This window comes from Pseudomonas sp. yb_5 (assembly GCF_043103865.1).
Lineage (GTDB): Bacteria > Pseudomonadota > Gammaproteobacteria > Pseudomonadales > Pseudomonadaceae > Aquipseudomonas > Aquipseudomonas putida_Y.
On sequence record NZ_JBICKE010000084.1, the window covers coordinates 112,806 to 170,476 of the forward strand.

The following is a 57,671-nucleotide window of genomic DNA, read 5'->3' on the forward strand; positions in this document are numbered from 1 at the left end:
CTGATCATCATGTCGATGGTGCCGCAAGACATGGGCCTGGAGTTTCTGCCGTTCCTCAACAACCCGATCGTTGCGGTGGCCCCGCCGCAGCACCCGCTGTGCAAGCTGGAGCATTTGCGCATGCAGGACCTGGAGCCTCATACCCTGTTAATCCGCGAGCAAGGTTCGGGAACACGCAAGGCGTGCGAAGAGTACTTCAAGGACAAGCGCGTGCATTTCGCCCAAACGCTTGAAGTAGCCTCGGCCGATGCCCAACGCGAATGCGTGATCGCCGGCTTGGGGATCGCCCTGCTGACCCGCCATGCAGTCAACCTGGAACTGGCCACCGGGGTGCTGAAGGAATTGCCGGTCGAGGAACTGCCGCTGTACCGTAGCTGGTGCGTGGTGCAGGCCAAGGCCAAGCGACAGTCGCCGGTGGCCTTGGCATTTCTGGCATTCATCCGCGGCGAACGTGCGCTGATCAGCGCGCTTGTTGAACGTTTTTCGGGGAAGTTGCCGCCGACGACTGCCATACCGTGAGTGCTTGCAGCTCAGGGTAGTCCGCCAGGTCGCGGAGCAGTTGACGTTGGTCGCAATAGCTCTCGATCGCGCGGCGGTATTCCATACGGCGCTGATCCTTTTCCTGCTGCTTGCGAGCCTTGGCGTTGGGTTGGTACGTACCGTCGAAGTCACGAGCCATTGCCTGTCTCCCAGATAGGATGCGGGAGTTTCAGACTGGCCTTGATGGTTTACCGTTTTGCGGTGGAATGGTGACAGAATCGTGAATTTTCACTGCCTGTACCGGCCTCTTCGCGGGCTTGCCCGCTCCCACAGGAATGGCACCGATTTATACAGGTGCACAGTACCTGTGGGAGCGGGCAAGCCCGCGAAGAGGCCAGTACAGGTTGAATTCAGTCGTCTGTAGCCTTGATCGATTTGGGCGACAGACGCAAGCTGCGCAAGCTGCGCTTCACGCTCTTCAGGTGGTTGACCAGGCTTGGCCCGCGCGCCATGGCAACGCCCATGGCCAGCACGTCGATCACCACCAGATGGGCAATACGCGAGGTCAGAGGGGTGTAGATCTCGGTGTCCTCATGCACGTCGATCGCCAGGTTGACCGTCGACAGCTCGGCCAGCGGCGTCTGGCTGGGGCACAGGGTAATCAGGTTGGCGCCGCTCTCACGCACCAGGTTGGCAGTGATCAGCAGGTCCTTGGAACGGCCCGACTGGGAAATACACACCGCCACATCACCCGGTTTCAGGGTAACCGCCGACATCGCTTGCATGTGCGGGTCGGAATACGCTGCCGCGCTGAGCAGCAGGCGGAAGAACTTGTGCTGGGCATCGGCTGCAACCGCACCGGACGCGCCAAAGCCATAGAACTCTACCCGCTGCGCCTGGGCCATGGCGCTCACTGCTTGTTGCAGCGCCTGCGGATCAAGGTGCTCGCGCACTTCCATCAGGGTGTGGAGGGTGGTGTCGAAGATCTTCAGACTGTAGTCGGCGACCGAGTCATCTTCGTGGATGGCGAACTGACCGAAGCTGGCCCCGGCAGCCAGGCTTTGCGCCAGCTTCAGCTTCAGGTCCTGGAAGCCCGAGCAGCCGATGGCCCGGCAGAAACGCACGATGGTCGGCTCACTGATACCCACGCTGTGCGCCAAGTCGGCCATGGAGCTGTGCATGACGGCAGCCGGGTCGAGCAGCACGTGGTCGGCCACTTTCAGTTCCGATTTGCGCAGCAGGTGGCGCGATTGGGCGATATGTTGCAACAGATTCACAGGCTGGACTCGGTTATGATCGGCTTGCCGGGTTGTAGCTTTCTTGTAGTTATACTACATGGACGCCAACCCGCCCAGTTAAACGAACGTGGAGAGTGGTGGTTTGACTATTCCTTGCGACATTCTGGTCTTCGGCGGCACCGGCGATCTGGCCCTGCACAAATTGCTTCCGGCGCTCTACCACCTGTTTCGCGAGGCCCGTCTGAACCCTGCCGTGCGGGTCATCGCACTGGCCAGGCGCAACCTGCCACGCATCGACTATCTGAAGCTCGCCGAACGCCATTGTCGGGCGCAGATTGCCCGCAGTGACTTCGACGAAGAGGTGTGGCAGCGGTTTTCCGCACGTGTCGACTACTTCCCGATGGATGCTTCACAGAGCGCCGACTTCGGCCGCCTGGCACGCTACCTGGGCGAACCCGGTGGGCTGACGCGCATCTTCTACCTGGCCACCGCCCCCAACCTGTTCGTACCGATTGCCAACCACCTGCGCATTGCCGGACTGGCCGACACCGAAGCGCGCATCGTGCTGGAAAAGCCGATCGGCCATTCGCTGGAATCAGCCACTGCCATCAATGAAGCGATTGGCACGGTGTTCGAGGAAAGCCAGGTGTTTCGCATCGACCACTATCTGGGCAAGGAAACCGTGCAGAACCTGATGGCCCTGCGTTTTGCCAATGCCCTGCTGGAGCCAGTGTGGCGCAACAACCAGGTCGACCATGTCCAGATCAGCGTTTGCGAGACGCTGGGCGTAGAAAACCGCGGTGCCTACTACGACCGCGCCGGGGCTATTCGCGACATGCTGCAGAACCACCTGCTGCAACTGCTGTGCCTGGTGGCCATGGAGCCACCCGCGCAGTTCGAGGCCGAAGCGGTACGCGACGAAAAGGTGAAAATCCTGCGCGCCCTCAAGCCGATCACTGGCCAGGATGTACAGGACAAGACAGTACGCGGCCAATATGGCGCCGGACGTATCGGCGGCCAGGAAGTGCCGGCCTACTACTTTGAAAAGGATGTCGACAACGACAGCGATACCGAGACTTTCGTGGCCATCGAGGCGCACATCGACAACTGGCGCTGGGCGGGCGTGCCTTTCTATCTGCGCACCGGCAAACGCATGGCGCGGCGCGCTTCGCAGATCGTCATCCAGTTCAAGCCAGTGCCTCACGAACTGTTCAGCGGCGGCCAGGTCAACCAGCTACTGATACAGCTGCAACCGGACGAACGCATCAGCCTGCGCATGATGACCAAGAGCCCAGGCAAGGGCATGCGCCTGGAACCCGTGGAGCTGGACCTTAATCTGGCCCAGGTGTTCAGCCAGACTCGCCGCTGGGAAGCCTACGAGCGTCTGCTGCTGGATGTGCTCGAAGGTGATTCGACACTGTTCATGCGCCGCGATGAAGTGGAAGCAGCCTGGGCCTGGGTAGATCCAATCATCAAGGGCTGTGAAGAACACTTCCAGGCACCCCGCCCCTACCCGGCTGGCAGTTTCGGGCCCGAGCAAGCCAACAGCCTGCTCGCCAGGCATGGCAGGCGCTGGCATGGCTGAATGACCTGCGCGATGGCGCGACCTTTAATCTGAAACAGCAGCAGATGAAGTTCGAAGGTGCGAAATCCATAACGTGAAGGCCATCGACTGACCATGCCTCCGCCAGCTTGCGCAGGCCGTGACCTGGCCTCGGCCGATGAGCGGGATGCCGCCAGGTGAATATTCATACAGTAGATATTTGCCCCTTACCCGGCATCGCCCTAGAATGGCCCGATGCGCACAGACGACCTCTCTCTCCTGCTGAATTCCCTCAACGATGCCCAACGCCAGGCCGTAGCGGCCACGCTCGGGCGTCAACTGGTGCTTGCCGGCGCCGGTTCCGGTAAAACCCGCGTGCTGGTACACCGCATCGCCTGGCTGATCCAGGTCGAGCAGGCGTCGCCGCACTCGATCCTGTCGGTGACGTTCACCAACAAGGCCGCGGCAGAAATGCGCCAGCGGATCGAGCAACTGCTGGGCATCAACCCGGCAGGCATGTGGGTCGGTACCTTCCACGGCCTGGCCCATCGCCTGTTGCGGGCCCACTGGCAGGAAGCGCGGCTGGTGCAGAACTTCCAGATCCTCGACAGCGACGACCAGCAGCGCCTGATCAAGCGGGTGATGCGCGAGTTGGGCCTGGACGAGCAGAAGTGGCCGGCACGCCAGGCCCAGTGGTTCATCAACGGGCAGAAAGACGAAGGCCTGCGCCCGCAGCATATCCAGGCGGGGGGCGACCTGTTCCTGGCGACCATGCGCGAGGTCTATACGGCCTACGAGCAGGCGTGCGAGCGCGCCGGTGTCATCGATTTCTCCGAGCTGCTGCTTCGCGCCCTGGACCTGTGGCGTGACCACCCGGGCCTGCTGGAACACTATCAGCGACGCTTCCGCCACGTGCTGGTGGACGAGTTCCAGGATACCAACGCCGTGCAGTACGCCTGGTTGCGCCTGCTGGCACGCGGCGGCGACAGCCTGATGGCGGTAGGCGATGACGACCAGTCGATCTACGGCTGGCGCGGCGCCAAGATCGAAAATATTCACCAGTACACCGCCGACTTCCCCGACGCCGAAATGATCCGCCTGGAGCAGAACTACCGCTCCACCGGCGGCATCCTCAAGGCGGCCAACGCGCTGATCGCCAACAACAGCGGGCGCCTGGGCAAGGAACTGTGGACCGACATGGGCGAAGGCGAACCACTGACCCTGTACGCGGCCTACAACGAGCACGATGAAGCGCGCTATGTCGTGGAAACCATCGAGAGCCTGGTCAAGCAGGGTAATGCGCGCAACGAGATCGCCATCCTGTACCGCTCCAACGCCCAGTCGCGAGTGCTGGAAGAAGCCCTGCTGCGCGAGCGCATCCCCTACCGCATCTATGGCGGCCAGCGCTTCTTCGAGCGCGCAGAAATCAAGAATGCCATGGCTTACCTGCGCCTGATCGAAGGGCGTGGCAACGATGCCGCTCTGGAGCGGGTGATCAACGTGCCGCCGCGCGGTATTGGCGAAAAAACCGTCGAAGCCATCCGCGAGCACGCCCGCCACAGCCAGCTGTCCATGTGGGAGGCCATGTGCCAACTGCTCGCCGCCAAGGCCCTGAAAGGCCGCGCTGCCAGTGCCCTGGGGGCCTTTATCGAGCTGATCGAGGGGCTGGCCGCCAAGGTCGTGGACATGCCGCTGCATACCATGACCCAGACCACCATCGAACAGTCCGGCCTGATCACCTATCACCAGGAAGAAAAAGGTGAAAAGGGCCAGGCACGGGTAGAAAACCTTGAGGAACTGGTCAGTGCGGCACGCAACTTCGAGTCCACCGACGAAGACGCCGACCTGTCCCCGCTCTCGGCCTTCCTTGGCCACGCCTCACTCGAAGCTGGCGATACTCAGGCTGACGAGCATGAAGACAGCATCCAGCTGATGACCCTGCACAGCGCCAAAGGCCTGGAATTCCCCTATGTGTTCCTGGTGGGCATGGAAGAAGGCTTGTTCCCGCACAAGATGAGCCTGGAAGAACCCGGCCGCCTGGAAGAGGAACGACGCCTGGCTTATGTAGGCATCACCCGCGCCATGCGCCAGTTGGTCATGACCTACGCCGAAACACGCCGCCTTTATGGCAGCGAGACTTACAACAAGGTGTCGCGTTTCGTGCGTGAAATTCCGGCAGGCCTGGTTCAGGAAGTACGCCTGTCCAACAGCGTCAGCCGCCCGTTCGGCGGGGCCAAGACGGCCACCAACAGCAACCTGTTCGCCAATGCCAGCATTCCGCAGACCGCGTTCAACCTTGGCCAGCGTGTGCAGCATGCGGTATTCGGCGAAGGCGTAATCCTCAATTTCGAAGGTTCTGGCGCTCAGGCGCGGGTGCAGGTGAATTTTGCCGAAGGTAGTAAATGGCTGATGCTGGGGTATGCCAAGCTCGAGGCTATCTAAAGCCCACAAGGGTCGGGCCCCCAGCTTTGTAACATTCAGGCAAAAGCTCGAAACATTATGTCGCTGGTCATGTGCCCGGGAACCTGTGCACCATGACGCGCGTGCAATCCACCACAGGGGATATCCCACTTATGCAACGTTTTCTTAGCATCGCACTGGCGCTCTGCGTCGGCCTGACGCTGAGCCTGGACGCCAGCGCCAAGCGTTTCGGCGGCGGCAAGAGCTCGGGCTCCGCGCCTATCCACCAGACCCGCCAGGCTACGCCAACCACGCCTGCTGCCGCGCCGACCGCACCTGGCCGTGCACCGGCTGCCGCCAGCGGTGCTTCGCGCTGGTTGGGCCCACTGGCTGGCCTCGCCGCCGGTGGCCTGCTGGCTTCCATGTTCATGGGCGACGGTTTCGAAGGCTTCCAGATCATGGACTTCCTGATCGTGGCGCTTATCGCCTTCCTCGTGTTCCGCTTCATCGCCGCGCGTCGCCGCCAGCAGCAGCCACAAATGGCCATGCCGGGCCATGCGCCGATGCAGCGTGAGGCTCACGCTCAGCCTTCGCAGCCGTCGATTTTCGGTGGTTCAGCCGCACCCGCTGCCGCAGCCGCCCCGGTGATCAACGCGCCGGCCTGGTTCAACGAGCAGAGCTTCCTGGCAGCAGCCCGTAGCCATTTCCAGTCGCTGCAGCAGCACTGGGACGCCAACGAAATGGACAAGATCAGCGAGTTCGTTACCCCGCAAATGCTCGAGTTCCTCAAGCGTGAGCGTGCTGAACTGGGCGATGGCTTCCAATCTACCTACATCGATAACCTGGAAGTGCAACTGGACGGTGTCGATGACCGCGCCGACCGCACCGACGCTACCCTGACCTTCCGTGGCGTATCGAAGAATTCGCGCTTCGACCAGGGCGAAGTGTTCAGCGAAAGCTGGCACATGGTTCGCGCCCAAGGCGAGAACCAGCCTTGGCTGGTAGCCGGTATCCGTCAAAACGGCTAATCGCTGCGTGCTAAACAGAGAACCCCGGGCTTGCCCGGGGTTTTTTGCTTTTGCCAAAGTGGGCTACTAGGGTATAAGGCGCAGCGTTGTCATCTAGGTCAGAGGAAGTGAACCGTGGAAGAAGTGATCGAACAACTCCGTGAAGCGAATGAGCCGGTACCGGTGCCCCTGGAGCTTCCCGACGAAGACCAGCTGGTAGAGATCGAAGAGCAGCTGTTCATCAATATTCCATTCGTGTTCAAAGAGTTTCTGCTGACCGTAAGTGATGTGGTTTACGGCTCCCTTGAGCCTGTTACCGTCACTGATCCGCAGTCGCACACCTACCTGCCAGATGTGGCCTCCAACGCCTGGGATGCCGGCGTACCGCGCGACCTGATTCCACTGTGCCAGGACGGCGACAATTACTATTGCGTGGAAGAAGACGGCACCGTGGTGCTATGGGATGCCGAAGAGGAAGGTGTCGGCGAAGACAGTTGGGAATCGGTGTGGCATTGGGCGCGAGATGTTTGGCTGGAGAGCTGATTTCTAGCGCCTGTAGAGAAATCCACGCGATTCCAGGCTGGAAAAAAGACGGCTGAGGCCATCAATGTAGTTAAAGTCGCCAGGCTTTCTGCGCCTGGCGACAGGGATATCGCCCCCATTCCCTTGGGCGACGGTGAAATACTGCACAGGGCGTGTTCCCCTCATTGCGAGTTCTCGCGACTGTTCTCCAGCGTCTCTAGCAAGGCAATCTGCATACGCGTATGCACGCGGATGAACCAGCGCCACAACAACGCCACCACCACTGCAGCTACGACAGCAATCACCAGCAGTAACTCGCTAGTCGGCAAAATACTCGCCGACAATGCCGACAGCAGCAGGAAAATTACCAGCAGCGACAATAGCGGGATCACCTCAGCAATCACGCGACGCACACGCTGGGTATGCCGCCCGGCCATTTCTGGCTTGACGCCCATTTCTGCAAGCAGCATCGACAGGGCCTTGAGCTTGCGGTAGGCGGCGATCAGGAATGGCAGCGACAGCAACAACGCTGCGCCCCAGATCAACGCCTTCTGCAGACTAACATCGCTTACCCACTCGCTGAGCCAGTTGCCGATACGCGCTGCAAAGTAGCCCCCGCTGAAAAAGATGGCGATCACCAGCGCCAGGTTCACCCCCACCTGCAACAGGATGCGCCGGATCATCGCAACCAGCATGGCACTCTCGCCCTGCGGCTGGATGTTGCGCAACCACTCGCCATACAACGAAAGCACCCGTGCCAGGCGAGCAGGCACCATATTGCCCAACTTCTGCGACAACGGGTCGGCCGCGCGGATCAGGTACGGTGTCAACAGCGTGGTGATTGCCGATACCGCCACCGCCACCGGGTACAGGAAATCGCTGGTCACCTGCAAGGTCATACCCAGCGCGGCAATGATGAAGGAGAACTCGCCGATCTGCGAAAGACCCATGCCCACACGCAGTGACGTGCGCCCGTCATTACCGGCAATGAACGCCCCCATACCACAAGACAGCATCTTGCCCAGTACCACCGCCAAGGTGATGACCACGATCGGCCAGGCATAGTCGAGGAGCACCTGAGGGTCAATCAGCAGACCGATGGCGACGAAGAAGATGGCACTGAACAGGTCACGTACGGGCTCGATCAGCCGTTCAATCTTCAATAACTGGCGTGATTCGGCCATGATCGCGCCAATCAGGAAAGCGCCCAGTACCATGCTGTATTCCAGCTTCACAACCAGCAGGCAGAAGCCGAAACACAGGCCCAGAACGGTGATCAGCAACATTTCGTTGCTTTCGAACCTGGCGACATAGGCCAATAACCGCGGCACCAGCAAAATACCGATGACCAGAGCGACGATCATGAACAGCGACAGCTTGCCGACAGTGGAGAACACCTCGCCCGAGCTGACCGTGCCGCTGACCGCGATGCCTGACAGCAGGGCAATGATACCGATGCCAAGTATGTCCTCGACGATCAGCACACCAAAAATCAGCTGGGCAAAGCGCTCGTTCTTCATCTTCAAGTCGTTGAGCGCCTTGACGATGATGGTTGTGGAGGAGATGGCCAGGATAGCGCCCAGGAACAGTGAATCCATGGTGCTCCAGCCAAACCAACGGCCAATCTCGAAGCCGATCCAGATCATCAGCACGATTTCCAGGAACGCTGCGATGAATGCCGTGGCGCCGACCTTGAACAGCTTGCGTAGGCTGAACTCGAGCCCCAGACAGAACATGAGGAATATCACACCCAGTTCAGCGAGGATCTTGATGGTTTCCTCATCATGAATCAGGCCGAACGGCGGGGTGTGCGGGCCAATGATGAAGCCGGCGACAATGTAGCCCAGCACCACCGGCTGCTTGAGGCGGTGAAAAAGAATGGTGACGACGCCAGCGATCAGCATGATGACTGCCAGGTCCTGGATGAAGCTGATGGCATGCATGGCGTGATACTCCTTATCTCGTCTTCTTATGAATGCCTGGGCAGACCCCCTGTCGAGGCAAAACCGAGCGAGCAGCAAGTACATACTGTATTGAATGCAGAGACGCCCATGTTGCATGGGCGTACTCAGGTTAACATCGCACCCCGCCGCTAAAAGTCGGTGCAATATGCAGAAACAGATCGGCTGGAAAAGCGCTCGCGATGGCATGATCAGCGTGACGACAGCGCGCCAGCCAACGTCCCGTATCAGCAAGGCAAATTCAGAGAGGGGAACAACAGTGTCAGCAGATAACGCCCTCCATTCGCCCGATTCAGCGCAACCTCACCGTGAGCACACTATGGAACCTGGAAACGCCCAGCTGAGCATGACCGTCCTGATGACCCCGGACATGGCCAACTTCTCTGGCAACGTACATGGCGGCACCCTGCTCAAGTACCTCGATGAAGTGGCTTATGCATGCGCCAGCCGTTATGCCGGCAGTTATGTGGTGACCCTGTCGGTCGACCAGGTGATCTTCCGTGAACCCGTACACGTGGGTGAACTGGTGACCTTCCTGGCGTCGGTCAACTACACCGGCAACACTTCAATGGAAGTTGGCATCAAAGTCGTGACCGAGAACATTCGCGAGCGCTCGGTGCGCCATTCCAACAGCTGCTTCTTCACCATGGTCGCGGTCGATGACAACCGCCGCCCGGTGCCAGTGCCACCACGCCAGCCCCACAGCAGCGAAGAAAAGCGCCGCTTCCTGCAAGGCCAGCAGCGCCGGCAGATCCGCCAGGAGCTGGAAAAGCGCTACCAGGACCTGAAAACCGACGCCATTTAAAGCGCGAGCAGCTGCGCCTCGAAGCGCACCCGTGGGTGCGCAATGCGGTCCTGGGCCCGTACCAACTGCAATTCATAGCTGGCGCAGGCCTGGGTTTCCAGCAGCACTTCATGCACTGCCGCAGCCGTGAATTCGAATGCCTGCACCCAGCTGTCGCCGAGCAGCACCCGCGCCAGGAACAGCCCTGAGGTCAGGTCACCCACCCCCACCGGCTGACGCGGAAACGCCAGCAGCGGACGGCGCAGGTGCCAACACTGCTCGGCAGTCACCAGCAGCATTTCAAACTGATCTTCGGCCCGCCCGGGATAAACCAGGTGCTTGACCAGTACAACCTGCGGCCCACGCTGCAGAAGGCTGCGCGCCATGTTCACGCAATCCTCCAGCGACTGGGCGCGGCGCCCACAGAAGCTGTCCAGCTCCAGCTGGTTGGGGCACAGGATGTCCGCCGTGGCTGCCGCCTCGTCAAGCAGGAACTCACTGACTTCCGGCGGCACGATGCAGCCCTTCTCCGGGTGCCCCATGACCGGGTCGCACAGGTACAAGGCCTTTGGGTTCACGGTCTTGATCCGCTCGACGCCAGCCAGGATCGCTCGCCCTTGTTCGGCGCTGCCCAGGTAGCCGGAAAGCACCGCATCGCAGTGGCCCAGCTCGCCGATGTTGGAAATGCCTTCCACCAACGCAGGAATTTGCGCTGGGGCAAGCACTTCACCCGCCCACTGGCCATACTGTGTGTGATTGGAGAACTGCACGGTATTGAGCGGCCAGGCATTGACCCCGATACGCTGCATGGGGAATACCGCGGCGCTGTTGCCGGCGTGGCCGAACACCACGTGGGACTGAATGGCGAGCAGGTGCGGGGTACGTTTCATGCGGGAGTTTTCCAAAGCTGTTTCAAGGATTGTGCGCAGCGCAGTATGAACTCGATTGCCACCTGTACGACAGGCCAGGAACGCAGTTAAGCTGGATCTACCTGTTTGGAGCATATGCAAATGTTGACCCTGGAGAACCTCTTCGTCCTGATGCTGGTAGCCACGGCAGGCGCCTGGTTGTGGCACAACCATGGGTTGCGTGAAAAGGCCTTGGAACGGGTCAAACAGCATTGCGCCAAACTCGACCTGGAGTTGCTTGATGATGCCGTAGCGCTCAAGCGCATCGCCTTTGTCCGGGATGCCAATGGCCGCAAGCGCCTGGCACGCGTCTATGCCTTCGAATTCACCGTCACGGGTGAGCAACGTCACCCCGGCACCGCGACCCAGTTCGGCGCCCACAGCGTGCAGATCGAACTGGCGCCCTACCCGTTCGAAATCAAGACCCCACCACGCACCGACAACGTCATAGAGATGCAGCAATGGCGCCAGGAGCACAACCGCTGGCGCAACTGATCAACTGACGCGACATTCATTCAACCCGGCTTGCAACGCGGGTTGCGGTTGCGGCTGATCGAAAATCAGCTCGATACGGCTATCCCTGCGCCAGTCGCTGGGCTGCCAAGCGGGCATATCCCCATTCAGCCCATTGAACGACCACCAGCCCTCCATGCTGTGGATAACTCCCTTGGCCCGTCGCCATGGCAAAGCACACAAGAAAGCTTTTAGCCGCTGTGGATAAAACTGTTGGCCAGGGTGCCAGCGCCAGCCAATACTCCAACCGCCCTCCCCTTGCTGGGCAAGGCAGATCGGCTGACGGGGGTCTGTCCACAGTAATGCGGGAGCGATTCCAGGATTGTCGACAATCTGGTTTTTCAGTAATGAGCTGTCAACAATCTGTTCGGGGGCCGTCGGAAGGCCGGACAGAGGCAGTTGCCCTTGCACGGTCCACACAATGTTCCTTTCTTTAAATTTATTAGTTATCAACAACTTATGTTGTTCATCCACAGCCTCTGATTTATTGAAAACCACGTGTTCAGAGGCATTGAAAGCCTGCTGTTGAGCCTCTGTAAGCGGCTCGTTTCGAGCCATGGCCTGGGCATCCACAACCATCAAGAGTGGCTGAATTGTCAGCACTCCAACCCAAGGCGCTTGTTGCAACTGAGCCAGCAGCTGCAACGGATGGCCCAGGCCGGAAGGTTCGATAAACAGCCGGTCAGGCCGCGATTTGCGTAGCAATCGGCCCAGGCCCACCTGGAACGGCATGCCGTTGACGCAGCACAGGCAGCCACCTGCGACCTCGCCGATGACAATGCCGTCTTCGTCACGGCTGAGTAAGGCTGCATCCAGGCCGACCAGGCCGAACTCGTTGATCAATACCGCCCAGTGCTCGTTGGCTGGGCGCTGGGCCAGCAAGTGACGGATCAAAGTGGTCTTGCCAGCACCCAGCGGGCCAGCAATTACATGGGTGGGAATGTTCTGCAACATGGCGTGGCTTCAGGCGGCGGTGATGCCTCACTATGCGCTGTCAGGCCAGCCAGTCAAGGCTGAGCAGCAAACGCCCCTGCTGTGCCGAAGGCGACCTATGAACCAGGCCTGCCCCTTCATTACCCTGCCATTTTTCACCTTTGAGTATCGCCACCTCACCGGCTTGCAGTTGCTGGATGTTATCCACAGATGGTTCAGCTGTGTGTAACTCACCACGACCGCTATCCCGTTCTTGCAACCATTCGCTACCCGGGCCGACGTAGGTGGTGAGCAGGCGCAACGGTACGTTATCCACATGGAAGCGTGGACACATGGGACCGTCCAGAACGCGCAAGCGCAAACCGACCCGACGTGCGCCAACCAGGCAGGTATAAGCCGCCACCAACCAGGTCACATCAGCAACGAAAGCTTCATATCCATGCAAATCCGCCGCTTCACGCAGCAGATCTGGCAATACCGGCTTCTGTTCCTCGTCCACATCAATTACCCGCTGATCAGCCAAGGGCTGGCCAAGGCTGATCACCAGTGCGGCAAAGTCCTCCAGTTGTGCCGGCAAGCGCCGCCGCCATACGGCCAGGTTTACGCCATCCTGCAGCACTTCGGCCAGCACCTGGGGCGTCTCGCCAAACACCTGAAAGATATCCACAGGTCGGTGCGCCAGGTTCATGCTGCCGCCTCCTCATGCCATGGGCCAAATGGGTCAGGTAGGCGCAACCAGCCCATGTGGCCCAAGTCCATTTCTTGATCCGTCAACAGGCATGCATCGAGGGCTGTGGATAATTTTTCGAAGTCGATATTCTGCCCGATAAACACCAACTCCTGGCGGCAGTCACCGGTCTCAGCGGTCCAGTGTTTCAAGATCTCGCTGGTGTTATCCACATCCTGCGGCCACTGCTCGCGTGGCACGAAGCGCCACCAGCGGCCAGCCAGACCATGGCGCATCATGCCACCCGCTTGCGACCAGCTGCCCGCTTCCTGATATTTGCTGGCCAACCAGAAAAAGCCTTTGGAACGCAGCAGCCTTCCGTTACTCCAGTCCTTGTGGATAAAGTCGTAAAAGCGCTGTGGATGAAGCGGGCGTCGAGCCTGCCAGGTCATGGCCGCGATACCGTACTCTTCGGTTTCTGGCACATGCTCACCGCGCAGTTCCTGCAACCAGCCTGGTGCCTGGGCCGCCTGATCGAAGTCGAACAGCCCGGTGTCGAGGATACGTGCCAGCGGCACTTGGCCCATGACCATGGGTACAATCTGCGCCCGGGCATTGAGGCTGCGCAGAATGGCGATGAGTTCTTCGCGCTCATGTTGGCTGATCAGGTCGATCTTGCTCAGCAGCAGCACATCTGCGAACTCGACCTGCTCGATCAACAAATCACTGATCGACCGCTCGTCTTCTTCGCCCAACGTTTCGCCGCGGCTGGCCAGGCTGTCTGCTGCTTGATAGTCGCGCAGGAAGTTCAAGCCATCGACCACGGTGACCATGGTGTCCAGTCGCGCCATATCGGACAGACTGCGACCCTGCTCGTCGCGGAAAGTGAAAGTCTCAGCCACTGGCAGTGGCTCAGAGATACCGGTGGACTCGATCAGCAAATAATCGAAACGCCCCTCTTCGGCCAGCCGCGCAACCTCCTCAAGCAGGTCTTCGCGCAACGTGCAGCAAATGCAGCCGTTGCTCATCTCGACCAGTTTCTCTTCAGCGCGGTTGAGACTGACATTGCGCTGCACCTCGCTGGCATCGATGTTGATTTCACTCATATCGTTGACGATAACCGCGACCCGAAGGTTGTCGCGGTTGCGCAGAACATGGTTGAGCAGCGTGCTCTTGCCGGCGCCGAGAAAGCCGGACAGCACGGTGACGGGGAGACGATTGGACATGGCGAACCTCTTCAGGCAGACGCATTCGAAACGATGCATTGCATAATGTTATAAGGTAACAATACACTTTCGCCAAGTGGTTCTCGACGGACGAGTGCTCACAGAGGATGAAAAATGAATCTGCCACGCGTCATGGCATTGCTGTTACTCGCCATGCCTGCTTCCCTGTTGGCCATGCCACAAAACCAAACACTGGCCCTTTGTACGCGAAGTGCGACGCTGCTCGCTTGCCAGGACGGCAAAGGCAGTTACTACAGTGTGCGTACTGAAGGCAGCACGTTCTACCTTCGCGGCTACGACTTCAGCAGCCGCCGGCTGTGGGCACAAACCAACAGCCGCTATGGCACATTGACTTTTTTTACCGGCCTGGCCAGCGATGGTGAGGCCTGGGTGGGTTACAGCCGCCGCGTAGGCTGGACCACTTTGAACCGCGTATCCAGTTCCAGCGGGGAGCGCTTCAAGCTGCATTGCAGCTTGATCGAGGGGTGCCGTTGACCCCTGCTTTTATTTAGAACGCTTTTTCTCTGCCGCCTCTTTTGTAAGTCAGCGTCGAGCTCGTGCTGAAAACGCCAGCCTTGACCAGCCCTTTGTCAGACCGAAAAGCTAAGCCGTAACCGCGTCGAGGCAAGGATCGAAATGAAATGTTCCACGTGGAACTATCCGAGCCTGCATGCCCACGACGCGGTTGCCACTCACCAGTGGGGATTTCAGCTGCGCGGTTTGACCGCCCCGCAATCATTGCCTAACCACACCGCACGCGTGTTCATGCTGCCTTGCTGCTGCACACCCGAAGCGTTGAACGTGCCACTGACCTGGGTGGTGAATTCCCGATCACTGAGGAATGTAGCCTGGCCACTACCCTGTGCCTTTGGGCAGCTGAACTGGAATTTCCACACGTTACCGGTACGGTCAGTAATTTTCTGCGTGCAGCCCGATTTCGGGTCCTGCAGCGGAATGTCATTCGTTGCCACCTGTTCTGGCGTCAGGCACGAACGCACACCCTTGCCACCTATACTTACCCCTTGCTTGGCCAACACTCCTTCCATCATCGCGCGCTGCTCTGGCGGCAGGTTCTTCAACTGGCCGAGCATGAATTCCATGTCGGGTAGCGGCTTGCCATCGACCTGCATGTTGCTGGTGGTCAGCTCCCACAAACCCGGTTGCAGCATCTGGGCTTGCACCAGCGGACTGCTCATGCCTAGGGCCAACGCCAACAGTGGCAGACGATTCTTCATGGACGAACGCTCCTGGAAAAAAGCCGGTCAAACGGGCCGGACTGAGCCTTAGACGCCAAATCCGCCTGCGGGTTGCAGGCGGACCGGGAACGTGTTCTGTTACCTCAAGTGTACTCGGCAAGCAGGATGCATATGGATTACCACAGCCCCTACTTCTTTGGTTACCTACTCGGCCTGATCCATCTGCTGGGTATTGTCGCCGCACTGCATGCGCTGTTCACGGTGCGGACAGCTCAGGGTGCCATTGCGTGGGCGATGCCCTTGCTCTTCATCCCTTACCTCACCTTGATCCCCTACCTGATTTTCGGCTCCCGCTCGTTCTATGCCTACATCATGGCTCGGCGCCAAGCCAACCAGGAAATGCACGTGGCCATGGCCAATCTCAACTGGCGGCCTTGGGTTGAAGAAGCCCTTGCCGCCCGCGAGTCGGAAAGCTATACAGCTTTGCGCGCCATGCCCAAGCTAGGTCGCATGCCATGCCTGGCAAATAACCAGGTGAAATTGTTGATCAACGGCAAGGCCACCTTCGATGCGATCTTCGCAGCCATCGAGAAAGCACGCGATGTGGTACTGGTGCAGTTCTTCATCATTCATGACGACACCCTCGGCAAGGCACTGCAGCAACTCTTGCTACGTAAAGCCGCCGAAGGCGTGCAGGTGTTCGTGCTGTACGACCGTGTCGGCAGCCACGCCTTGCCGGCCAGCTACAGCCAGTTGCTACGTGACGGCGGTGTGCAGATCCATGCATTCGCCACCCGTCGCGGCTGGTTCAACCGCTTCCAGGTGAACTTCCGCAACCATCGCAAGATTGTGGTAGTGGATGGGTTGCTCGGCTTCCTCGGCGGTCACAACGTGGGAGACGAGTACCTGGGTGAACATCCACAGCTTTCACCCTGGCGTGACACCCACGTACAGATCAGCGGTCCGGTACTGGCCTGCCTGCAAGAGTCATTCGCCGAAGACTGGTACTGGGCCACGCGCCAGCTACCGCCGCTGATCCTGCCCGATACGTACCCGGACAACGGCGTGCTGTGTCAGGCCTTGGCCAGCGGCCCGGCAGACCCACAAGAAACCTGCTCGCTGTTCTTCCTTGAAGCGATTCATTCGGCCACCCGCAGGGTGTGGATCACAAGCCCCTACTTCATCCCTGACGAGGCTGTGTTCGCCGCCTTGAGGCTGGCGGTACTACGAGGAGTCGATGTGCGGGTGCTGATCCCGTCACGCCCTGACCACCGCATCGTCTACGCCGCCTCCAGCCTGTTCGCCTTCGAAGCAGTGCGCGCGGGGGTACGTATGTTCCGTTACCAACCCGGGTTTCTGCATCAAAAGGTAGTGCTGGTGGATGATGACGTCAGCGCCATTGGGAGTGCCAACCTGGACAACCGCTCGTTCCGTCTGAACTTCGAGATTACCCTGCTGACAGTCGATCGCGGCTTCGCAGACCAGGTCGAGCACATGCTCCAGGAAGACTTCGAACAAGCGCGGGAAATTACTGCAGAAGACACCCAAGATACCCATCGACTGCAGCAATTGGGGATGCGAATTGCGCGGCTGATATCGCCGATTCTTTAGGGTGAGTACTCCCGTTGAAAGCGGCCTTTTCGCGCTAAAGGCCGCTCCTGCAAAGCCAAATCAGGGCTGAGACACTTACGATTTCAGCGGTACAAGTCTTCCCGCGTCCAGGGCAGGTCATGATGCCCGTCGGCGTATGGCTTCACTGCCAGTATCTGGTGCAGGTTGATCCAGCCCTTCTGAAAGGCGTAGGCACACCCGGCCAAGTACAAACGCCAGATCCGCAGGGTCTTCTCAGGCACCAGCGCTGCTGCCTTGTGCAACTGGTTCTCCAGGTTCTCGCTCCAGTGGTGCAAGGTTTTAGCGTAGTGCAGGCGCAGGCTCTCCACGTCCACTACCTCCAGCCCGGCTTCACAGATACTGGCGCTGATCATCGACAGGTGCGGCAGTTCGCCGTGGGGGAATACATAGCGATCGATGAACTCACCCGCCCCGCGCCCGACCGGTCGGCCATCGACGTGCTTGGCTGTGATGCCGTGGTTCATCACCAGCCCCCCTTCCCTCACCGCCCCAAACAGCTTCTGGCAGTACAGCGCCAGGTTGGCATGCCCGACATGCTCGAACATACCCACGCTGACAACCTTGTCGAAGCGACCATCCTGAGGCAGATCGCGATAATCGAGAATCTGCAGGTCGACCTTGTCGGCAAGCCCTTCGGCTTGCACACGCTTGCGGCCGAGCTTCAATTGCTCCTTGCTCAGGGTAATGCCGAACACCTTGGCGCCATATTCACGGGCAGCGAACCGCGCCAGCCCGCCCCAGCCACAGCCAACATCGAGCAGGTAGTCACCGGCATCCAGGCGCAGCTTGCGGCACAGGTGGTCGAACTTGTCCTGCTGCGCCTGGTCGAGCGTATTGTCCGGCTCACGGAAGTAGGCGCAGGAATAGGCCATGTCCTGGTCCAGCCAAAGCTGGTAGAACGCGTTGGACACGTCATAGTGGTAGGAGATTGCCTTGGCGTCGGTGCTCTTGTCATGAGACAACCGTTGCGGCGGCGTTTCATCCTCATCCGCCAGCAGCGCTTCGCTCAGCTCGTCGCACACGCGGATGGCCTCACCGATATCGCCTTCCAGCTCCAGCTTGCCTTCGACGAATGCGGTGCCTAGCTGGTCCATGCTTGGGTGGGTCAACTGGCTGATCAGCTGTGGTTCCTTGACCAAAATCGTGACCTGAGGACTAGGCCCAAGATCAAAATGGTTGCCGTCCCACAGCTTCAGCCTCAGCGGCAGATGCAAGCTCTGCAATGCAGGTGGAAGTTGAGCAAGCATGAAACACCCCTCCTGTCCGTAATTGGCCACGACGCCTAATATTTCGAACGTCACCGGATCAGAGTAGTTCATCTGTAGGATGTTTCCTCTAAGCAAGACCATGGTCTAGAACCAACTGATCTTATCCACACAGCAGATTGTATACAATCTGTGCGTCTCAGCTTAACCTTGTGCCCTCTCGCACTTCTACATCCTGGAGTTGAACCCATGAAATCCTATGACGTGGTGATCATCGGCGGTGGCCCTGGCGGCTACAACGCAGCCATCCGTGCTGGCCAGTTGGGCCTGAGCGTTGCCTGCGTGGAAGGCCGCTCGACCTTGGGCGGTACCTGCCTGAACGTCGGCTGCATGCCATCCAAGGCACTGCTGCATGCTTCGGAGCTTTACGAAGCGGCCAGCGGTGACGAGTTCGCCCACCTCGGTATCGAAGTAAAGCCCACCCTCAACCTCGCCCAGATGATGAGACAGAAGGATGAGAGCGTGACAGGCCTGACCAAGGGCATCGAATACCTGTTTCGCAAGAACAAGGTCGAGTGGATCAAAGGCTGGGGCCGCCTGGATGGCATCGGCAAGGTCGTGGTCAAGGCCGAAGACGGAAGCGAAACTGCATTGCAGGCCAAGGACATCGTCATTGCCACCGGTTCTGAGCCTACCCCTCTGCCAGGTGTGACCGTCGACAACCAGCGCATCATTGACTCGACCGGCGCGCTGTCGCTACCGCAAGTGCCCAAGCACCTGGTCGTCATCGGTGCTGGCGTGATCGGTCTTGAGCTGGGTTCGGTCTGGCGCCGCCTGGGTAGTCAGGTCACTGTCATCGAATACCTGGACCGCATCTGCCCAGGCACTGACACGGAAACCGCCAAGGCCCTGCAGAAGGCTCTCGCCAAGCAAGGCATGATGTTCAAGCTGGGCAGTAAAGTGACTCAGGCTACCGCAGGTGCCGATGGCGTCAGCCTGACGCTGGAGCCTGCCGCCGGTGGTACCGCAGAATCGCTGCAAGCCGACTACGTGTTGGTGGCTATCGGCCGCCGTCCTTATACCAAAGGGCTGAACCTGGAAAGCGTGGGCCTGGAAACCGACAAGCGCGGCATGCTCGGCAACGAGCACCACCGTACCTCAGTGCCGGGTGTCTGGGTGATTGGCGACGTCACTTCGGGCCCGATGCTGGCGCACAAGGCCGAAGACGAAGCGGTGGCCTGTATCGAACGCATCGCCGGCAAGCCCCACGAGGTCAACTACAACCTCATCCCTGGCGTGATCTATACCCGCCCGGAGATGGCCACCGTGGGCAAGACTGAAGAGCAGCTCAAGGCCGAAGGACGTGTCTACAAGGTTGGCAAGTTCCCCTTCACCGCCAACAGCCGTGCCAAGATCAACCACGAGACCGAAGGCTTCGCCAAGGTCATCGCCGATGCCGAAACCGATGAAGTACTGGGTGTGCACCTGGTGGGCCCAAGCGTCAGCGAGATGATTGGTGAGTTCTGCGTGGCTATGGAGTTCTCGGCCTCGGCAGAAGATATCGCCCTCACCTGCCACCCACACCCGACGCGCTCCGAGGCCCTGCGCCAGGCGGCGATGAATGTGGATGGCATGGCCATGCAAATCTGATGAGCCCCACTCGCTGCGTCAGGCCATGATCATGATCTGGATCGTATGAGTGAGTGGCCGTTTTCTGAATATCAGAAATGAAAAGACCTCCGGATGGAGGGCTTTTCATGTGTCTCAATAATAAAGGTTGTCACAGGCTGAAGGGGCAGATCCAATGGGCCACGCTGCACGTGGTCGGTACAGGCGCGTTGTTAACCGGGGCTACTTGAAGCAGTCCAGACTGCGGACACCCGGTAGCTGTTGAATTTATTGCCAGGAGGCACCTTGCATGGCCAGTTATGGACTGTTTCTCATCCTCGCGACCCTTACCGTATTGAGCCCCGGCCCCGGGGTGGTGCTGACTCTCTCCAATGCCCTGCGCCACGGTTGGAGCGGTGCTCTGACGGGGATCTTCGGTATCGCCCTGGGCGCTTTCATCGTCGCTGGGCTCTCGGCCAGTAGCGTGGGGTTGGTTCTGGCGACCTCGGCAACGGCGTTCACCGTATTCAAGTACGTCGGCGCGTTGTACCTGTTGTACTTGGGGGTGAAGATGTGGCGTACCCAGCGTTTCATCCCGGAGCTCACCGTGACCGCCACGCAACCTTGGCGGCGCTTCGTCGAAGCGTTGTCGATCCAGCTGCTGAATCCCAAGGCTGGATTCTTCTTCCTGGCGGTGTTCCCACAATTCATCAGCCCGCAGGCCAACTACTACAGGCAGTTCTTCCTGCTGGTCTCTTCCTACGCGTTGCTGGTCGTGCTGGTACACACCGGCTACGCGCTGATGGCCAGTGGTGCCAGGGGTTGGTTGTCGACCAACCGTGGTGCGCGAATCGTCGGCAAGCTCTCCGGTATTACCTTCTTTTGTTTTGGGGTTCTGATGGCCTCGGCCAGCAAATAGAACCATCGTTGAACTTATCCGAAAGTCGCAATCTATATGTAACATGCGATACGTACTTTGGACGTAATCTCGATAGCCGCGAAAAACGGGTAACCAGAGATCCAGCATTCTCATTGACTTACTTTTTAATATCTCCGACCATCACGCTTGCGCGGTAATCCGAGAATCACGATCTCTTCGAACAACAACTCTAAAAGGGTTTGCACGGCGCAATGGCTCTGCCAGTTTATTGGCGCCGTAAAAACGGCAGGGAAGACGACATGGAAAGTCGAAACCGGGACGCAGCCACGACATGCGATAAAAACCACCCCATCACACACCTGCACGACGAGTTGCAGCGTCAATTGTGTGGTTTGAAGGATTTGAAATACGCCTACTACGCGGCTACGCACAATCGCAACGTAGAGCCGATTATCATTTCAAATTACCCACCGAGTTGGGTCAAAAGCTATAAAGATAACAAGAGCTATCTGATTGACCCGATCATCAAACATGGGCTCAAGGAGATCACCCCCTTCTCCTGGCATGATGCCCTTGCCAACAGCGGTCCCGAAGGCGTGGACTTCTTCAGGCGCGCCACCCGTTATCAAATCTGCTCGGGCACCACATTCACCCTGCGCGATGCTTCCGGGACATTCTGTGCCTTGAGTGTGTGCGATGCGGGTTCGCAGGTAGATTTTGATCGGCGTCTGGCCAAGCAGCAAAGCCAGCTGCAACTGCTACTGATCGAATTTCATAGTTGGCTGATGACCTCGCGCACAACGGATCAGCTGTTTTCCAGTGCGGCCGATGGGCCGCTTTCCACCCGCGAACTGGGCGTGCTGCAACTGGTCATGCGCGGCAAAACCTACCGCGAAATTGCCACGGACTGTGGAATTTCAGAGCGCACAGTGAAATTCCACATGTCGAACATTTCTGGCAAATTGCAGGTCGGCAACGCCAAGCAAGCCGTCTACGAGGCAAAGCGACAGGGCATCATCTGATCAGGCGATGTGGTTGTCGGATACATCGTGCAACTGCAGGCTCAACGGCCACTGCTGGGTCTGCAGGGATGACAGCGGTTGCTTACGCGCAATGCTTTCGAGCAGTCGCAGGCGGTTGGACGAGCTGATCGGCATATCCAGCAAATGCACCGTCTCACCCGGCGACGCCTCGCCGCTGTCCAGAATCTGGTAGTGCCAGCCTGCCTGTCGAACGATGCGCGCCATGGCATCGCTGACCACGGTGACGATCGATTTCAAGCCGGTCAGTTCGCCGTGGTCATGCATGCTGAAAAGCAACATTTCGGTCAATGGCAAGTGCGCCAGGCCCAACTTGCGTGAACGGGTCTTGTCGACGAAGAAGCGGCTGGATTCAGCCATCAATGCCCGCTTGGGCGGTATGCAACTGAAGAAGTCGCGAAAGGGACCTTCAACCATATAAGGGTGCAGTGTATTGATCAGGCGAAGGCCTGCCAACGGTATGCCTTGGCAAGTGCCAACCAGATAAGTCGTGTTCCAGTTGTCATATTCATCCAATTCAATGCCATTTCTCACAGCGACCTTCCAATTAAGGCGATCACAGAAGACATGCTTGCGTAAGCCGTATAACTCGGCAACCCAGGGATGCGGGTCACGACGGTATTCAATCTTGTGAAAGTCGATAGTTATCATGTTGGGCTGTTCCCTTGCCTCAGGTATGGCGTTCGCGTGGGCGTTGGTATAACAACCTGCTGATTCTATCAACTGACGGCGCTGAGCAACCTGTACTTAAGTGCATGCAGGCCGTCGGTATTTCTCCAAATACCAAACACCTGCACCTAGATACAGTTGTCGTCATCGCAAAATTGGGCACACTTCTCGGGGCGTTGTGTAGGACGCCAGTTTTCACAACTTACAAGACGCTATTTGCCAGGCGCACGGTTGCGGTGGGTATCGAAAACCATCGTACCTTCGGCCCTGGCAGTTATCGCCTGCACTCAATGCCGCCCTTGTTCATACAAGGGTTGTCACGTCAGCACATCAATCAGGGAAGACAATGGAAAAGCCAGCCTCTCCAGCACCTCGCCGCGTCGTCGTTACTGGTTACGGTGCGATCTGCTCGCTCGGCCAGAACGCCGATGCTATCTGGGACGCGATGATGGATTACCAGATCGGCTATCGTCTGCACCGTTTTGATGATCCGACGATCCATGCGCGCTTCTTCGGTTTTATCGATGACTTTGGCCGCGAGGCCATGCGACCGTTCTCGAAGAAGATTTCCAAGATGTTGCCTCTGTTCGCCAAGTACAGCTTGGTGGCGGCCCATGAAGCATTGCACATGGCTTATGGCGACACACCACTGGATGACGTGGTCGCACCGTTCGACCGTGGTGTCGTTCTCGGCACCGGTTGGGGCGGGTTGGACACGGCGAACTTCAACAACAACGAATACTGCCAACAAGGCATTTCCACCTCGTTCGCCACGGTCATGTCGATGTGCAATGCCGCGACGGCTGCCATCACCATGAACTGGAACATGCGCGGCGTTCAAAACAGCCCGGTGGCAGCCTGCGCAACTGGCACCATCGCCATTGGCGAGGCCTATGAAGCGATTCGTGCCGGTCGAGCGAAAATGATGATCGCCGGTGGCAGCGAATCGTTGAAAGAGCAGTTCAACGTCTGGTCGATCGACGTCATCCAGGCGTTGAGCAAGGAGCAGGAAAACCCGCGCCTGGCATGCTGTCCGTTCAGCAAAGGGCGAAGCGGTTTCATCCTGTCCGAAGGCGCAGCGGTACTGTGTCTTGAGGATTATGAGCTGGCCAAGGCCCGCGGCGCCAAGATCCTTGGCGAAATCACCGGCTACGCCAACTACTCGGACGCCTTCGACATGACGGCCCCGGCCGAGGACATGCTGGCTCGAGTGCGGGTGATTCAGGAAGTGTGCAGGCAAGCCAGTGTCGATGCGCCGCACATCGATTACATCAACCTGCATGGCACCTCCACCCCGCTGAACGACGTCAACGAAGCCCGCTCCATCAAACTGGCGCTGGGTGACGCTGCCCATGGCATTCCGATGTCCAGCACCAAGTCGTACACCGGCCACCTGATTGGTGCAGCAGGTTCGATGGAAGCAATCTTCTGCCTCAAAGCCATTGCCCGCGGAACGATCCCGGCCACCATCCATCTGGATGAGGCCGATCCTGAGTGCGACCTGAACTTCGTCCCTAACGAGCACTTGCACGGACAGCACCTGGAAAACGTGCTGAACCTCAGCTTCGGGTTCGGTGGCGCCAATGCCGGCATCATGCTGCGTAAGGTGCAATGATCATGCAGTGGCAATTTGGCCCTGAACAGATCGAAGCGTGGGCTGATCTTTCCGGCGACCGCAACCCTATCCATTTTGACCTGGAAGCAGCGCGGCGCATGGACGCCGCGGATGTCGTGGTGCACGGCATGCTGGCGCTGCTGCCAATCAAACATCAAATGGGGCGTGTTGCCGAGGGCCGCGATGAGGACTGGGTACAGTTCAAGGCGCTACTGAAGGCGCCGGTCCTGCGCAACTGCCCTGTCGCGCTTGCTACCCGCCCCCGCAGTGCAAGCACTGCATTTACGCTGCGTTCAGAAAAAAGTGAAGGCGAGCATGTGCTCGGCCATGTGTCTCAAGTTCCGCCGCCAACGTGGACATCGAAATCCCCAGGCTTCGCGCTTGACCGGGAATATGTAGAGGCTTGGCTTACCCAGTTTCGTGACGGGTTGGGCAAGGGGCTAGATGATTGGGTGGCACTGGATGCGCTGATATTTTCCCACTTCATCCGCAACCATCTGGGGGTGATCTTCGAGCGCCTGTCCGGGCAATTTGCCCAACACCAGGTTCCCGAGCGTATCGAGGACATCACCAATCACCTGGTCGTCCAGACCAGTCACCAGATCACGTTCTGCACGCAACTGCGTTCATTGGGCAGTTTGCAATCCGATATCCGCTGCGAGATCGACAACATTCTGTTGATTGAAACACCAGGCAAGGCCGTCGGCACCCTCGACCTGGGTGTCGTCGTCAGCGGCAGCCATGTGATGACCATAACCCTAGGCTTGATGATTAAAACCGTTCTCACCCCCACAGGAGCGAAACAATGACCACCGTTGACCAAGTATTCACCATCGTTCGTGATCTGATCCTGGACCTCAAGGATGTCGACGACAACGAAGTGACCCTCGATACCACCATTGAAGCAATGGAGTTCGACAGCCTGGACTTCGTCGAGATGCAGGTGGTCGTGCAGAAAAAGATCGGCGTGGCGATCAACCCGGATTCGTTCGTCACCCGCAAGATCGCCACTTTGCGCCAGCTCTGTGAATTCATTGTTGAGCTCAAGGAATCGACTGCCGTCGAGGCCTGAGCCGCTGGGCCCAATTCATGGAGGAGCAGGAAATGTCTACGCTGACCAACAGTGTGCTCGCTATTTCCCCGGCGAGGGAGTCGAAGGTTCGCAAGTTAAGCGAAGTGTCGCATCACAAGACGATGGACCACGCGACCGTACTACCATGGGACCAGGACATCAATCGAAGCCTTTACCCCAAGGATCCCGAGCATCTGTGGATCAATGGAACACGCTATTGCGAAGGCTTGACCGAGGCCCAGAAACTGGAACTGGCCTGGCTCGAGACGGGCCGTGACATTTCCATGTTCATCTGGCTCGAGCAGACCATTCCGCCGTTGTACATGGGCTACATCACGCAGTTCCATGACCGTATTTCGCCGGACCTGCAGGAATACCTGATGATCTTTTCCAAGGAAGAGATCGTTCATACCCTCACCTTCAAGCGCTTCATGGCCAAGGCTGGCCTGCAGATCTGGAACCCACCGGTCGGGCTCTATGAGTTGCTGACCCAGACACTGCCAAAAATGGAGCCGGCGGTTGGCGTGCTGTTCACGCTGTTGATCGAATGGGTTGCCGAAATGGGGGCCATGCACACCTCCCAAGGCGCTGCGGTCGAACCCATGACCCGTACCCTGTTCCGTGAGCATCACTATGACGAGGCACGGCACATCGCCTTTGGCCGCTGGATCAGCGAGTCCTACTTCGAAACTGCCAGCGCTGAATCGATCGCCCAGGTTAAAGCGATGAGCCGGAAAATCATTCCGGCGCTGATCGACATGTTCACCTACAACCCCGAGATCGCGTTGCACACTTCCTTCGCGTTTCCGATTGCAGTGGATGACAAGGCGAAAATCGAAGAGGTTTGGCGCTCACCGAACAATGCTCGACTGAACGACGCTCGCTTCGCCGAAATTTACGCCTGGATCGACAAGTTGGGGCTGCGGCAATGAGTTCTTCGACCTGGGACGCGGTCTTCGTGGGTACCGGGATCACGAGCCTGGCCTGCGCGGCCATGCTGGTCAAGCGTGATCGCGGTGCACGCGTCCTGATGCTCGACAAGCATATTGTGGTTGGGGGCTATGCCTCGACGTTCAGCCGGCCCAAGCAATCGGCGATTTTCGATTGCAGCCTGCACAAGCTCAGCGGCATGTCGGAAGGGGGCAACCTCATCCGCATCCTGCGGGATCTGGGCCTTGAGGATGAACTGAACCTGGTCTACCCCAACGACTATTTCTGCGCCTACCAGAACGGCACGGCGCTGCCGTTGGCTAACGATGCCGACCAGGTCGAACGGCAACTGATCGAACGGTTCCCTCATCAGGCAGAGCCCTTGGTTACCTTTTTCACTCAGGTACGCACCTATGGGCGCAACGGGTACTACCAGTTCCAGATGCTCGATGGCAGTTTCGAACCTGACATGGCGCAGTTGCGCTGGGCCCATCGTAACCTCAAGCACAAGACCGTGCGTGAAGCGTTGCATGAGTTGTTCGATGACCCCTACCTGATTGAAATTCTGGCAGCCCCTGGCATTTATGTTGGCGGCTACTCGGAGGATCTGGGCTACCTGTACTACCTGCATGTGGTGTATGCCACGCTCAATCGCGGCAACGCCTATGTCGCAGGCTCTTCCCAACGCTTGTCCGACTTGCTGGCGCAGCAGATCGAACAGGCCGGGGGCAAGATCATGCTCAGCACGCCTGTAGAAGAGGTGACCACCGACAACCAAGGCAATGTCACGGGGGTACGCACCCGTGCTGGTGAGTTTCATGCGCCACAGGTCTTCATCAATACCTCACCCCATTATGCTGTGGAGCATTTGTTCCAGGCGGATGTGGACCTGACGAGCACCCGAGAGAAGCTGGCCGCGTTGAAGCCGGCACGCTCGACCACCACGGTATACCTGACCACGGATCAAGCACCCGAACAGCTGGGGCTGCGGCATAGCGAGTCGATGCTGTTTGCTGCGGACCCCGCGTTGGCAGCCGAGCTGCGCATCAACGCCGAGCGCAGTGGTTTTCAGCCAGAGCTCTGTGAACAGGCCTTCTGGGCCATGTCCCCGATCGAGGTCACCAACTATCACGCCCTGGCGCCCGCTGGCGGCAAGGTCGTGTGTATCAATGTGCTTGATTCCATCGCACATTGGCCTGCAAGGCGTACGGCGCAATATCGCGCGAAAAAGCAACGCGCGTGTGAGGTGCTGGTAGAGCGGCTGCTGGCTCAGATTCCTGAACTGCGTGGTCACATTCTGCATACGGAAGTGGCAACCCCGCATACCTATGTGCGCTTCACCAATAACACTGATGGCTCTGGCTACGGGGCGATGGTGGGTACCGACCTCAAAGGGCATGTCTTCCATCACGGCTTCCCGGTGCAGGGCGTGCAATTTCTCAGCGCTTGGGTAGCTGGCCCAAGTTACGAGGCCGCCTTTGGCTATGCCGAGATGAAAGCCAGGCAATGGAGACGCGCATGAGAGCGGTTGAACAGTCCCCCACCCGGTTTGGGATAGCCATTTCCAAACTTTTCATTCGCGTGATGTTCAGGCAGGTACAAGGGTGGGAGCGCGACGTACCCAGCCGGGCCGAGGGCTTCGTTGAGACGGCCAGCGACGGCAGCAAGCTGGAAGGTGCGGTGTTGCTGGCCAACCCAGCCAAAGCCAAGGGTGTTGTGCTGCTTTGCCATCCGTTCTTGAAATATGGCATGCACTACTTTTTTGAGAACGGCATCGATCAGGTATTCCTGGAACAGGGCTACCACGTCATTGCCTTCAACTTCAAAGGCTTTGGGCGCAGCACCATAGGTGGTCATGCATTCGCCGATGACGTCTTGTCCATTGCGCGAAAGATCGCCCGGGAATACCCAGGCCTGCCGATTCATCTTGTGGGCTGCTCATTTGGTGGCTACCACCTGTCACATGCCTTGGCACGGGACGCCTCGCCCTTCACCTCGGCAGTTCTGGACAGCGTGCCTGTCTCGGTCCGCAGCTATTTCACGCGTGGTCCGTTACGCCTTGCCATGCGCTGGATCAGCGGAAGCCGTCTGGCAGTGCCTACCGGTACTTGTGCGATCGACCATTCCCTCAAGAGCGTTCACCACCTGCCAATCGCTTACTTCTACGGGTTGAGTGACCGCTATATCCCCGAGGCGAGTGTGACAAGGCTGAGCCTGGATTGCACATCCCTGCATGTGGTCGGCTTCGAAGCGTGTCGCCACCTGGAAAACCATAAGAAGCACCGGGATCGGTACTTCCAGGAGATCTTCGCGTTCTTCGCCCGTGCAGAATCTCATAAACCCGTTGTAACGGCCTGACTCTGGGCTCTTTGAATTAAGGAAACAGAACATGGATGTCCAACAGCTGGGCAAAGGCAAGTGGATACTCATCAGCGGCGGTACCCGCGGTATAGGGCGCGCACTTGTACAACACCTGGCGCGTGAGGGTTATGAGGTCGCGTTCACCTATCAATCCTCTGCTGACGCGGCCCGCAAGCTCGAGCAGGAGGTAGCCGCCAACGGTGGCCGGGCGCACGGGCATGCCTGTGACGGTCGGGACTTCCAGTCGGTCAGTTCATTGTGCGAACAGTTGGTCAACGATCTTGGCGGCCCCTATGGCTTGATCAACAACATGGGCGTGACTGGCGACCAGCTGTTGTTCAACCTCGATGTCGAGCGCTATCGCGACGTGGTTGCGACCAACCTCGACTCGGCGGTTTATTTCAGCAAGTCGTTGGTCCCGGCCATGGCTGGTGAACGGCGAGGCAAGATTTTGCACATGTCCTCCGTCAGTGGCGTAAAGGGGAACAAGGGCCAATTGGGTTATTCCGCGACCAAGGCCGCGATGATTGGTATCACCAAGACCATGGCGTTGGAACTGGCGCGCTTCAAGATCAATGTCAATGCCATCGCGCCCGGCTACATCGCCACGGACATGATCGATCAGATCCCCGATCATGTGCGCAAGTCGATCACCGACAACATCCCGCTCAAGCGCTTCGGTGAAGTACAGGAAGTTGCTGCATTGGCCAGCTTCCTGTTGTCACCGCAAGCTGACTACATCACTGGCCAGACCTTCCTGATCGACGGTGGCCTGACAGCCTGATTCGCCTTGCGCAATCTGCTGCGTGGTGATGCCTGGAGCATTCATGAGTCAATCATACGATACTGTTTTTGTAGGAGCAGGGCTGGGCGCGCTCGCCAGCGCCAGCCTGATGGCCCAACGGGGTCAAAAAGTCCTGGTGGTGGAAAAGCACAATATTCCGGGTGGTTACGCGAGCAATTTTCGCCGTAAAGACTTCACCTTCGATGTGTCCCTGCATTCGTTCGATGGTGTCGTCCGCGGTGCGCATTCATTCAAGGTGATCGAGGCTTGCGGTGTCGCGGACAAGATCGAGTTTCTCCATCACCCGACGCTCTATCGCTACCGTTCACCCGATATCGACATCACCGTAGGGCATCGCGACCTGGAAGGTTACAAACAGACCCTGTATCGCTGCTTCCCCGAGGAAATCGACAACATCAATCGGTTGTTCGCCGAGTCCAAGCGCAACTATAAGGACCTTTGCGGCTTCCTTTATTCACCCAAACCGTTCTGGATGCGATTTGTCGCGACCCCCTTCGCCTATCCCCGGGTTCTGCGCTATGGCCATGAAACGGTGGATAAGTACTTTTCCAGGTTCACCCGCAACGAACGCCTGAAGGAAGTACTGTCGGCACAGTGGAGCTACTACGGGCTGCCGGCGAAAGACTTGGCATTCGGCTATTTCTCGTACCCCTTCATCGACTATCTGGAAAACGGCGGCTACTCAATCAAGGGCGGCTCGCAGGCGCTTTCCTCGGCATTGGTCGAAGTTATCGAGGCGCACGGCGGCCGTGTCGAACTGGAGTCGGGAGTCCAGCAGATAATGGTCGACCGAGGCAGGGTCACCGGCGTCGTCACGCGCAGATCGGGGCCGGTGAAGGCCCCGAGCGTCGTGGCCAATGTTTCGCCGCATGCCGTGGTGGGTTTGGCAGGAAAAGAGCACTTCTCCAGCAAATACCTCGCTCGGTTGAACCAGCTGAAGTTTTCGGTATCCGGCTTCCAGGTGTATCTGGGCCTGGATTGCCCGCTGAGTGAACTGGGTGTCGACCCTGAGGAATACATCCACTTCTTCTCACCCGGGAAAACGCAACGCGCGCAATTCGAACATATCCAGGCCGGCGAACTGCATCAGGACAACACCAGTTGGTCGATCAACTATTTCTCCAATGTCGATCCGTCCATGGTGCCGCCCGGGAAATCCAGCCTTGGCCTGTTCACCCTCACCGGCCCGGACGTTTGGCACTCGCTGGAAAAACTCGCTTACCGCCGCAAGAAAGCCGCGCTGACCGAGTTGTTGATCGCTAATGCCGAGCGCGTCATTCCAGGCCTGCGCGACCACATCGAAGTCTGTGAAGCAGGGTCACCGCGCACGATGACCAAGTTCACACAGAACCCACAGGGTGCGATCTATGGGTTCGAACAAACGCCTCAGCAGTCCGGACTGTTTAACCGTTTCCCGCAGAAGTATCCGGTAAAGGGGCTTTACCAGGTGGGCGCGTGGACGTTCCCTGGTGCTGGCTTCATCGGAACGATGTTGTCTGCCCGCTTGTTGGTTGACCGCTACTTCTAGCCAGTGATGTGCCCGTAAATACGACCTCGAGAGACTAACCATGACTTATGTAGTGACGGACAACTGCATCCAGTGCCGACACACCAACTGTGTGGATATATGCCCTGCAGACGCGTTCCACCTGGGGCCGAACTTCATCGTGATCAACCCGGAGGCATGCGTCGATTGTGGTCTCTGCCTGCCGGAATGCCCTGAAGAGGCGATTTTGCCGGAGAACCGCCTGGATGACGGTAATCGGTACTTCCTGGAGTTGAATGCCGAGCTTGCACAACATTGGCCCGTCATTCTCCAGAGCATCCCACCGCTGGACGATTACCAGAAGTGGAGTCATCAGCCGAACAAACTTGCACACCTTGTGCGCGAAGCCGAAGCGGTCGATCCGACCCGCGACCACCATCTGCAGCACGCTTGAAGTGCACCCGGACGGATGCCCATGCAAAGCTATGACCGATTCAAGACGCTGGAAAACGATACCTTCGACGTGATTGTCGTGGGTGCCGGCATTGGTGGACTGACCGCAGCCGCTACCCTCGCCAATCGTGGCAAGCAGGTATTGGTGCTGGACATGCACTATGAAATGGGGGGCTGCGCCACGGTCTTTCATCGTAAGGGCAAGGATTACGAGTTCGACGTAGGTCTTCATTACATCGGCGACTGTGGCAAAAAAGGGTTGATCCCGCGTATTTTACGCGGCGCCGGCATCGACGATGGTGAAATCAACTTTATCGAGCAGGATCCAGAAGGTTTCGAAACGCTCTGTTTCCCCGATTTTCAGTTTGCCGTGCCGCGCGGATATGAGCGCTTCCGGGAAAGGCTCATCGATGCGTTTCCCAAGGAAAAATCAGGCATCAACCGTTATTTCAAGATGCTACAGCAAGTCTGGGATTTCATGGGCATTCACTCCCGGCCGCTCTCGGCGCTATGGGTGCTGCCACGTTCCTGGATGCTGATGCGTCATTCGAAATCGACGGTCGCCCAGTTTCTCGACACCTGCACACAGGATCAGCGCCTGCGCGCCATCCTGACCGGGCAGCTTGGCGTTTACCATCAACCGCCCAGCAGGGCGACCATGGCTGGCCACGCTGCGGTGGTGAACCACTTCCTGCAAGGGTCATATTACCCGTCGGGAGGGGGGCAGATGTTCTCTGACAAACTCGGCGCGGTTGTCGAACGCAACGGAGGCAAGATCCTGCTGCGTTCCAAGGTCGAGCGTATCCTGGTCGAGAAGGGCCGCGCGGTAGGTGTCGAATTCAGTAACAAGCATCTGGGCAAACGTACGGTCAAGGCAGACGCGGTGATCTGCAACGCCGACATCAAACACACCTTGCTGGACTTGATCGGACGGGACCACCTCACGGCTAAAACCGTCACCAAGGCAGAGTGTTTCGAAATGTCGCCGGCTATGGGTGTGGTTTACCTGGGTATCGATATGGACCTGAAGGCGATGGGGCTGAAGAACACCAATTATCGCATCTATCCCGGTTGCGACTACGAACGTGCCTACCGTGAGGTGTTCGCCGGACAGTTCCCGGATGAGCCCCATCTGTTCATCGGTAATGCCACCATGAAGGACCCGGACAATCCGGCCATTGCCCCGCCAGGCATCTACAACCTGCAATTGATGTCGGCAGTTCCTTCGAACCCGGAAAGCTGGGGTGTTACGCAGGCCGAGGTAGCGGATGGCAGCTACCGGAACAACCCAACGTACCTGGCCAAGAAGGAATGGTATGCACGGCAACTGATTGCACTGGCTGAACGCGTGATACCGGGTATGTCGCAGCATATCGTGTATCAGGAAGTCTCCACCCCGTTCTCGGTGACCCGTTTCATCGGTTCAGCCGGTGGAACATCTTATGGCCTGGCATTCACGCCTGAGTACTTCCTGCATAATCGCCCGGGTACCAAAACCGAAATACGAAACCTGTTCTTGTGTGGCGCATCCACCCGCACCGGGCACGGGATATTTGGTGCTATGACGGGTGGTGTCGAAGCCGCTGCCGCTGTCGACGGCCGCAAGCTACGCTACCAGATCATGGATGTCGGCACGCGTGCTGAGGCCCAGGTAAGCGCTTGAGTCAACGCAACGCCGGGGGGTAAGGCCTGTCGTGCATGAGGCAGCTGGCACTGTGCAATTCATCATGGAGAGATGATATGTCGAATGACTACAACACCGCTTTGCTGCTGGCCGCGGGGCTTAGCCTGCTGGCGTCGATCATGCACGTGGGGGTAATCCTGGTGGGGCCATCGTGGTATCGCCTGTTCGGCGCTGGCGAGCGTTTTGTGCGTGCGGCCCAGGCTGGGCGTTGGTATCCAGCGGTAGTAACGGCGGGCATCGCCCTGGTTCTCGCTACCTGGGGCCTGTATGCCTTGTCAGGAGCCGGAGTGGTCGATCCATTGCCCTTGTTACGACCTGCGCTGATCGCCATCACCGTGATCTACCTGTTACGCGGCGTACTTGGCCCTTTTGCTCTGGCGGGTACCGGGCGCAGTGGCCGTTTCATCGTGGTCAGCTCGGCAATATGCTTGTTGTATGGCCTTGTGCACCTGGTCGGGCTCATTCAAGTGTGGCAGTTGCTCAATCCCACTGGCTGATTACGGCTGGCGAGAGCAAATCGGCAAGTGCATGAAAAGGTGGCTGTGCCGGGCTGACCATTGCTCGCTCGACCTTGGCCCAGTGGGTCGGGCAAACCGGTGTACGGCTCCAGCCGCTGGTCGATGCACTGCATGAGGCGGTGCTGAACCAGGGTGTGATTCACACCGATGAAACACCCGTGCAAATGCTCGCACCAGGCGAGAAGAAAACCCACCGGACCTACGTCTGGGCTTACACCACGACGCCGTTTTCAGCGCTCAAGGCAGTAATCTATGACTTCAGACCAAGCCGTACCGGCGAACACGCACGCAACTTTCTGGGTGACTGGAACGGCAAGTTGGTCTGCGATGACTTCGCCGGCTACAAAGCCGGTTTTGAGCAAGGCATCACTGAAATCGGCTGCAGGGCTCATGCTCGCCGCAAGTTCTTTGACCTGCATGTCGCGAACAAAAGCCAGTTGGCCGAACAGGCGCTGCACTCGATTGGCGGTTTGTACGAGGTTGAGCGCCAGGCTCGGGACATGACCATCGAAGACCGTTGGCGAATACGTCAGGAAATGGCGGTACCGATCAGCAAAACACTGCACGACTGGATGTTGGCCCAACGCGACTTGGCACCCAACGGATCAGCCACGACCAAAACCCTCGAATAAAGCGTGAAACGCCGGGTAGCGCTGACGCGCTACCTGGACGATGGGGCTGTACCCATCGGCAACAACAGGTCGAGAAGCAGCTACGGCCATGGGTACTCGGTCGCTCGAACGGCTTGTTTGCCGGATCACTGCGCAGTGGCAAACGAGCTGCTGCAATCATGAGTCTGATCCAGTCAGCGCGCATGAATGGGCATGATCCGTATGCCTGTCTCAAAGATGTGCTGACGCGGCTGCCGACACAGCGGGCCAGTGAGATTGGGCAACTGCCGCATCAGCGGGTATCGGCCTGACTTACGCAAAGTGAGTTGGGCGTACGCTTACAAGATTACGACCTCAGGGAAGGATACAAGAATGCAATGCAAAGACGCGTGCGGGTCTTTCAAGTGGACAACGTATTACGAGCACCACAGAGACCGCCCAGCATCATCGCTTCTTCACACAGCAATCGGACTTGCGAGCACTCAGACAAACTCTAGAAAAGCTGTGGATCTGGGCTGTGGCTCTGGCAATGAGACTCGCGCTTTGCTTCAAGCTGGCTGGGATGTTCTAGCTATCGACCGAGAGCCGGCCGCAATCGAAATGGTACACGCCATAGGTCTGGATCACCCTGCTGCAAAGCTAGAAACAGCTACCCAATGGTTTGAAAGCATCGAGGCTTTGCCACCCTCGTCATTGATCCATGCAGGCATGGCCTTACCATTTTGTCATCCAGATCACTTTGAAAAATTCTGGTCAGTTGTGACGTCTGCACTTCTCCCTGGAGGAGTGTTCGTGGGCCAACTCTTCGGTGACAAGGATGATTGGGCATCCGACCCGGAGAGGACCTTTCACTCTGAGTCAGAAGCCCGTGTGCTATTCCAAGACCTTAGCTTGAAGGCGTTCAAAATCCATGAATATGATGGGCCCAGCATGCGAGGCACGAAGCATTGGCATCGCTTTGACGTCATTGCCCAAAAGCCAGCGTCGAACGAGTGAGGCAACTTTAAGGAGCAGGAGCATTGCAGGCGGCGGCGGGGTCGACTCACCGCCTCCTGCGACAGGTTTAATTCCCTAAATCTAAAAGTGTGTCTCGATAATAAAGGTTGTCACAGACTCCCTTGGATTTAGCGGGCTGCAACGAACGCCTCGACAAGCCTCAACGAAATAAAGAATGTCACAAACGGGGCAAAACCCGAAAGTCGGCCTCAATTGTAAATAATAAAGATTGTCACAGGCTGAAGGGGCGCTCCGATGCGCGCAGGCAGCGGGCTTCGACCACAGGTACTGGAGATTGGCTTTCGCCCCTTAGCCATGCGGAAGGTCGGTCAGATCGAATGCAGGTGACGGGGCACGTGGGTGCAGATACGCAGCAGAAGAAATGGATTTGCCCAAGAAGCCAGGGTCAGCTCCTGGAGGTCTGCGAGCACAGGCAAAGCCGGTACTAGGCACGCACCCCCGCTTCACGAAACCGCTCCACGCTAATGTTCAGTCTAGCCCTAAGCGCACCGCCATCTGCACAGTGCCCTGCGCAACTCGTGCCTCACGTCGTTGCAGCAGGTTGAGCAATGGCGCGGTGATCAGGGTAGAGAACAGCGCCATGATCACCAGGATCGAGAACAGCTGCGCCGGCATCAGGCCCAGCTCATGGGCGATGTTCAGCACCACCAACTCCATCAGCGCCCGGGTATTGAGCAACACCCCAATCTTCAACGCCTCACGCCCCGCCATGCCCGCCAGCCGGGCGGCCAGCGCGCAGCTCAGGCCTTTGCTGGCACAGGCGCAGAACACCCAGAACAGACACCAGAGCAGATCATCGACCGTGCCGAGGGTGCCCAGGTCGATCTTCATGCCGGTGTAGAAGAAGAACACAGGCACCATGACGATATTGACCAGCGGGCGCATGCGCAGATCCCACTGCTCGCGTAGTACATCACAGCGGTACAGCGCGGTGCCGAGCAGGAAACCGCCGACGATGGCGAACACGCCCAGACATGCGGTGATGATCGCCATGACGAAGACCGTGGCGACCACCAGGCCGAATCGCATATCGCTTAACCCCTCGCCCGCAGGCGACTCACGCTGCAGCCAACGGTTCAGCCAGGGCGCCACCCCGCGATAGAACAGGCCTAGGAACAGGCCGACCGCGCCCACTTTCAACAGCGTGGCGGTGAAGCCTTCGCCAGCGCACACCACGATGACCAGCCCCAGCGCAATCCAGCCGATCAGGTCGTTGATGCCGGCGGCCGCGATGGCGGTCACCCCGGTCTCGCTGCGCGCCATGCCGCGCTCGAGCAGGATGCGACCGAGAATAGGCAGGGCCGTGATGGAGAAGGAAATGCCGCACACCAGCATCAGCCCGGTCACGTTCTCCACCGGCTGGTACTGAGTATAGAGATACCCGCAGGCCATCCCGGCCAGATAAGGCAGGGGGATGCCCAGCACGGTGATCCAGCCCAGGGCACGCTTCAGTCGGCGCTCGCGCAGCAGGCCGAAGTCGAACTCCATGCCGATCTGGAACATCATCAGGATGATGCCCAGCTGCGAGATCGCCGTGAGAATGCCGCCCACCGAGCCGTGCAGAAGCGTCCCGCCATCGGGCCAGAACACGCCCATCAAGGTGCCGAGCGCGATGCCGCCGGCGATCTCACCGACCGCGAAAGGCTGGCCGTGACGCTGCGCCAGTCGCCCCGCCAGCTGGCTGCAGACGATGATGATCGCCAAAGCCCCCAGGAGCGTGACCAGTTGCTGTTCGTGATGATTCATGGCTGGACCTCATGGTCCGAAAGAAGGGCGAGTTCGCCCAGTAGCCCGTCGAGGCTTTGTTTGAAGGCGTGCATGTGCGCCACACCAGTGTCTGGGTTGCTGACCGCGACCCGCAGGTACTGGCGCCCTTGCCAATCCAGAAGGCTGGGGTAGCCTAGGTCACGTTGCTGGCAGAGCTCCACCAACTGCCGGACCTGCTGGTCGCTGGCCGCCCGCGGGCGAAACGCCAGGACCGGCATCAGTCCTTGGTCCGGCACCAAGCTGTAGCGAGTATCAGCCCGCACCTGCTCGCGCAGGCTGGCGGCGGCGGCGGTCATGCCGCGCAACGCCTGGCGGTAGCCCTGTTCGCCGAGGTGGCGCAGGAGACACCACAGGCCCAGGGAGCGAAACTGGCGGGTGCCGTACAGGTTCATCTTGAAGGTGTCGAGCTCGCCCTTCTCTTCCCAGTACGGCCCGCCCGACCAGAAGCTGCCGGCCAGCAGCTCGCCGTTGCGCACCAGCAGGCAGCCCACGCCGAAGGCGGCGAACATCCACTTGCAGGGGTCGAAGGTGATCGAGTCGGCCTCGCGCAGGCCGCGCATCATGGCCCTGGCCTCGGGCAAGGCGGCCAGGGCCAGGCCAGCGGCGGCATCGACGTGGAACCACAGGTCATGCTGGCGAGCACAGTCGGCAATCGCCTGCAAAGGGTCGATCGCGCCAGTGGCGGTGGTGCCCAGCATGCCGATCACGCACATCGGGCTCAGGCCCTGGGCGATGTCCGCGGCCAGTTGTGCGGTCAAGGCACCGACCTGCAGCGCCCCCTGGCTGTCGACTTCCACCGAGACCAGCACCTGCGGATCGAAGCCGAGCACATCCAGGGCCTTGGCCACCGAGAAGTGCCCTTCGCGCGACATGTACACCCGCGCCCGAGAAAACGGTATGTCACGTCCGACGCGAGCCTGCCAGTGCTCGCGTGCCAGCTTGAGGCCGATCAGGTTGGCCAGGGTCCCGCCACCAGTGAAGATTCCACCCGGCAGGCGGCCCTGCACCGGCGGCAGGTCGAATAGCCCGCGCAACGCGTGCAGCACCTCCGCTTCGATCATCGTCGCGCTCGGCCCCGCGCGCCAGGCGCCCGGAGTCTGGTTCAGCGCGCTGCCGAGCAGGTCGCCGAGCACGGTGGCGGGGTGCGGCTTGGGCGAGATGTAGCCGAAATACTTCGGGTGGCTGACATTACACAGCCCTGCGCTCATCAGCTCAATGGCCGCCGCCAGGGTGTCGCCCAGCGGTTGGCCGTCGGCGGTCAGCGGTTGTGGCGCGTCGACCCGCTCGGCGATGGCGTCGTGCGCGTGCCAGAGCGGGAAGCGCTCCGGCGTGGCCTGCATGTCAGCGAACAGTTCCAGCACCTGGCGCCCGGCGCTCAACAGCACCTGCGAGCGCTCATGCTGCAAGGGGTCAATCATACTCCCACCTCCAAGGTCTCGACGTGCAGACGGATCTGACGCTGGATGCGCATGTGCCGCTCCAGCACAGCCTGCCGATCCTCACCGGCGATCAGGTAATAGCAGTAGTGCGGCTGCGCCGAGTCGGGCATCGCCTGTACCCAGTCACCGGGCTCGGCCAGGATGATCCGCTCACACAGCCCCTGCATGTCGTCGAACACCTCCAGTCCCTCGACCTCGCGCAGCACGCCGCTGCGCTCGATCACCACGCCACCGAACAGTACCGCGCCTCGGGGCGGCACCAGGGCCGGCAAGGCCGGCAGGCCGAGCAACTGCCCGGCCTGGGCGGCATGCACGTCCAGCCCGGCAAGGCGGTCGATCACCTGCACAGTGAAGCCGCCGCCTGGCCGCAACCCCGCCTCCAGTACGCAGGGCACGCCCTGCCGGTAACGGATCTCGACATGCGCGGCGCCCTGGGTCAGCCCCAGCCCCCGCGCCGCACGGATCGCCAGCGCGCCCAGCTGGCGTTCCTCGTCACGAATGCCGGAGGTCGGCCAGACCGATGCCGATTCGGCGAAATACGGCCCATGTCCGCCTTCCTTCTCCAGTACCGCCAGCACCAGGTCCTCGCCGTCAGCCTGCAGCAGCACGTCGATGCCGAACTCGCGCCCTTCGCAGTATGCCTGGGCAATCATGCGCAGGCTGCCGTGACCGTAGGCGAAGCGGTTGCGATCCTTGAGCGGATCGACCGCGATGGACTGCGCGATGAGGCCGTCGAGCCTGGCCAGCGCCACCTGGTACTGCCGCTCGTCAGCGACAGCGATGACCCCCTGGCTGTTCATCGAGTCACAGAGCTTGATCACCACGCGCTCGCCCAACTGCTCGCGCACTCGTGCCCACGGCGTGTGCGCATCCAGGGGCAGGGTCGGCGGCACGGCGATGCCCTGAGCCTCCCAGAGCAGCGCCGCCAGGTACTTGTTACGGCTGGCGACCGCCGTGCCCACCGGCATGCCCGCCAAGCCCAACTGCTCGGCCAACTGCGCCGTCGCAAGCACGGTGCCTTCGTTGACCGGTAGTAAAGCATCGAACGGCTGCCGCGCGTGGTAGCCGCGAACGGCATCGAACAACCCCTCGACCGGCCACAGCGGCACACTCAGCACCGCTTCTACGGCAGGGTGCTCACGCCACGTCTCGCCGTTGCCGATCAGCACCACGCGCAAGCCCGCTGCGCCTAGGCCATCGAGCAGGCGTCGACCGGGATAGGCGTGAATCACGCCAATGCGTTTTCCCTTCATGGCAACTCTCCTCAGAAGGACCCCGTGCGGGCGCCCGGGCGGTGTTCGAGCAGCGTCAGCACTTGCCCGCCGACCTGGCGCTGGGTGGCCTCGAACAGGTCGGTGGTCATGTTGTTGGTCCACAGCCGACCTCGCTGGGAGATCTCGTAGGCGTGCTCATCGTCGGCCAGCAGGCCGTGCTCGACCCAGCGCTCCAGCAACCGCGGGTCGATGGTCTGCAGCGCCTGGTGGTGGGCCTTGTCCAGTCGCAGGAACTTGGGAAACATCACCGCACCACGGTTTTCCGGACGATCCAGCGCCAGCGAGCTCTTCTCGATGCTCGGCAGCCCTTGCTCGATCGCCTCCATGTAGCGGTTGACGTTGCTTTGCTTCATGTAACTGAAACCATCGACGTAGCCGCGCGCCGAGGAGCCGACCGCCAGCGTCTCGGCGCGGTGCTCGCCACCACCGCCGCCCCACAACAGGCGGAAGTACTCGCACACCCGATCCTTGCGGCTGTAGATCTGGTCGGCGACGTTGCGGTAGCCCGACTCGGCCAGGCGGTGGCGCAACTGTTCGAACATCGCCAGCATCAAGGTATCGCTGGGCTTGGGCGGAATGCTGCCCTCCTCCATCTGGCGCTTGAACTTGGGCGGGAAGGCGAAGTAGTGCAGGTTGTAGTAGTCGACGCTGTCGAAGCCGTCGTCGATCAGCCGTGCCAGGTCACGCTCCAGCGACACCAGGGTCTGCCCTGGCAGGTTGTACATCATGTCGACGTTGATCTCGTCGAAGCCGAAACGCCGCCCCTGATCGCGCACATTGGCCACGTCGTCCAGCGTCGCGGCGATATTGAAGTGGTCGCGCAGCGACTGCTCATAAGTCTGCAGGCCGAAGCTGATACGCTGCACGCCATTGGCCTTGAGCACCTCCAGGCGATGAGGGTCGCCGAGGGTCTTCGGCTCGCCCTCGAAAGTCCATTCGGCCTGCGGGTCGATGGTGAAACTCTGGCTGATGGTATCCATGATGCGTTGCAGCTGCCCGGGCGACAGCACCGAGGGCGAGCCGCCACCGAAGTAGATGGCGCGCAGCGTCGAGGACTGGCCACGCACGCTCGCCGCCTCGTTGCGAATGTCACGGCACAGCGCCTGGGTGTAACGCTCGTAGACCGAGGTGTCCTTGTCCACGCGCACGTGGAACGGGCAGAAACGGCACATGTCCTGACAGTAGGGTATGTGCACGTAGAGCAGGGTTTCCACGCCGGCCGCCACCGGTTGCTGGAACACGCCCGGCAGTCGGGCATGCACCGCATCGCCGAGCAACGGATAGAAGTAATAGGTCAGCGGATAGTAGGCCTCGTACATGCTCGCCCCCTAGCCCAGCAAACGGTTGGCGTTGTCCTGCAGCACGGCACGCAGTACCTGCTCGTCCAGCCCGGCGCCGAGAATGCGCTGGCACACCGCCGAGTAGCTGCCGCTGACCGGCAGGTCCGAACCGAACAGCACCTTGTGATGAATCTGCGGCCGTTCGCGCAGCCAGTCCGCCAGCAACTCCGGCGGCACCAGCGCGGTATCGAGGTAGACCCCCGGATAACGCTCGGCCATTTCCACGGCTTCGTCGTACCAGGTCGGCTTGCCGCCATGGGCGAACACCACGTTCAGCGTCGGGAAGGTTTCCACCAGGCGGCGATAGTCGCTGGGGCGAATGTATTTCTGCTCGGTGTCGCGCTGGGCGGTCAGCCCGGTGTGGTACATAATCGGCTGGCCGGCTTCGGCGCATTTCTCGTAAACCGCCATCATCGAATCCAGGTACGGGTCGAAGTCGTGGTCGGCCGGGTAGAACTTGTAGCCCTTGATGCCGCGCGCATGGTCCTTGTGCCATTCGGCGAGCGGGTCGGGATGATGGTTGGGGTTGATGTTGCCGAACGGCACGAAGAACGGATCGTTGCCGCAGAACTCGAGAATCAGCTCGCTATCGATGGAGAAGTTGGTGCCCGGTCCGCACTCGGCCAGGATCACCGCGCGCACCACGCCACAGCCTTGCAGGTAAGCCTTGAGCGCGGCCGGGTCGGAGAATATCTGGCGCACGTCGACACCCGGCTCGAAAGGAAACTTGGTCAGCAAGCCCTGGATGTCGTCGCGCAGCAGGGCGAACTTGCCGGCATGTATGTGAAAGTCAACGAAGTTCATTTCAAAAGTCCTTTTTCAAAATGTCGGAATGGTCTGGAATAGGGACATGTAGTGAGGGGCGACACTGGCGTGCAGGCGCTGGTCGAGGAACGCCAGCAGCGGCTCGACATGCTCGGGCTCGCGCCATTCGGCGGCTAGGTCCTCGATCACGTGGTGTTCGGCCAGCAGCTTGCCGTCCTGGTAATGGCGCACGATCGGATGGAGGAAGTTGGAGTCCTCGGCGCGCTTGACGTTTTCCCGGCCGACGCGTTCGACGTTGAACGGGTTGTCGAACTTGCGCTGACCGAATTCCAGGGTCAGGGTGAGGTACTCCTGCCCGGCGAAGCGTTCGGCGACCTGGAGCATGGTCAGTTCCTCGAAGCAGGTCAGCGTCCGCTCCTTGCGGTCGAGCACCGCCACGTCCTGCAGGTAGCCCGGTTGCTGCCAGATCGCCGAGGAGCGGTTGATTCGCGCCAGCAAGCGCTCGCACAGCGCCTCGGCCTGCAACGCCAGCGTCTGGCGTGGCAGAGCGATGCCTTCGTAGCGCTCATGCAGCAGGCGGCACAGGGTGCGCACGTTGTAGCGGAAACCATGGATGAAGCCGGACATGTACTTCTTGTAGTCCAGGTACTGCATGAGGGTGCCGGCGAAATACAGGTCCGGCACGTTGGCGGACTGCCAGTCGGCGCTCTGCACCGGCAGCCGGCCCTGGGTGCACAGCTGCGGGCGGCAGCTGTCGTCGAACAGCGAATCGTCAAAGCGGAAGCCAGTGCAGGCGATGACCCGGTCGTACTCGATCATTTCCTGCTCGCCCTCGGCGTGCTGGTAGGCGAACCACGCTTTGTAGCGCTCGCCGTCGCGCTCGATGCGCTGCAACTGAGCATCGAGCACGGCGTTCTGCGACTTGAGCTGGTAGGTATCGAGCAGGTTGTTGTTGACCGCCCGGACATGGCCCACATAGTGGGTCGACCAGGCCATGCGCAGCGGGTTGGGGCTGGCCACGTGAATCATCGCGGCGTGCTCGATCAGCGCATCGGCGGTCTCGAACGCCGAGTTGCCCTTGCCTAGGATCAGCACTTTCTTGTTGGTCAGTGGCTCGGGGTCGACATCCATGTCGGCGTAATGCTCGGCGTGCTCGATGCCCTCGATGGCCGGCAGCCAGCCCAGGTGCACGCCGGTCGCCACGATCAGCACACGCGCATGCAGCTGCTCGCCGTCGCCCAAGGTGACGATGAAGTGCCCGTCACGCTTGACGTTGGTCACGGTGCAGCCGCTGCGCACGTTCAACTGGTGCTGCTCAGCGAAGCCCTTGAGGTAACGGGGCATGTCATCGGCGTCGGGGAAGTAGCGGCGGCTGAAGTCCGGGAAACGCAGGCTCGGCTGCTCGTCGCTGAGCAGCGAGTTCCAGTCCCAGCGCAGGTTGATTTCCGGGTCGTCGTAGCCGGTGTGGACCTTGTTGATGGAAATCAGCTTGCGGTGCCGGGGGAAGCGCTCGAAGCTTGTTCCTGGCGCTTGGCCACTTTCGAGTATCAGGTAATCGCAGCCCTGTTCCTGCAGGCAGTAGCCGGCCTGCAAGCCGGCCGGGCCAGCACCGATCACCAGGTATCCATACATCCTCGAATCAGGCATTTCGAAAACTCCATTTATCGACGGACTGTGAATGACGGGCACGCGGCGTTGCTCAGCCATCGCCGGTTGGCGAAAGCTGTGCGCGCTCATCGAATCGTTAAGTCAGTGTTGACGTGTTGTTGTACGCATCGGGCTCAAGGCCCCCGGTGGGCTATACGAAGCCGATCACCGCATGCTTTTCGCCGCTGCTGCGGGTTACCTGGGTCCTGCTGAAGCCGGCGGCGCGCAGCAGCGCCTCGAACTGCTCGGCGGTACGGTGCCGGCCACCGGTTTCCAGCAGCATGGCTAGGTCCTGCATCACGGCATTGAAGGGCGCCGCGCCCGAGGCCTCGAGCAGGCGGTCGAGCACCAGCACCCGACCGCTCTCCGGCAAGGCTTCGCGCACCCGGCGCAACAGGGCGAGCGACTGCTCATCGTCCCAGTCCGAGAGAATGAAGCCCAAGGCATAGGCCTGGGCCTCGGGCAACGGGCTGTCCCAGAAATCGCCGGCCACGAAACCGACCCGACCGAGCAGTTCCATGCCTTCGACACGCGCCAGGCAATGGCGCTCGACGGCGGGAAGGTCGAACACCGTCGCGCGCAATCCGGGGTGACGGCGAGCCGCGGCGATGGCGAAGGCCCCGACGCCGCCGCCTAGGTCGACGATGCTGTCGACGCCATCGAGCAGGCCAAGCCCTACGAGCTCTTCGGAAGGTTGGTGGCTGAGGCTCCACATGGCGTCATGAAACGCGCTGCCACGCTCCTCGGCCTCCAGGTAGTCGAACGGCGCCTGGGCTTCCTGGGCCAGTTGCGACCATTGCGCCTGGCCGCTGGCAAGCGCCGTGTCCAGGTGCTCGAACAGCGGCTGGGTGTTGTCGGCGAAATGCTCCAGCAGCGGTCCCAGGTACTGAGGTGACGCCGGATCCAGCGAGCGCTGGGCGCCGGATGTCAGGACATAGCCGTGCGCGCCCTGACCGACCAGGTTCCAGGCCATGGCGCCACCGAGCACGCGACGCAGGGTGTCCTGGTCAAGGCCCAAGCGCTGCGCCAGCGTGTCCAGTGCAACGCCGCCGGGGGCCGCCGCCAGCTCGCGATACAGGCCAAGACGATGACCATGGAACAGGATGCCGCTGCCCATGAAGCCGTAAAGCGCCATGTTCACCGGATCCTGGGCGACGTTCGTGTCGAATGCCGTTTGCATGGGTAAAACCTCCTTGTTTCGAGGGACGCGAATTCAGGTGCCCAGTTCGAAGGTACCTTCGGCCAGTACCTGTCCATTGACTATCAGCTGTATCTGATGCGCACCGGGGTAATAACTACGCACCTGGTTGGTGGCGATGCCATGCTCGCGCTGCAGGCGTACGCTGCCCTGGGCCTGCTTCTTGCGCTTGCTCCACTTGAACACGCGGCGATTGGTCTGCCCGCGGGCACCGGGGGCGAGGATGACGTAGTCGACCATCAGGCCATGCTCGCCCACCCCTTCGACCTGGATATCGCAGTCCAGCGTGATGCTCTGGCCGGCCACGATGCGCGGCGGACTGACCTCGAAACGCTTGACCTTGACCGGTGCCGTGCGCGAATAGCCAAGCAGCTCAAGGGCCGCGGTGTTGCCCTGGCGCGTCAGGGTGCGCGCGGCGTGGCGTACCATCCACTGCCCCTGCTCGCTCGGCAGCTCTGCTTTCCAGCGGCTGAGCAGCTCGACCACCAACGCGGGATGATCCTTGCTGATGTCGTTGAGGTTGTTGGCCACCGAACGCCGCACATAAAGGCTGGGATCGTCGCGCAGGCGTTCAAGCAGCGGCAGGATCGGCGTCGGATCGAACAGCAGAGAAGGCACGCGCGAAGCCCAAGGCAGGCGCGGTCGAGTGCCCTCGCTGACCAGCCGGCGCACGTCGGCGCTGTCATCGTCCAGCCAGCCGGCCAGCACCGCCAGGGTCTGCCGCGGGTAGGCCACTAGGTACGGGCGAATGGCGAACTCGCTGGTGAAGTGTCGGGTCACCTTGTGAATGGCCTGCATCGCTAGCTCGAAATCGTCCAGGCCACGGGTCTCGACGATATCGGCGATGACCCACACCGGGAACCCGCTCATGCGCCCCAGGCGCGCCTGGGGCACGGCATCGAGCATGCCCGTGAGCACGGCCACGGCCTCGCCGAACGGCAGCCCCAGCCCGTGCCACAGCGCCTCGGCCAACGCCCGTACCCGGGCTTTCATTTCCAGGCCTTGCAGCTCGGTCGGCAGGGCTGCCTGGTAACGCTGGGCGTCGAAGCCCGGCGCTAGGACCGCGGCGCGCTGACCCAGCTCCTGGCACAGTGCCTGATCGAAATAATCCTTGAAGTCCATGTCCTTTCTCCGTGCCTGTCAGCGCCGGGCTTCCAGGCTGCTTCTGTCGAAGGTCAGCGCGTCGTAGCCGTTGCCGAAGCGATAGTTGCTCCAGCGCATCAGCGTCTGTTTGCCGGTCTGGTGATTGACCATGCGCATCTGTCCGGCGCGCCAGTAGCGCTCGCCATAGACCTGGTAGTCCTGGTAGGTCTGGGTCTTGAGCAGCGCGTTCTTGCGGTCGTAGTACTCGACTTTCAGAGGCCGGTAATGCGCCTTGTCCAGCCAGGTTACCTGACGCGTGTAGCCCGAGCGCGGATACGCCGGCACCATCTGCAAGCGGTACGCCTGCTGCCCTTCGACTTCCTCGTCGCCCAAGTACTCGTAGCTGTACTTGTCCAGCTCCCAGCTGGCCATGTCCTCATAGGCGAACTCGCTGCCCATGAACGGCCCGGACTTGTTCTCCGAGGCGATACGCTTGACCCGGCGCAGCGACGGGAAGTACTGCCACTGATCGTCCGACTGCAAGCTGTGGGCGTGGGTCAGCAGGGTCGTGCCGCGCACATCCGCCGGGCTGAGAAACCGCGCCATGCTCTTGTCGCCATCGCCCTGCACTTCGAGAAACTGCACCTCCAGCTCACGACTGCTGGTCGCACCGTAGGCATTGCGCAGTTCCATCTGCAGTTCGGCCGCCATGTCCTGCCAGCCCGTGTTGCGGCGATCCGCCTCCTGGGCAATCTGCAGGCCACGCTCATCGGCCAACGCCGCGCCCGCATCAACGAGGCAGAGCAGGCTGACCAGTAGCTTCAATTGTTTCAGTCCCTTCACGTTTTTTCTCCAGAGTCAGTTCAAGCAGCCGTGGCAACAGGAAGAAGTCCGCCAGCAGGGCGATCACCAGGGTCAGGGCGGTCATCAGCCCCATCTCCCGGTTCAAGGCGAAGTCCGACAGGGCTAGTACCAGGAAGCCGGCGGTCAGGGTCAGCGTGGTCACCAGCAAGGCCGGCGCGGTACTGCCGAAGGCATCGACCACCGCCTCGGCGACGCTGCGCCCTTCTTCGCGGGTGCGTTGCAGCACCGCATACATGAAGTGGATGGTGTCATCGACCACCACGCCGAGCGTCATCGACGCGACTATGGCGACGGAGAAGCCGACCTGGCCAACGAACAGCCACCAGATGCCCAGCACCATGGCCACCGGAATGATGTTCGGCACCAGCGACAGCAGGCCGAGCTTCCAGGAACGGAACAGCACCATCAGCAGCAGCGCCACCACCAGCGCCGAGCTGGCGATGCCCCACATCATGCTTTCGACGTTGCGCTGGCCGATGTGGGCGAAGATCAGCGTGGTGCTGGCTGCCTTGGCGGTCAGCATCGAGGCGTTGGCCTGCAGCCAGTCCATCGAGCGGCGCTCGAAGGCCAGCATCTGCCGCGTGCTCAGCTCGTGCAGCGCGACCACGGTCCGGGTGGTGCCACGGCCGACATCGATCTGGTTGTTCAGGTCGAGCCCGTAGGGCAGCGACTGTTCGTACAACAACAGGCTCTGGGCCGCGATTTCGGTGTTGGCCGGCAGACGGTAGGCATCCGCCTCGCCGGTGGTCAGGCTGCGGTTGATGCGCTTGACCACATCCGACAGGGTGCCCACGTGCGCCACTTCGGGCTGCTGGCGCAGCCAGCCGGCGAAGGCGTCGACATCGGCGAGGAAGCGCGGGTCGCTGACACCAGCGTTGGAACGCGAGCGCAGGGCGTATTCGATGGTGTAGAGGCCGGTAAGGTTGTGCTCGGTGAAGTCGTTGGCCTGGCGAAACGCGGTGTCCGGGCTGAACCAGCGCAGGTACTGGTCGTTGAGCTCGTTGCGCCCGGCCAGCGACACCAGCACCACCACCACCGGCAGGGTCAGCCACATCAGCAGCCGCGAGCGCGCCTGGACCCAGCCGCCGAAGCGACGCATGCCACGCTCCAGCGGATCGCTGCCCTTGCCCGGTTTCAGTGGCAGCAACGCCACCAGCCCCGGCAGCAGGCACAAGGTATACAGCCAGGCCATGCCGATGCCGATCGAAACGATGTTGCCCAGGTCGCGGAACGGCGGGAGCTCGCTGAAGTTCAGCGACAGGAAGGCGATGGCGGTGGTGATGCTGGTCACCGTCACCGGCACGGCGGTTTCCTGCAACGCCTCGCGCACCGCCACCAGGCGCGACTCGCCCTTGCGCAGATGGCTCAGCGTCACCGACAGCACATGCACCACGTCCGCCACCGCGATCATCAGCACCACCAGCGGCGCCGAGGCCGACAGCGAGGTCAGGCTCATGCCCAGCCAACCGGCGATGCCTTCGGCACTGTTCATCGCCAGGTACACCACCGCCACCGCCGCCAGCGTGGCCAGCACGCTGCGCAGCATGACCAGCGCGGCGACCAGGATGACCAGGTAGACCCACGGCGTGAGGTTGATCGCATCGCCCATGGCCGCCTCGAGGAAGGCATTGTTGTACATGGCCATGCCAGTCAGGTGCACCTTCAGGCCGGGGTAGCGGCTCTGCGCCTGATCGGCGAGCTGACGGGCAAAGCCCACCACCTCGCTGTTCTCGAACGGCGACGCACCGGCCAGATGGTAGATGACGTTGACCGCGGCGACCTTGCCATCCTGCGACACCAGGCGGCCGACCAGTTGCGGCTCGGCCAGGGCCACGGCGCGGATGCGCTCGCGCTCGGCAGGCTCCAGGCGGGCCTGCTCGGAGACCAGGTCGGCGACGCGGATGTTGTCGGCGTCGGCGTCTATATGCTGGAAGTTGGCCAGCGAGTCGACGCGCACCGAGTAGGGCGTCTGCCAGGCTTGCCGGGTGATCCAGCGCAGGGCCTCGAGGGATTGTTCATCGAAGGCGTCGCCGGAGGCAGGCGCCAGCACGATGAACAGGTTGTCTGAGCGGTCGAAGGTGGCCTGCAATTGTTCGAGCGCCATCAGCTCGGGGTTGTCCTTGGCCAGGTAGTCACGGTAGTCGGTGCTGAAGCCGAGCCGGTCCTTGCCCAGGCTGGCCAGCGCGGCCACGACAAGAAAGGCCAGCAGCAATCCCCAGCGCAGGCGCACCAGCACCGAGGCAGTCGTTCTCATCATCTTTGACGTCCATTCCAAAAAGACCGGGGTAATCGGTGAGTGCGCAAGCTATAGATCAAATATTCACATGTCAACAATTGACGCATCAACTTTTGACTTGTAACTTTCGGCCCTCACTTTCCCCTCGCAAGGAGCGATACATGAAATTGATCGTCAGCCACTCAGCCGAAACCCAGGCCATTGCCAGCAGCCTGCTGGACGGCCTGGTCGCCCAACCGCTGTTCGGCGAGCTTGACGTGCGCCGTCTGCAGCTCGCCCCCGCCGGCGCGGGCCTGGCCGTGATGCAGGTGAAGAAAGACCTGGCGCGCTGGAACAGCCCCACGGGTCAAAAAATGCTGGTGGTGTTCCAGTTCCACGAGCGCGACGCCGCCCAGCACGAATCGGCCTTGGCCCGCTATGTCGACGACCGCGAACCAGCGCTGGCCCGCCACGGTGGGGCGGTGGTGCTCAGCGCCGTGACCGAGCGCGGCGAGCATTGGCCCTTCGATGGCTTCGAGATCATTGACTTCCCAAGCCCGGAAACCGTTGGCCAGCTGATGCAGGACGGCGACTACCGTCAGCGCACCGCAACCTCCAGCGCCGTGTTCGGCGGTGCCTTCGCCATGGCGCCGATCAAGGCCGCCTGAAGCCGCAATCAAGGACGATGACATGATGGCTTTCGCCCCAGGCCCTCGCGGGCATGTTCTCTTTGGCTGTGCCCAGCAGTTCCGTGAGCGCCCGCTGGCGCTGCTCGACGAGTGCCACCAGCGCCATGGGCCGCTGGTACGCCTGCCGGTCGGTTTCGGCATGGCCTTCTGCCTGGCCTTCGACCCCCTTGACCTGGCCACGATCTTCCACAGCGACAACTTCGGCCGCAGCGATATCGCCAAGGCCTTCGAGCCGCTGGCTGGCGGTAGCATGATCATTGCCGACGGTGATCAATGGAAGGAGCAGCGCAAGGCCGTCATGCCCTCGTTCGCCCTACCACGCCTGCGCGCCCTGGCCCAGGTAGTCGATGACCTCGCCGCCGAACGCGTCGCCGGCTGGCAGCACCACCTGCAGGCCGGCACGCCCCTGGACCTGCAAGCACAGATGGTCGCGTACGCCATGGACGTGTTGACCCACTTCCTGTTCGGCCGGCGCATTGACGCGCAGGCGATCGCGCGCATCGCCGATGGCTGGACGCAGAGCCTGTACTACATGAACATCCGCCTGTCGGCCGCCGTGCCGGTGCCCGACTGGCTGCCGACCCCCAACAACCGACGCCTGCACCGTGCCGCGGGCCTGATCGCCGATGTGCTGCTGGAAATCATCGACGAACAGCGCAAACGTCAAGGCGGCCAGGACGGTGGCTTTCTCGGCGACCTGATCGGCTACCGCGACGAGCGTGGCCATGCCCTGCAGGACGCGCGCATCCTGCGCGAAATCATGGGTGTGTTCCTGGCCGGTTTCGACACCGTCGCCAGCGCCATGATGTGGACGCTCAACGACCTGGCCAACCACCCGCAGTGGCAGAGCAGGGTCGCCGACGAACTGGCCAGGCCTGGCCAGGAACCGCGCCTGGATCTGAAGGACGCGCCACTGCTGGAGCAGTGCTTCAACGAATCCATGCGGCTGTCGCCACCACTCTGGCTGGTGGACCGCAAGGCCAAGGCCAGCTGCGTGCTCGGCGGCCAGCGCATTCCGGCAGGCACCAACATCATCACCAGCCCCTGGGTCACCCACCGCGACCCGCGCTACTGGGCCACGCCATTGCGGTTCAACCCCGAGCACTTCGCCGCGCACGCTCCCGAGCGCCCGAAGTACGCCTACTTCCCCTTTGGCGGCGGACGCATGAAGTGCATCGGCATCGGCCTGGCCCACCTGCAGCTCAAGGCGATCGTGCGCCATGCCTTGGGGCATTTCGAGCTCGCCCCGGCCGCCGACCACGTCCCTCAGATCGAGCCGGCCTTCGTGCTGCGTACCCGTGATGGCCTGAAGGTGACATTGACCAGACGCGAAGCCCGACGTGCAACGGCCGTTGCGGTCTAGCGCCTGCGGGCTGCTGGGCTGGCTGTGCTGCGCGCTCGCCCAGGGCGCGCCGGGACACGCCGAACTGACCGTGCAGGGCAATGGCTACGAGGCCGCGCGTCGCAGCTTCGTTGGCCTGCAGTACAAGTGGGATCGCCAGGAGGCGCTGGCTCGCGGGCTCATGCTGGATATGGAGGTCGAGTTGCAGATGGCAGGCCTGCCACGCTACGACGCCGCCGACCTGCGCGAGCTTTCCATCACCTACGACAATGGCCCCTGGCAGCTGCGCGCTGGCGCCAGTCGCGTGTTCTGGGGCGTCACCGAATCGCGCCACCTAGTGGATGTGGTCAACCAGCTCGACCAGCGCTTCGACCCGGATGGCGATGTGCGCCTGTCGCAGCCCATGATCGCGCTCGGCTATCGCCAGCCCGGACGCACCGTCACGCTGTTCGCCCTGCCCTGCCACCGCGAGCGGCAGACCACGCTGATGGCTACGCCCGGGGATGACGCGGCCTACGACGACAGCCTGGTGTCGGCGCTGCGCTGCGACGGCGCGCCCGGCTTCGCCCTGCGCGCAAGCCAGGTGGCCGGGCCGGCCGACCTGGGCCTGAGCCTGTTCCAGGGCCCGGCCCGCGAGCCGTACGGCGGACGTCAGGCCGAGCCCCGGGGCGATCCCTATGCGCGCGTGCAGCGTGCCGCCTTCGATGGCCAGGTCACCCTGGGCCCCTGGCTGCTCAAGCTTGAGGCCCTGTTGCAGGACAGCGAGCGTGGCAGCGACCAGGCCGCGGTAGCCGGTTTAGAGTACACCTGGCCATCGGCCCTTGGCGGCGCCAGCGACCTTTCCCTGCTGATCGAGCACCTGGTCGACAGCCGCTGCGACAGCCTCGTCGCGGCCTGCGGGGAAATGCTCGGCGTGCGCTGGCTGGCCAACGACAGCGAAGACAGCAACCTGCTGGTCTCGGCCGTTCGCGATCGCCCCAGTGGGCGCCTGGGCCTGAAGATCCAAGGCAGCCGGCGCATCGACGAGCAGCTCAGCATGCTGCTCAACAGTGGCGGAATGCACCGCGCCAGGTATCTCTCCATTGGGCTATCCTATGCGTTTTGAGCCATCCTTATCCCCTGCGACAGTACATATGCCCTGCACGTGACAGCCGCTCCACCAGGATGGTCCGCGCGGCCTGAAACCTATTGCGCGTCTTGCTTGGTCGCCTATCGCATCCAGAGGTCTTGAACAGTGGCAAGCAACGCTGAACCTGTATTACGCAGTCTATTTTGTTTCAACTTCTACCGTGGCTGGAGAGGCATCTCCGAGTTCTATCGCAAGTACCTGCCCGAGGGCATCTCCGCCCAGCAAAGCTACCTGCTGGAGCTGTGCAAGATCGATGAGGGCATCTTGGTCGGCGAGATCGCGCATCAGCTCGAAATCGAGATGTCGGCCGTGTCCGGCCTGCTCAAGCGCATGGAGGCCAGCGGCCTGGTGCGCCGCGAAGTGGCACCGCAGAATCGCCGCCAGACCCTGGTCTACTTGACCGCCGAAGGCGAGCAACTGCGCAGCCAAGTGCACACGGCCATGGTGGCGGCGGATGAGCAGCTGTCCAAAGCCATCCCCAAAGAAGACAAGGTCGCCTTGATGAGGGTGGTCGACCAGATCCGCGTGCTGATCGGCGAAGACGGCTGAAGTCTGTGTCAAGCGGCAACGCTTTGCTTGCAATGGCACTTCACGGAGCTTGTAGTACCGGTACTGCAGCCCGTTGCCTCTTCCGCACTGATTACAGCAGCACAACTCTGAGAGACTACTTAGGCCTCGCAACCCCAGCAAATCACAACGCAACTCACTGGCAAAAACACATGCTCGGCGTCAAATCAGCTCATCGCCTCCGATACCGCAGCATCAGGAGGTATCTGAGTTGCTCGAATGGATACGCCTCCTTTGTCTCAGCTTGTTTGCTTATATGTCTCAAGCGTGCGCCTAAACGCTGACTCAACGTCTGAAGCTCAGTTGCTCGGGCCCCATCTGAGAATGAGAGAAGGAATTCGGTTCTGGCATAAAGGGCACGAATCGTCCCTTCGGAAGGGATGTAGTTGGGCGACGAGCACACGCCGTAGAAAGCCTTGGCTCGCTTAAACTCATGATGATCAAGGTTAGGCACCGAAATGGCTTCCCCAAGATGCCTTCCTCCGCACCCACTCCACATCACATCCATTGTGTGCCCCCGGCAGTTGAAGGACTTACCGCAGAAGGGGCAACGGTCGAGCAGGACGGTGTTGTGCCTATGACACGCAGTGATTGAAGGGTTGAGCAAGCGTCGCCAGTAAGAGAACCCCAGGTTAAAAAGATCTTCTCGCACGCAGTCTGGACAGAACGAAGCGTCCCAGACCTCAAAGTGCGAGACGCGTTCACCATAAGCCTTACCTGAGTACGCGGCTTCTTGGGGGTACTTGATGACGAAATGAGCTGCCATCGGAGTGTGATGGTGCAGTAGACGGTTGAATCCGTAACAACCTGGCCATCCGAGCGACTCGGCAATCAGATTGATCTCACTGTTCGTGAATCCTGGCCGACCAGCTAGAGACTTGAAAGCCCCGAAATTAGCGTCGTACCTGTTCAGGAAGAGCGTCCGACGCACATACGAACGAGCGACTCATCAGGCTGGATTTGTAAAAGCATCTGATACGCCGTAGTGAGGTGTTCAATAGTACTGAAGGGGTGAAATTGATAAGGACGGGAGCCGCTACCGGCTGCCGTCCGTTACCGATTTTATTCCTGCGTTACCGACTTAATTCCTGACTTTCAACAGCTTTATCACGAGCAGACCCCTTACTCGACAGTCACCGACTTGGCCAGATTACGAGGCTGATCAACGTCGGTCCCCTTAAGCACGGCCACGTAATAAGACAGCAATTGCAGCGGAATGGTGTACAGGATTGGCGCCAGGGCATCGGCAATGTGCGGCACCTTGATCACGTGGGTGCCTTCGCCATTGGTCATGCCAGCGTGCTCGTCGGCGAACACTACCAGCTCGCCACCACGGGCACGCACTTCCTGCAGGTTGGACTTCAGCTTCTCCAGCAGTTCGTTGTTCGGTGCAACGGTAACCACCGGCATGTCGTTGTCCACCAGAGCCAGCGGGCCGTGCTTCAGCTCGCCTGCTGGGTAAGCTTCGGCGTGGATGTAAGAGATCTCTTTAAGCTTGAGAGCACCTTCCATCGCCACCGGGTACTGCGCGCCACGGCCGAGGAACAGGGTATGGTGCTTGTCGGCGAACAGCTCGGCAATTTTCTCGACAGTGGCATCCATGGCCAGGGCTTCGCCCAGGCGGGTTGGCAGTCGACGCAGCTCTTCAACCAGCTCAGCTTCGACACCGGCTTCCAGCGTACCGCGCACCTGACCCAGGGCCAGGGTCAGCAGCATCAGCGAAACCAGCTGGGTGGTGAACGCTTTGGTCGAAGCCACGCCGATTTCAGGGCCGGCCAAGGTCAGCAGGGTCAAGTCCGACTCGCGTACCAACGAGCTGATACCCACGTTGCAGATCGCCAGGCTGCCAAGGAAACCCAACTCCTTGGCGTTGCGCAGTGCGGCCAAGGTATCGGCGGTTTCGCCGGACTGCGAGATGGAGACGAACAGCGTGTCCGGCTGCACCACCACCTTGCGGTAACGGAACTCGCTAGCCACTTCCACCTGGCAAGGGATGCCGGCCAGGCTTTCCAGCCAGTAACGCGCAACCATACCGGCGTGGTAGCTGGTGCCACAGGCAACGATCTGCACGTTGCGCACCTTGGCGAACAAGTCGGCAGCTTGCGGGCCAAAGGCCTGCACCAGCACGTTGTCCTTGCCCAGGCGGCCTTCAAGCGTGCGCTGAACAACGCTTGGCTGCTCGTGAATTTCCTTGAGCATGAAGTGACGGTAAGCGCCCTTGTCGGCAGCCTCGGCACCTTCATGATACTGCACGGTTTCGCGCTGGACCTTGTTGCCCTGCTGGTCCCAGATGGAGACCTGATCACGGCGAATTTCAGCGATATCGCCTTCTTCCAGGTACATGAAGCGGTCAGTAACCTGGCGCAGCGCCAGTTGATCGGACGCCAGGAAGTTCTCGCCAAGGCCCAGGCCGATTACCAGCGGGCTGCCACTGCGTGCGGCGACCAGGCGGTCCGGCTGCTTGGCACTGATCAGCGCCAGGCCGTAAGCACCATGCAGGCGCTTCACCGCTGCCTTCAGGGCGTCGGTCAGGTCTGGAATGCTCTTCAGGGTGTGGTGGATCAGGTGGACGATGACTTCGGTATCGGTCTGCGAAGTGAAGACATAGCCCAGCCCCTTCAGCTCTTCGCGCAGTTCCTCGTGGTTCTCGATGATGCCGTTGTGCACCACGGCCACGTCATTGCCCGAGAAGTGCGGGTGGGCGTTGCCTTCAGTTGGCGCGCCGTGGGTAGCCCAGCGAGTGTGGGCAATACCCAGCTGGCCTGCCAATGGGTCATCAGCAACAGCAACCTCCAGCTCGCTGACCTTGCCGATGCGGCGGCGGCGCTGCAGTTCACCGTTCTGGGTGAGTACAGCCAAACCGGCGCTGTCGTAACCGCGGTATTCAAGACGCTTGAGGCCTTCGATCAGGATGGCTGTGATATTACGCTCGGCGACAGCACCAACGATTCCACACATGTTTTATTGCTCCTGGCTGATCGCGGCGCAGATCAGGTTGATGCCGCGGGCTTGAATTTGTTCGCGCGCTGCTGCTGGCAGGCGTTCATCTGTAATAAGGGTGTGCACGCTGCCCCAGGGCAGCTCGAGGTTAGGGATCTTGCGCCCCACCTTGTCCGACTCGACCATCACGATCACTTCACGGGCAACTTCCGCCATGACCCGGCTCAGCCCAAGAAGTTCGTTGAAGGTAGTGGTACCCCGGCCGAGGTCGATGCCGTCGGCACCGATGAATAATTGGTCGAAATCGTAGGAGCGCAGTACCTGCTCCGCGACCTGGCCCTGGAACGATTCGGAATGCGGGTCCCAGGTGCCACCGGTCATCAGCAGCACCGGCTCGTGTTCGAGGTCGCAGATTGCACGGGCCACATTGAGTGAATTGGTCATCACCACCAGGCCTGGCTGGCGCCCCAGTTCGGGGATCATTGCCGCCGTGGTGCTGCCGCTGTCGATGATAATGCGCGCATGTTCGCGGATACGTCCGACGGCGGCACGCGCAATGGCCTTTTTATAGGAAGAGACGGGTTGTGCCGGTTCACCGAGCAACTCTTGCGGCACCGGCACCGCACCACCGTAGCGGCGTAACAACAAGCCGTTGGTTTCCAAGGCGGCGAGGTCTTTGCGAATGGTCACTTCCGAGGTGGCGAAACGCTTGGCCAACGCGTCCACACTTACCTCACCCTGCTCGCTGAGCAAAGCCAGAATATTGTGTCGCCGTTGTGGTGTGTTTCGTTTCGACATGTGCGTTTAAGTTTCGATTCGAAAGTTAGTGGTTGCAATCAAAACCTAAGACGAGCGATTCGTCAAGCTGTCGCTGACCTGTGGATTGTTTCCTCTGCTTTGGCGCGGTCCTGTAGACGCGGGACAGGGCCAATAAAAAAGCCGACTTATTCACATAAGTCGGCTTTCGATCGAAATGGCTGTGAATAACTCAGCTCTTCTTGATCTTCTCCGGGCGCTTCCAGCCCGATATGTTGCGCTGGCGCGCACGGGCTACAGCCAGGTCACCCGCTTCTACGGCCTGGGTGATAGTCGAACCGGCTGCGGTGGTCGCGCCGGCCTTGATTTCCACAGGCGCCACCAGCGAGTTGTTCGAACCGATGAACACATCTTCACCCATCACGGTCTTGAACTTGTTGGCACCATCGTAGTTGCAGGTGATGGTGCCGGCGCCGATATTGGTCCGCGCACCGATTTCGGCATCACCCAGGTAAGCCAGGTGTCCAGCCTTGGCCCCTTCACCCAGGTGGGCGTTTTTCAGTTCGACGAAGTTACCCACATGGGCCTTGGCGTCCAGTACACTGCCCGGGCGCAGGCGGGCGAACGGGCCAGCATCGCTGCCTTCTCCCATCACCGCGCCTTCAAGGTGGCTGTTGGCCTTGACCACCGCGCCTTTGCGCAGGGTCGTGTTCTTGATCACGCAGTTAGGGCCGATCTGCACATCGTCTTCGATGACCACCTTGCCTTCGAGAATCACGTTGATGTCGATCAGCACGTCACGACCTACGCTCACTTCACCACGAACATCGAAGCGTGCCGGGTCGCGCAGGGTAACTCCCTGAGCCATCAGACGGCGGCCTTCACGCAACTGGTAGTGACGCTCAAGCTCGGACAGCTGGCGGCGGTCGTTGGCGCCCTGCACTTCCATAGCATCGTGTGGCTGTTCAGTTGCCACCACCAAGCCATCGGCCACTGCCATGGCGATTACGTCAGTCAGGTAATACTCGCCCTGGGCGTTGTTGTTCGACAGCCGGCCCATCCAGTCGGCAAGACGCGCGGCTGGCAGGGCCAGAATTCCAGTGTTGCCTTCCTTGATCGCTTTTTGCGCGTCGTTGGCGTCCTTGTGCTCAACGATGGCAGTTACCTTGCCCTGCTCGTCACGCACGATTCGGCCATAGCCGGTCGGATCGTCGAGGGTGACTGTAAGCAGTCCCAGTTGCTGATCGTTGGCCTTTGCCAACAGACGCTGCAGGGTCTCCACTTCGATCAACGGCACGTCGCCGTATAACACCAGCACAGTATCAGCGGTCAGCGCCGGCAGTGCCTGGGCAACAGCGTGACCGGTACCCAGCTGTTTATCCTGCATGACGAAATTCAGGTCGTCAGCGGCCAGGCGCTCGCGAACCAGTTCGGCACCATGGCCAATGACCACATGAATACCTTGCGGCTGAAGTTGGCGCGCGCTGTGGATAACATGGCCGAGCATGGAATTGCCAGCTACCGGGTGCAACACTTTTGGCAGCGCCGAGCGCATGCGGGTGCCTTGGCCGGCGGCGAGAATAACGATATCGAGTGACATTACTGGCTACCAATCCTGGGCGGTCAGTGAAAGACCGTGGGGGGAGAAAACAGAAAAAGAAAAAGGGTAGCCGAGGCTACCCTTTTACTCAA

At 60.4% G+C, this 57,671-nt stretch carries 51 protein-coding genes and 1 pseudogene (1 of these 52 only partly in view); 29 read left to right on the forward strand and 23 right to left on the reverse strand.

Annotation, left to right across the window (positions count from 1 at the left end; genetic code table 11):
* Nucleotides 1–519, forward strand: the 3' portion of a protein-coding gene (locus ACF8GF_RS14315) for a LysR family transcriptional regulator (protein ID WP_392461478.1). Its footprint begins 444 nt before the window's first position; only the last 519 of its 963 coding nucleotides appear in the window; its start codon lies beyond the left edge, outside the window; its stop codon occupies nt 517–519.
* On the opposite strand, the gene ACF8GF_RS14320 is transcribed toward ACF8GF_RS14315, so the two are convergent.
* Nucleotides 461–679 (reverse strand): PA3496 family putative envelope integrity protein, encoded by a 219-nt coding sequence (locus ACF8GF_RS14320; protein WP_061405728.1) that lies wholly within the window; start codon nt 677–679, stop codon nt 461–463. The two genes, ACF8GF_RS14315 and ACF8GF_RS14320, sit on opposite strands and share 59 nt — an antisense overlap.
* A gap of 211 nt (nt 680–890) precedes the next feature.
* Nucleotides 891–1,757 (reverse strand): transcriptional regulator HexR, encoded by an 867-nt coding sequence (gene hexR, locus ACF8GF_RS14325; RefSeq protein WP_003253273.1) that lies wholly within the window; start codon nt 1,755–1,757, stop codon nt 891–893.
* Nucleotides 1,758–1,860: 103 nt separating this feature from the next.
* Here hexR and zwf point away from each other — a divergent pair, with 103 nt between their 5' ends.
* The 4 genes from zwf (at nt 1,861) to ACF8GF_RS14345 (ending at nt 7,211) form a co-directional block, all read left to right on the forward strand.
* Nucleotides 1,861–3,303: a glucose-6-phosphate dehydrogenase gene (zwf, locus tag ACF8GF_RS14330; RefSeq protein WP_176682925.1), complete on the forward strand. Its 1,443-nt coding sequence runs from the start codon at nt 1,861–1,863 to the stop codon at nt 3,301–3,303.
* A 213-nt stretch (nt 3,304–3,516) separates the two neighbouring features.
* Nucleotides 3,517–5,703, forward strand: a complete 2,187-nt coding sequence (gene uvrD / locus ACF8GF_RS14335; protein ID WP_176682926.1) for a DNA helicase II — start codon at nt 3,517–3,519, stop codon at nt 5,701–5,703.
* A gap of 131 nt (nt 5,704–5,834) precedes the next feature.
* Nucleotides 5,835–6,689 (forward strand): Tim44 domain-containing protein, encoded by an 855-nt coding sequence (locus ACF8GF_RS14340; protein ID WP_176682927.1) that lies wholly within the window; start codon nt 5,835–5,837, stop codon nt 6,687–6,689.
* Nucleotides 6,690–6,803: 114 nt separating this feature from the next.
* On the forward strand, nt 6,804–7,211 hold the full coding sequence (locus tag ACF8GF_RS14345; RefSeq protein WP_176682928.1) for an SMI1/KNR4 family protein: 408 nt from the start codon (nt 6,804–6,806) through the stop codon (nt 7,209–7,211).
* A gap of 161 nt (nt 7,212–7,372) precedes the next feature.
* Here ACF8GF_RS14345 and ACF8GF_RS14350 read toward each other — a convergent pair whose 3' ends face one another.
* Entirely contained in the window at nt 7,373–9,133 is a 1,761-nt protein-coding gene (locus ACF8GF_RS14350; protein WP_176682929.1) for a cation:proton antiporter, read from the reverse strand.
* A 337-nt stretch (nt 9,134–9,470) separates the two neighbouring features.
* Here ACF8GF_RS14350 and ACF8GF_RS14355 point away from each other — a divergent pair, with 337 nt between their 5' ends.
* Nucleotides 9,471–9,956, forward strand: a complete 486-nt coding sequence (locus ACF8GF_RS14355; protein WP_003253263.1) for an acyl-CoA thioesterase — start codon at nt 9,471–9,473, stop codon at nt 9,954–9,956.
* Here ACF8GF_RS14355 and pdxY read toward each other — a convergent pair.
* Nucleotides 9,953–10,825, reverse strand: a complete 873-nt coding sequence (pdxY, locus tag ACF8GF_RS14360; protein WP_392487791.1) for a pyridoxal kinase PdxY — start codon at nt 10,823–10,825, stop codon at nt 9,953–9,955. The genes ACF8GF_RS14355 and pdxY overlap by 4 nt on opposite strands.
* Nucleotides 10,826–10,945: 120 nt before the next feature.
* Between pdxY and ACF8GF_RS14365 the strand changes: the two genes are divergently transcribed.
* On the forward strand, nt 10,946–11,338 hold the full coding sequence (locus tag ACF8GF_RS14365; RefSeq protein ID WP_176682931.1) for a DUF3301 domain-containing protein: 393 nt from the start codon (nt 10,946–10,948) through the stop codon (nt 11,336–11,338).
* Here the strand turns inward: ACF8GF_RS14365 and ACF8GF_RS14370 are convergent, their stop codons facing one another.
* From ACF8GF_RS14370 to zigA, 3 genes are read right to left on the reverse strand one after another with little or no spacing between them, the layout of a single operon-like run.
* Nucleotides 11,339–12,310, reverse strand: a complete 972-nt coding sequence (locus ACF8GF_RS14370) for a CobW family GTP-binding protein (RefSeq protein WP_392487792.1) — start codon at nt 12,308–12,310, stop codon at nt 11,339–11,341.
* Between the two features lie 40 nt (nt 12,311–12,350).
* Nucleotides 12,351–12,977, reverse strand: a complete 627-nt coding sequence (locus tag ACF8GF_RS14375) for a DUF1826 domain-containing protein (protein WP_209969072.1) — start codon at nt 12,975–12,977, stop codon at nt 12,351–12,353.
* Nucleotides 12,974–14,182 (reverse strand): zinc metallochaperone GTPase ZigA, encoded by a 1,209-nt coding sequence (gene zigA / locus ACF8GF_RS14380; protein WP_176682934.1) that lies wholly within the window; start codon nt 14,180–14,182, stop codon nt 12,974–12,976. The genes ACF8GF_RS14375 and zigA overlap by 4 nt, the downstream gene beginning before the upstream one ends.
* A 114-nt stretch (nt 14,183–14,296) precedes the next feature.
* Here zigA and ACF8GF_RS14385 point away from each other — a divergent pair, with 114 nt between their 5' ends.
* Nucleotides 14,297–14,677 (forward strand): glutamine synthetase, encoded by a 381-nt coding sequence (locus ACF8GF_RS14385; protein ID WP_176682935.1) that lies wholly within the window; start codon nt 14,297–14,299, stop codon nt 14,675–14,677.
* Nucleotides 14,678–14,889: 212 nt separating this feature from the next.
* Here ACF8GF_RS14385 and ACF8GF_RS14390 read toward each other — a convergent pair whose 3' ends face one another.
* Nucleotides 14,890–15,417 carry a DUF3617 domain-containing protein gene (locus ACF8GF_RS14390; protein ID WP_176682936.1) on the reverse strand — a complete coding sequence of 176 codons (528 nt, stop codon included), beginning with the start codon at nt 15,415–15,417 and terminating at the stop codon, nt 14,890–14,892.
* 132 nt (nt 15,418–15,549) lie between these two features.
* On the opposite strand from ACF8GF_RS14390, the gene cls reads away from it, so the two are divergent.
* Nucleotides 15,550–16,989, forward strand: a complete 1,440-nt coding sequence (cls, locus tag ACF8GF_RS14395; RefSeq protein WP_392519748.1) for a cardiolipin synthase — start codon at nt 15,550–15,552, stop codon at nt 16,987–16,989.
* Nucleotides 16,990–17,072: 83 nt separating this feature from the next.
* Here the strand turns inward: cls and cfaB are convergent, their stop codons facing one another.
* Entirely contained in the window at nt 17,073–18,257 is a 1,185-nt protein-coding gene (gene cfaB, locus ACF8GF_RS14400) for a C17 cyclopropane fatty acid synthase CfaB (RefSeq protein ID WP_021785301.1), read from the reverse strand.
* Nucleotides 18,258–18,464: 207 nt separating this feature from the next.
* Here cfaB and lpdA point away from each other — a divergent pair, with 207 nt between their 5' ends.
* The 3 genes from lpdA to ACF8GF_RS14415 all read left to right on the forward strand — a co-directional run bounded on the left by lpdA (nt 18,465) and on the right by ACF8GF_RS14415 (nt 21,725).
* A complete protein-coding gene (lpdA, locus tag ACF8GF_RS14405; RefSeq protein WP_176682939.1) occupies nt 18,465–19,865 on the forward strand; it encodes a dihydrolipoyl dehydrogenase in 1,401 nt (466 codons plus the stop codon).
* A 268-nt stretch (nt 19,866–20,133) separates the two neighbouring features.
* On the forward strand, nt 20,134–20,742 hold the full coding sequence (locus ACF8GF_RS14410; protein WP_392519749.1) for a LysE family translocator: 609 nt from the start codon (nt 20,134–20,136) through the stop codon (nt 20,740–20,742).
* A 260-nt stretch (nt 20,743–21,002) separates the two neighbouring features.
* Nucleotides 21,003–21,725 (forward strand): LuxR family transcriptional regulator, encoded by a 723-nt coding sequence (locus tag ACF8GF_RS14415; protein ID WP_209969062.1) that lies wholly within the window; start codon nt 21,003–21,005, stop codon nt 21,723–21,725.
* Here the strand turns inward: ACF8GF_RS14415 and ACF8GF_RS14420 are convergent, their stop codons facing one another.
* On the reverse strand, nt 21,726–22,394 hold the full coding sequence (locus tag ACF8GF_RS14420) for an acyl-homoserine-lactone synthase (RefSeq protein ID WP_176682942.1): 669 nt from the start codon (nt 22,392–22,394) through the stop codon (nt 21,726–21,728).
* Nucleotides 22,395–22,758: 364 nt separating this feature from the next.
* Here ACF8GF_RS14420 and ACF8GF_RS14425 point away from each other — a divergent pair, with 364 nt between their 5' ends.
* The 13 genes and pseudogenes from ACF8GF_RS14425 to ACF8GF_RS14485 all read left to right on the forward strand — a co-directional run bounded on the left by ACF8GF_RS14425 (nt 22,759) and on the right by ACF8GF_RS14485 (nt 34,943).
* Nucleotides 22,759–24,027, forward strand: coding sequence for a beta-ketoacyl-[acyl-carrier-protein] synthase family protein (locus tag ACF8GF_RS14425; protein WP_176682943.1), 1,269 nt, complete (start codon nt 22,759–22,761; stop codon nt 24,025–24,027).
* Nucleotides 24,028–24,029: 2 nt separating this feature from the next.
* Complete coding sequence (locus ACF8GF_RS14430; RefSeq protein ID WP_209969059.1) at nt 24,030–24,836, forward strand: MaoC/PaaZ C-terminal domain-containing protein; 807 nt, start codon at nt 24,030–24,032, stop codon at nt 24,834–24,836.
* Entirely contained in the window at nt 24,833–25,099 is a 267-nt protein-coding gene (locus tag ACF8GF_RS14435) for an acyl carrier protein (RefSeq protein WP_176682945.1), read from the forward strand. Before ACF8GF_RS14430 ends, ACF8GF_RS14435 begins: the two co-directional genes overlap by 4 nt.
* A 32-nt stretch (nt 25,100–25,131) precedes the next feature.
* Nucleotides 25,132–26,031 carry a diiron oxygenase gene (locus ACF8GF_RS14440; protein ID WP_176682946.1) on the forward strand — a complete coding sequence of 300 codons (900 nt, stop codon included), beginning with the start codon at nt 25,132–25,134 and terminating at the stop codon, nt 26,029–26,031.
* The gene (locus ACF8GF_RS14445) at nt 26,028–27,551 is read left to right on the forward strand and encodes an NAD(P)/FAD-dependent oxidoreductase (RefSeq protein WP_339442812.1); all 1,524 of its coding nucleotides are present in this window, start codon (nt 26,028–26,030) and stop codon (nt 27,549–27,551) included. Before ACF8GF_RS14440 ends, ACF8GF_RS14445 begins: the two co-directional genes overlap by 4 nt.
* Nucleotides 27,548–28,387: an alpha/beta hydrolase gene (locus ACF8GF_RS14450; RefSeq protein ID WP_176682948.1), complete on the forward strand. Its 840-nt coding sequence runs from the start codon at nt 27,548–27,550 to the stop codon at nt 28,385–28,387. Before ACF8GF_RS14445 ends, ACF8GF_RS14450 begins: the two co-directional genes overlap by 4 nt.
* Before the next feature lie 31 nt (nt 28,388–28,418).
* Complete coding sequence (locus ACF8GF_RS14455) at nt 28,419–29,174, forward strand: SDR family NAD(P)-dependent oxidoreductase (RefSeq protein WP_392487793.1); 756 nt, start codon at nt 28,419–28,421, stop codon at nt 29,172–29,174.
* Between the two features lie 43 nt (nt 29,175–29,217).
* Nucleotides 29,218–30,723 carry a phytoene desaturase family protein gene (locus ACF8GF_RS14460; protein ID WP_392487794.1) on the forward strand — a complete coding sequence of 502 codons (1,506 nt, stop codon included), beginning with the start codon at nt 29,218–29,220 and terminating at the stop codon, nt 30,721–30,723.
* Between the two features lie 40 nt (nt 30,724–30,763).
* On the forward strand, nt 30,764–31,135 hold the full coding sequence (fdxA, locus tag ACF8GF_RS14465) for a ferredoxin FdxA (RefSeq protein ID WP_176682951.1): 372 nt from the start codon (nt 30,764–30,766) through the stop codon (nt 31,133–31,135).
* Between the two features lie 21 nt (nt 31,136–31,156).
* Complete coding sequence (locus ACF8GF_RS14470) at nt 31,157–32,797, forward strand: phytoene desaturase family protein (protein ID WP_392487795.1); 1,641 nt, start codon at nt 31,157–31,159, stop codon at nt 32,795–32,797.
* 77 nt (nt 32,798–32,874) lie between these two features.
* Nucleotides 32,875–33,315, forward strand: a complete 441-nt coding sequence (locus tag ACF8GF_RS14475; protein ID WP_176682953.1) for a hypothetical protein — start codon at nt 32,875–32,877, stop codon at nt 33,313–33,315.
* A 41-nt stretch (nt 33,316–33,356) separates the two neighbouring features.
* A pseudogene (gene tnpC, locus ACF8GF_RS14480) lies at nt 33,357–34,258 on the forward strand (IS66 family transposase); the annotation flags it as partial.
* Between the two features lie 61 nt (nt 34,259–34,319).
* Nucleotides 34,320–34,943: a trans-aconitate 2-methyltransferase gene (locus tag ACF8GF_RS14485; RefSeq protein ID WP_252459811.1), complete on the forward strand. Its 624-nt coding sequence runs from the start codon at nt 34,320–34,322 to the stop codon at nt 34,941–34,943.
* Nucleotides 34,944–35,432: 489 nt separating this feature from the next.
* Here ACF8GF_RS14485 and ACF8GF_RS14490 read toward each other — a convergent pair whose 3' ends face one another.
* From ACF8GF_RS14490 to ACF8GF_RS14535, 10 genes are all read right to left on the reverse strand, one after another.
* Complete coding sequence (locus ACF8GF_RS14490) at nt 35,433–36,710, reverse strand: cation:proton antiporter (protein WP_392487796.1); 1,278 nt, start codon at nt 36,708–36,710, stop codon at nt 35,433–35,435.
* On the reverse strand, nt 36,707–38,149 hold the full coding sequence (locus ACF8GF_RS14495; RefSeq protein ID WP_392487797.1) for a pyridoxal phosphate-dependent decarboxylase family protein: 1,443 nt from the start codon (nt 38,147–38,149) through the stop codon (nt 36,707–36,709). Before ACF8GF_RS14495 ends, ACF8GF_RS14490 begins: the two co-directional genes overlap by 4 nt.
* A complete protein-coding gene (locus tag ACF8GF_RS14500; RefSeq protein ID WP_392487798.1) occupies nt 38,146–39,423 on the reverse strand; it encodes an ATP-grasp domain-containing protein in 1,278 nt (425 codons plus the stop codon). Before ACF8GF_RS14500 ends, ACF8GF_RS14495 begins: the two co-directional genes overlap by 4 nt.
* Nucleotides 39,424–39,434: 11 nt before the next feature.
* Nucleotides 39,435–40,763, reverse strand: a complete 1,329-nt coding sequence (locus ACF8GF_RS14505) for a coproporphyrinogen-III oxidase family protein (RefSeq protein WP_392487799.1) — start codon at nt 40,761–40,763, stop codon at nt 39,435–39,437.
* A gap of 9 nt (nt 40,764–40,772) precedes the next feature.
* Nucleotides 40,773–41,588: an amidohydrolase family protein gene (locus ACF8GF_RS14510; protein WP_392487800.1), complete on the reverse strand. Its 816-nt coding sequence runs from the start codon at nt 41,586–41,588 to the stop codon at nt 40,773–40,775.
* Between the two features lie 15 nt (nt 41,589–41,603).
* Entirely contained in the window at nt 41,604–43,196 is a 1,593-nt protein-coding gene (locus ACF8GF_RS14515; protein WP_392487801.1) for an NAD(P)-binding domain-containing protein, read from the reverse strand.
* A gap of 151 nt (nt 43,197–43,347) precedes the next feature.
* Nucleotides 43,348–44,376 (reverse strand): methyltransferase, encoded by a 1,029-nt coding sequence (locus ACF8GF_RS14520; RefSeq protein ID WP_392487802.1) that lies wholly within the window; start codon nt 44,374–44,376, stop codon nt 43,348–43,350.
* Between the two features lie 33 nt (nt 44,377–44,409).
* Nucleotides 44,410–45,516 (reverse strand): hypothetical protein, encoded by a 1,107-nt coding sequence (locus ACF8GF_RS14525; RefSeq protein ID WP_392487803.1) that lies wholly within the window; start codon nt 45,514–45,516, stop codon nt 44,410–44,412.
* A gap of 18 nt (nt 45,517–45,534) precedes the next feature.
* Complete coding sequence (locus tag ACF8GF_RS14530) at nt 45,535–46,320, reverse strand: outer membrane lipoprotein-sorting protein (RefSeq protein ID WP_392487804.1); 786 nt, start codon at nt 46,318–46,320, stop codon at nt 45,535–45,537.
* A complete protein-coding gene (locus ACF8GF_RS14535; protein WP_392487805.1) occupies nt 46,268–48,598 on the reverse strand; it encodes an RND family transporter in 2,331 nt (776 codons plus the stop codon). Before ACF8GF_RS14535 ends, ACF8GF_RS14530 begins: the two co-directional genes overlap by 53 nt.
* A 140-nt stretch (nt 48,599–48,738) precedes the next feature.
* On the opposite strand from ACF8GF_RS14535, the gene ACF8GF_RS14540 reads away from it, so the two are divergent.
* From ACF8GF_RS14540 to ACF8GF_RS14555, 4 genes are all read left to right on the forward strand, one after another.
* Nucleotides 48,739–49,224: a hypothetical protein gene (locus tag ACF8GF_RS14540; protein ID WP_392487806.1), complete on the forward strand. Its 486-nt coding sequence runs from the start codon at nt 48,739–48,741 to the stop codon at nt 49,222–49,224.
* 22 nt (nt 49,225–49,246) lie between these two features.
* Nucleotides 49,247–50,608: a cytochrome P450 gene (locus ACF8GF_RS14545; RefSeq protein ID WP_392487807.1), complete on the forward strand. Its 1,362-nt coding sequence runs from the start codon at nt 49,247–49,249 to the stop codon at nt 50,606–50,608.
* On the forward strand, nt 50,586–51,692 hold the full coding sequence (locus tag ACF8GF_RS14550; RefSeq protein WP_392487808.1) for a hypothetical protein: 1,107 nt from the start codon (nt 50,586–50,588) through the stop codon (nt 51,690–51,692). Before ACF8GF_RS14545 ends, ACF8GF_RS14550 begins: the two co-directional genes overlap by 23 nt.
* Before the next feature lie 129 nt (nt 51,693–51,821).
* Nucleotides 51,822–52,265 carry a MarR family winged helix-turn-helix transcriptional regulator gene (locus tag ACF8GF_RS14555; protein WP_392487809.1) on the forward strand — a complete coding sequence of 148 codons (444 nt, stop codon included), beginning with the start codon at nt 51,822–51,824 and terminating at the stop codon, nt 52,263–52,265.
* Nucleotides 52,266–53,405: 1,140 nt separating this feature from the next.
* Here the strand turns inward: ACF8GF_RS14555 and glmS are convergent.
* The 3 genes from glmS to glmU all read right to left on the reverse strand — a co-directional run bounded on the left by glmS (nt 53,406) and on the right by glmU (nt 57,579).
* Entirely contained in the window at nt 53,406–55,241 is a 1,836-nt protein-coding gene (gene glmS, locus ACF8GF_RS14560) for a glutamine--fructose-6-phosphate transaminase (isomerizing) (RefSeq protein WP_010955884.1), read from the reverse strand.
* Nucleotides 55,242–55,244: 3 nt separating this feature from the next.
* On the reverse strand, nt 55,245–56,021 hold the full coding sequence (locus ACF8GF_RS14565; RefSeq protein ID WP_003253204.1) for a DeoR/GlpR family DNA-binding transcription regulator: 777 nt from the start codon (nt 56,019–56,021) through the stop codon (nt 55,245–55,247).
* Nucleotides 56,022–56,211: 190 nt separating this feature from the next.
* A complete protein-coding gene (glmU, locus tag ACF8GF_RS14570) occupies nt 56,212–57,579 on the reverse strand; it encodes a bifunctional UDP-N-acetylglucosamine diphosphorylase/glucosamine-1-phosphate N-acetyltransferase GlmU (protein WP_176682955.1) in 1,368 nt (455 codons plus the stop codon).
* Nucleotides 57,580–57,671: the final 92 nt, after the last annotated feature.

Coding starts and splice junctions, on each gene's coding strand:
- ACF8GF_RS14320 (WP_061405728.1), bottom strand. CDS start 679: ATGGCTCGTGACTTCGACGGTACGTACCAACCCAACGCCAAGGCTCGC.
- uvrD (WP_176682926.1), top strand. CDS start 3,517: ATGCGCACAGACGACCTCTCTCTCCTGCTGAATTCCCTCAACGATGCC.
- ACF8GF_RS14340 (WP_176682927.1), top strand. CDS start 5,835: ATGCAACGTTTTCTTAGCATCGCACTGGCGCTCTGCGTCGGCCTGACG.
- ACF8GF_RS14350 (WP_176682929.1), bottom strand. CDS start 9,133: ATGCATGCCATCAGCTTCATCCAGGACCTGGCAGTCATCATGCTGATC.
- ACF8GF_RS14355 (WP_003253263.1), top strand. CDS start 9,471: ATGGAACCTGGAAACGCCCAGCTGAGCATGACCGTCCTGATGACCCCG.
- pdxY (WP_392487791.1), bottom strand. CDS start 10,825: ATGAAACGTACCCCGCACCTGCTCGCCATTCAGTCCCACGTGGTGTTC.
- ACF8GF_RS14365 (WP_176682931.1), top strand. CDS start 10,946: ATGTTGACCCTGGAGAACCTCTTCGTCCTGATGCTGGTAGCCACGGCA.
- ACF8GF_RS14370 (WP_392487792.1), bottom strand. CDS start 12,310: ATGTTGCAGAACATTCCCACCCATGTAATTGCTGGCCCGCTGGGTGCT.
- ACF8GF_RS14375 (WP_209969072.1), bottom strand. CDS start 12,977: ATGAACCTGGCGCACCGACCTGTGGATATCTTTCAGGTGTTTGGCGAG.
- zigA (WP_176682934.1), bottom strand. CDS start 14,182: ATGTCCAATCGTCTCCCCGTCACCGTGCTGTCCGGCTTTCTCGGCGCC.
- ACF8GF_RS14385 (WP_176682935.1), top strand. CDS start 14,297: ATGAATCTGCCACGCGTCATGGCATTGCTGTTACTCGCCATGCCTGCT.
- ACF8GF_RS14390 (WP_176682936.1), bottom strand. CDS start 15,417: ATGAAGAATCGTCTGCCACTGTTGGCGTTGGCCCTAGGCATGAGCAGT.
- cls (WP_392519748.1), top strand. CDS start 15,550: ATGGATTACCACAGCCCCTACTTCTTTGGTTACCTACTCGGCCTGATC.
- cfaB (WP_021785301.1), bottom strand. CDS start 18,257: ATGCTTGCTCAACTTCCACCTGCATTGCAGAGCTTGCATCTGCCGCTG.
- lpdA (WP_176682939.1), top strand. CDS start 18,465: ATGAAATCCTATGACGTGGTGATCATCGGCGGTGGCCCTGGCGGCTAC.
- ACF8GF_RS14410 (WP_392519749.1), top strand. CDS start 20,134: ATGGCCAGTTATGGACTGTTTCTCATCCTCGCGACCCTTACCGTATTG.
- ACF8GF_RS14415 (WP_209969062.1), top strand. CDS start 21,003: ATGGAAAGTCGAAACCGGGACGCAGCCACGACATGCGATAAAAACCAC.
- ACF8GF_RS14420 (WP_176682942.1), bottom strand. CDS start 22,394: ATGATAACTATCGACTTTCACAAGATTGAATACCGTCGTGACCCGCAT.
- ACF8GF_RS14425 (WP_176682943.1), top strand. CDS start 22,759: ATGGAAAAGCCAGCCTCTCCAGCACCTCGCCGCGTCGTCGTTACTGGT.
- ACF8GF_RS14430 (WP_209969059.1), top strand. CDS start 24,030: ATGCAGTGGCAATTTGGCCCTGAACAGATCGAAGCGTGGGCTGATCTT.
- ACF8GF_RS14435 (WP_176682945.1), top strand. CDS start 24,833: ATGACCACCGTTGACCAAGTATTCACCATCGTTCGTGATCTGATCCTG.
- ACF8GF_RS14440 (WP_176682946.1), top strand. CDS start 25,132: ATGTCTACGCTGACCAACAGTGTGCTCGCTATTTCCCCGGCGAGGGAG.
- ACF8GF_RS14445 (WP_339442812.1), top strand. CDS start 26,028: ATGAGTTCTTCGACCTGGGACGCGGTCTTCGTGGGTACCGGGATCACG.
- ACF8GF_RS14450 (WP_176682948.1), top strand. CDS start 27,548: ATGAGAGCGGTTGAACAGTCCCCCACCCGGTTTGGGATAGCCATTTCC.
- ACF8GF_RS14455 (WP_392487793.1), top strand. CDS start 28,419: ATGGATGTCCAACAGCTGGGCAAAGGCAAGTGGATACTCATCAGCGGC.
- ACF8GF_RS14460 (WP_392487794.1), top strand. CDS start 29,218: ATGAGTCAATCATACGATACTGTTTTTGTAGGAGCAGGGCTGGGCGCG.
- fdxA (WP_176682951.1), top strand. CDS start 30,764: ATGACTTATGTAGTGACGGACAACTGCATCCAGTGCCGACACACCAAC.
- ACF8GF_RS14470 (WP_392487795.1), top strand. CDS start 31,157: ATGCAAAGCTATGACCGATTCAAGACGCTGGAAAACGATACCTTCGAC.
- ACF8GF_RS14475 (WP_176682953.1), top strand. CDS start 32,875: ATGTCGAATGACTACAACACCGCTTTGCTGCTGGCCGCGGGGCTTAGC.
- ACF8GF_RS14485 (WP_252459811.1), top strand. CDS start 34,320: ATGCAATGCAAAGACGCGTGCGGGTCTTTCAAGTGGACAACGTATTAC.
- ACF8GF_RS14490 (WP_392487796.1), bottom strand. CDS start 36,710: ATGAATCATCACGAACAGCAACTGGTCACGCTCCTGGGGGCTTTGGCG.
- ACF8GF_RS14495 (WP_392487797.1), bottom strand. CDS start 38,149: ATGATTGACCCCTTGCAGCATGAGCGCTCGCAGGTGCTGTTGAGCGCC.
- ACF8GF_RS14500 (WP_392487798.1), bottom strand. CDS start 39,423: ATGAAGGGAAAACGCATTGGCGTGATTCACGCCTATCCCGGTCGACGC.
- ACF8GF_RS14505 (WP_392487799.1), bottom strand. CDS start 40,763: ATGTACGAGGCCTACTATCCGCTGACCTATTACTTCTATCCGTTGCTC.
- ACF8GF_RS14510 (WP_392487800.1), bottom strand. CDS start 41,588: ATGAACTTCGTTGACTTTCACATACATGCCGGCAAGTTCGCCCTGCTG.
- ACF8GF_RS14515 (WP_392487801.1), bottom strand. CDS start 43,196: ATGCCTGATTCGAGGATGTATGGATACCTGGTGATCGGTGCTGGCCCG.
- ACF8GF_RS14520 (WP_392487802.1), bottom strand. CDS start 44,376: ATGCAAACGGCATTCGACACGAACGTCGCCCAGGATCCGGTGAACATG.
- ACF8GF_RS14525 (WP_392487803.1), bottom strand. CDS start 45,516: ATGGACTTCAAGGATTATTTCGATCAGGCACTGTGCCAGGAGCTGGGT.
- ACF8GF_RS14535 (WP_392487805.1), bottom strand. CDS start 48,598: ATGATGAGAACGACTGCCTCGGTGCTGGTGCGCCTGCGCTGGGGATTG.
- ACF8GF_RS14540 (WP_392487806.1), top strand. CDS start 48,739: ATGAAATTGATCGTCAGCCACTCAGCCGAAACCCAGGCCATTGCCAGC.
- ACF8GF_RS14545 (WP_392487807.1), top strand. CDS start 49,247: ATGATGGCTTTCGCCCCAGGCCCTCGCGGGCATGTTCTCTTTGGCTGT.
- glmS (WP_010955884.1), bottom strand. CDS start 55,241: ATGTGTGGAATCGTTGGTGCTGTCGCCGAGCGTAATATCACAGCCATC.
- ACF8GF_RS14565 (WP_003253204.1), bottom strand. CDS start 56,021: ATGTCGAAACGAAACACACCACAACGGCGACACAATATTCTGGCTTTG.
- glmU (WP_176682955.1), bottom strand. CDS start 57,579: ATGTCACTCGATATCGTTATTCTCGCCGCCGGCCAAGGCACCCGCATG.